Raw genomic sequence first — 57,671 nt, 5'->3', positions numbered from 1 at the left:
CGACCCGGCCGGCACCCGCGTGCTGGGCACGCTGAACAACTGTGCCAACGGCCATACGCCGTGGGGGACCTACCTCACCTGTGAGGAGAACTTCAACGGCTACTTCGGCGCCGCCGCCGACGCGCTCGCCGCCCAGCCGCTGACCGACCACGAGCGCCGCTACGGCATGGCCGCCGCCGGCTTCGGCTACCGCTGGCACGAGGCCGACGCGCGCTTCGACCTGCGCGCCAACCCGAACGAGCAGAACCGCTTCGGCTGGGTGGTCGAGATCGATCCGTGGAACCCGAAGAGCGTGCCGGTCAAGCGCACCGCGCTGGGCCGCTTCAAGCACGAGAGCGCTGGCGTGGTCGTCGGGGCGGACAACAAGGTCGCGGTCTACATGGGCGACGACGAGCGCAACGAGTACGTCTACAAGTTCGTCTCGTCCAAGCGCTTCGATCCGAAGAACCGCGCGGCCAACCGCGACATCCTCGATCACGGCACGCTCTACGTCGCCCGCTTCGAGGCCGACGGTTCCGGCCGCTGGCTGCCGCTGGTGTGGGGCCAGAACGGCCTGACGCCGGAGAACGGCTTCGCCAACCAGGGCGAGGTGCTGATCAAGTGCCGCCAGGCGGCCGACCGCCTCGGCGCCACGATGATGGACCGCCCCGAGTGGGTCGCCTCCCATCCGGCCACCCGCGAGGTCTATCTGACCCTGACCAACAACAACCGCCGCGGCACCACGCCGGCGTCGTCGAACGGCGCCGACGGCACCACCACCGCCGCCAGCGCCCGTCCGCCGGTCGATGCCGCCAACCCGCGCCGCGACAACCGCTACGGCCACATCATCCGCTGGCGCGACACCGGCGGCGACGTCGGCGCCCTGACCTTCGGCTGGGACATCTTCGCCGAGTGCGGCGACAGCCTCAATCCGCAGCCGCACCTGCAGGGCAACATCAACGGCGACGACTACGGCGCGCCCGACGGCCTGTGGTTCGACGCCGACGGCCGCCTGTGGATCCAGACCGACCAGGCCGGCGATGCGCAGGGCGACTGGGCCAACATCGGCGGCAACGTGATGATGTGCGCCGACCCGGCGACCGGCGAGACGCGCCGCTTCCTGACCTCGCCGCGCCACTGCGAGGTGACCGGCATCACCACCACCCCCGACGGCCGCACGCTGTTCGTCGGCATCCAGCACCCGGGCGAGGACTGGAGCGGCAGCTTCACCGCCAACTCCACCTGGCCCGACAGTGGCATCAACGGCCCGACCACCGCGAGTGCGGCCGGGGCATCCAAACCGCGTTCGAGCGTCGTCGTCGTCACCAAGGACGACGGCGGCGTGATCGGCACCTGACCCGCCGGCGGGGCGGACTCCCTTTTCCTCGCCAGATCCCCAACCCCAACCCCAACCCCAACCTCATCATCATCAGTACAGGACCATCATGAACTTCAAATCCCTTCTTGCCGCTGCCGCACTGACGGCTGTCATGGCGGTGCCCGCCCAGGCCGCGATCGTGAACGACGCCTCGTCGTTCGGCCATGCCGTCGTCGCGACCTTCGACGATTTCGACGGCCTGATCACCACCGGGCCGGTCACCGTCGCGCCGGGCGTGACCTTCACCGGGACCGAATCGGTGCTGGGTGCCTCCATTGCCGACCTCGGCAGCAATGGCATCTGGTACGACGATGGCGGCGATCGCTTCGCCGGCACCGGGTCGCCGGACTCCGTCGGTTTCGGCCTGCTGCATTTCACCTTCGACACGGCGCTGACGCGCGCTGCCGGGGCCTTCCTCAACAGCTTCAACGGCGGACCGATCCTGATCGCCGCCTACGGTGCGAACGGCCGCATCCTCGAGACGCACTTCATCACGATCGATACCGACGCGGGGAGCTTCAACGACGGCCGCTTCTTCGGCATCAGCCGTGCCACGGCCGACATCCGCTCGATCGCGTTCGGCGGCATCGGCCTGGTCGCCGACGACCTGACCTTCGCCGCGTCGGTGCCGGAACCCGAGTCCTACGCGATGCTGCTGGCGGGCCTGGGCATGCTCGGCTTCGTCGCGCGCCGCAGGTCGCGCAATTAAGAAGTCCCGCGCTGTACGCCCCGGGTGCCCCTGGCCGCGCCGCGGCCCGGGGCACCGTTCTTCCGCGCCGCTGAGCCGTTCGGATCAAGGCCGGCACGGAACCGCGTAACCCGTCCCCGGTAGCTTGGCATCTCCCGTTGCAGCCCTTCCTGCATCCCGATGCCTTTCCCGGAGACCCACCCGATGTCGTTTCGCAAGATTCCCGCAATCGGCGCGCTCAGCCGCGCGTTGCTCACCGCCGGCCTCCTCGGCGCCACCCTGGGCGCTGCGCACGCCGCTCCGACCGATCTGCTGATCTCCGAGTATGTCGAAGGTTCGGGCAACAACAAGGCGATCGAACTCTTCAACGGCACCGGCGCGAACATCGACCTCGCCGCCGGCCAGTACGCGCTGCGTATGTACTTCAACGCCAACACCTCGGTGGGGTTGACGATCAACCTGACCGGCACCGTCGCGCCGGGTGCAACCTACGTCATCGTCCCCACCAACGCCAGTGCTGAACTGCAAGCGGTGGCCGCGAAGATCGAAGGTTCGAGCTGGTTCAACGGCAACGATACCGTCGTGCTGGTGAAGGCCGGGCAGGTAGTGGATTCGATCGGCAAGATCGCCGCCAATCCGAGCACCGAGTGGGGCACCGGCCTGACCAGCACCGCGGACAACACGCTGCGCCGCAAGCCCACGGTGACGACGGGCGATACCAACCCGAACGATGCCTTCGATCCGGCGGTGGAATGGGTGGGCTACCCCACGAACACCTTCGACGGCCTCGGCAGCCACACGCTGGACGGCGGTACCCTCAACGGGCTCATCGTTCCCGTTTGCCCGGCGCTGGGCGTGACGCAGGGCGAGGCGGGCAGCGTGACCGTGTCGGCCAGCGATACCGACAGCCGCGTCAATTGGCTGAGCGCGACCAGCAGCCTGCCCACCGGCATCACGCTGGGCGCGCTGACCCCGGCGGCGGCCGACGGCGACAGCGCGTCGGCGCTGCTCAGCGTGGCCGCGAGCACCGCGGTCGGCAACTACGCGATCGGCCTGCAGTTCGCCAACGACGACGCGCAGACCGCCAATTGCACGGTGAACGTCACGGTCAGCGCGGCGGCGGGGATCACCCGTATTCCGGCCATCCAGGGCAGCGGCACGGTGAGTCCGTACGCCGGCCAGACGGTCACCACCGAAGGCGTGGTGAGCGCGGTGTTCCCCGGCCTGTCCGGCTTCTACATGCAGGACGAGGACGGCGACGGTGACGTGACCACGTCGGACGGCATCTTCGTCTATGCGCCGTCGGTGTCGGCTACGGTCGGCCAGCGCCTGCGCGTGACGGCGACCGTCACCGAGTACTACACGGTGACCGAACTGACGTCGCCGACGGTGCAGGTGCTGGGCGTCACCAACCCGCCGCAGCCCACCGACATCGAGCTGCCGGAAGCGGTCGAAGGCGATCTGGAGCGCTACGAAGGCATGCTGGTGCGCATCGTGACGCCGCTCACCGTGTCGCAGACCTATTTCCTCGGTCGCTACGGCCAGGTGACGCTGGCTGCCGGCGGCGCGCTGGAAGTGCCGACCAACCGCTATCCTGCCGGCTCGGCCGAAGTGCTCGCGCTGCGCGACGACAACGCGCGCCGCCGCATCCTGCTGGACGACGGTTCGAGCTCGCAGAACCCGAATCCCATCCCCTTCATCGGCGCCAACAACACGCTGCGCGGCGGTGACACGGTGCAGACGATCACCGGCGTGATCGACCATGGCCCGGTCACCACGGACACCGCGGCCGACGCGCTGCGCGACTACAAGATCCACCCGACGGTGACGCCGGTGTTCGAGCGCAGCCATCCGCGCACGGCCGCGCCGGAGCCGGTCGGCGGCAACGTGAAGGTGGCCAGCTTCAACGTGTTGAACTACTTCACCACCATCGACCAGGCGGGCTCGTCCTGCTATCCGTCGGGCACGCGCAGCGACTGCCGCGGCGCCGACAGCGCGGTCGAATTCACGCGTCAGCGGGACAAGATCGTCGCCGCGCTGCGCGCCGTCGATGCGGACGTCATCGGCCTGATGGAAATCGAGAACAACGGCCAGGTTGCGGTGCAGAATCTGGTCAATGCGCTGAACCAGGCGGTCGGGTCTGCGCTGTACGCTGCGGTCGGAGTCCCGGCCGGTGGCAGCGGCACCGATGCCATCCGCGTCGCCATGATCTACAAGCCGTCGCGCGTGTCGCTGGTCGGCGGCGCGCTGAGCGACACCGACTCCGTCCACAACCGGCCGCCGCTGGCGCAGACCTTCGCCGCCGCCAACGGCGAGAAGTTCAGCGTGGTGGTGAACCACTTCAAGTCCAAGTCCTGCGGCACTGCCTCCGGCGCGAATGCCGACCTGGGCGACGGCCAGAGCTGCTGGAACGCGCTGCGCGTGCAGCAGGCCGATGCGCTGCACGGCTTCGTGAAGCAACTGGAAACGTCCACCGGCGCCGGCGTGCTGGTGATCGGCGATCTCAATGCCTACGGCAAGGAAGACCCGATCAACGCGCTGACCGGGGCGGGTCTGGTCGATCTGTCGGAAAGCGAAGGGCTGCGTTACAGCTACACCTTCGACGGCGAGAACGGCCAGCTCGACCACGCGATCGCGACGCAGTCGCTGGCGGCGCGGGTGAGCGGCTTGACCCTCTGGCACATCAACACCGACGAACCGTCCGTGATCGACTACAACACCGAGTACAAGCCGCAGGATCTGTATGCGCCCACGGCTTACCGGTCTTCGGATCACGATCCGGTGGTGATCGGCCTGTCGCTGGTGAAGACCATCGCAGGTACCGCCGGCCGCGACACGCTGACCGGCACCGCCGGCGACGACGTGATCACCGGCGGCGCGGGTCCGGATACGCTGACCGGCGGTGCCGGCGCCGATGTCTTCGTCTATCGCAGCGTGCTCGATGGCACCGACACGATCACCGATTTCGTGCCGGGTACCGACCGCCTCTTGCTCGACGAACTGCTCGCCAGCCTGGGCATCGCACCTGCCAGCGCCTGGGCGGCCGGCAATGTCCGCCTGGTCAATGTGAGCGGCGGCGTCAGCGTGCAGATCGATGCCGATGGCACCGGTCCCGCGCCGGCGCGCGCACTGGTCACGCTGCGCGGCGTCACCGCGGCGCAGATCGACGCCGCACGCGATCTGGGTCTGTAATCAGGAATAGGGAGAAGATGATGAAGATGAAACACGCACTGTTTACCGCGCTGGCTGCTGGCATGCTGGCTTCGATGGCGCCGGCGCAGGCCGCGCAGCAGAACTGGGACTTTTCCGGCAGCTTCGATTTTGGCCAGTACATCGGCGAGAGCTACTCCGGCAGCCTGAGCTTCGACGATGCCGGCGTGACCGGCACGGGCGACGAATGGGCATCGCTGGATGTGTTCACCATCACGCTGCTCGGCCAGACCTACACGCTGGCCGATGCGGTGGCGCCGGCTGAAGCTGTGTATTACGACGGACAGTTCCTCGGGGTCAGCTACAGCGTCGAGTCCGGCGAGCCGTGGTTCTCGCTGATCGCGGGCTATGGGGACCGGTCCGAAGCCTATACCGCCTACAGTAGCTCGGTCGGCCTGTCCGGCTTCGGTTCGCTGCAGTTCGTGCAGGCGCCGGTGCCGGAACCCGAGACCTACGCCATGCTGCTGGCCGGCCTCGGCCTGCTGGCCGGCGTGGCCCGCCGCCGCCTTTCCGCGGGGCACAACGCCTGACGGGCGGAATGCCGCTTCGATGAAGATCGGCTTTTTCAGGTTGCCCGCCCCTCCGGGGGCGGGTTTTTTTGCGTCCGCGCGCGGCGCGGGGGTGGCGCGTGCGCTGCCGTTCGCGATCTACATGGCGATGCTGGCGCTCGGCCAGGCGCTGGCGCCGGCCCCCGGGTCGATCCTGCATGCCGCGTGGTATCCGCTGCAGATCGGCCTGACCGGGCTGGCGCTGGTGTTGCTGTGGCCGCACTACGCCGAACTGCATCGCGGCGCGGCGGGCGGGCGGCGCCTGCCCGCGGCTGGGGTGGCGATGGCCGTGGCGCTGGGGCTGGCGGTGTTCGGCGCGTGGGTCAATCTCGACCTGCCGCTGCTGTCGCTGGGGATGAGCGTCGAACCGCCGCCGGCGGGTGCGGACGGCACGCCCGACCTGCGCTGGCTGGCGGTGCGGGTGTTCGGCGCAGCGGTGGTGGTGCCGCTGATGGAAGAGCTTTTCTGGCGCAGTTTCATCACGCGCTGGATCGACCGCGACGATTTCCGCAGCCTTGCGCCGGCCGCCATCAGCCTGCGCGCGGCGCTGCTCGGCTCGCTGGTCTTCGGCGTGGAACACACGCTGTGGTTCGCCGGCCTGCTTGCCGGCCTCGCCTACGTCTGGCTGTACCGCCGCAGCGGCAGCCTGTGGCTGGCGGTGCTGGCGCACGGGACCACCAACCTCGTGCTCGGCCTGTGGGTGATCGCGACCGGCAACTGGCAGTTCTGGTGATGCGGCGGGCAGCCCCGGCAGGCGGGGCAATCCGCCGGACGGACTAACGCGCGCGCGGCGTCGTATAACAAGACGTGGCTAAGGTGCACGACAGGTTTCCACTGTCCCTCGGAGTCTTCCCCATGCTGCTTCGCTCCTTCCGCATCAACCGCCTCGCCGCCGCGGTTGTCTTCGCCGTCACCTTGCCGGCGTCCGCCCTTGCCGCCGAGGGCCTCACCATCCTGCACGTGGGCGACCAGGAATCCTGGCTGCTGTCGGCCCAGGGCAACCTGCGCGACGACGCCAGCCAGGCGCTGTCGTTCTACGGCGGTATCGACCGGCTGGCGTCGCTGATCGGCACCCAGCGCAACGATGCGTACGCGGCCGGCAATTCGGTGCTGACGCTCAACGCGGGCGACGCCTTCCTGCCGGGACCGCGGCTGACGGCGAGCCTGCAGAACCTGGCGACGTCGTTCGCCGATGGCGGCCAGGACTTCTACGACGCCATCGCGATGCGCTACATCGGCTTCGATGCCGCGGTGTTCGGCAACCACGAGTTCGACCTCGGCGCCGACGTCGCGGCGCGTTTCGCGCAGGTGTCGGGCACGACCTACCTGTCGTCCAACCTCGACTTCGGCAGCTCCTCCGCCTTCGGTTCGCTGGTGACGGCGGGCACGGTGGCGCCGTCGATGATCACCACCACGACCGGCGGCAACAAGGTCGGCATCGTCGGCCTGACGACGCCGCTGCTGCCGACGATTTCCTCGCCCGGCGACGTCGGCGTGATCGGCAACGTCGCGGGGGCGACGGCCGCGCAGAACCTGCAGGCCACCGTCAGCATCGTGCAGGCGCAGATCGACGCGCTGCGCGCCCAGGGCGCCAACACGGTGGTGCTGATGAGCCACCTGCAGAACGTCTCCAACGAGATCAACGTCGTCGTGCCGCAACTGCGGGGCGCGGACATCATCATCTCCGGCGGCGGCCACGAACTGATGGCCGAGGCCGACGACATCCTGATCCCGGGCGCCGAGGCGGCGTCGATCAAGAACCATCCGGTCGCGGTTCAGATGGCGGACGGCAATTCCGCCCTGGTGGTGACCGCCAACTTCGGCAACCGCTATCTTGGCGAACTCAACGTCACCCTGGACGACAACGGTTTCGTCCAGCGCGACGCCAACGGCGTGCCGGTGATCAATAGCGCCTCGATGCTGCGCGTGGCCGGTATTGGCGACGATGCGGTGACGCCGGACGCGACGCTGAACGCGCAGGTCGTGCAGCCGGTGCAGACCTTCATCGAGGGGCTGAACGCGCAAATCATCGCCACCTCCGAGGTCAACCTCAACGGCAACCGCGGTGCGGCCGGCGCGCCGGGCAGCTTCGTCGTCGGCGTGCGCAATTCCGAGACCAACCTCGGCAACCTGATGGCCGACGCACTGCGCTTCTCGGGCAAGACCGACGTCGCGATCCAGAACGGCGGCGGCATCCGCGACTCGATCTCCGAGGGCGACGTGTCGGCGGGCGACACCTTCGACGTGGCGCCCTTCACCAACCTGGTGAAGACCGCGCAGAACGTCAGCGGCGCGCAGCTCAAGGAGGTGCTGGAGCACACCCTGGCGAACGCTTCGCCGAACGGCAACGCCGCCGGCCAGTTCGGCCAGATCTCGGGCATGAAGGTGCGCTACGACACCAACGCCGCGGCCGGTGCGCGCGTGCTCGACATCGTGCTCGACGACGGCACCGTGCTGGTCAAGGACGGCGTCGTGGTCAATACCGAGCGCAAGGTGACGCTCGCCACCATCGACTTCCTCGCCGGCGGCGGCGACGGTTATCCCTTCGCGGAGGCCGGCGTGGAGTTCGACAACGCGGTCAATACCGTCACCTACCAGGAAGCGCTGCTGGACTTCATCACCACGCCGGAAGCGGATGGCGGCCTCGGCGGGCGCATCCTCGCCTCGCGCTACGGGGTCGAGAACCCGTACGACTACCAGGGCCGCCTGGTCGACATGGCGCTGGCCGTGCCCGAGCCCGAGACCTACGCGATGCTGCTCGCCGGCCTGGGTCTGATCGGCTTCATGAACCGCCGCCGCAAGCAGGCCGTCGCCGCCTGATCCTCACCACCAGGCAACTGCGACACGAATGGTCCGGACGGCCGATAGGCCGTTCGGACCATTTTCTTCATCGAAGCAGTCGCAAAGGCCGCAACCTGCGCCGGGCACACTCGTCCGGCCTCGGCGCTGCGCCTGCACCCGACACGAAAGAATTCCCGGCCACCCGCTGGCCTTGTTCGAATGGAAAATGACGTGAAAAAGACCCTGCTTGCCGCAGCGCTCGCTGCCTCCGTGCTCCCCGTCCATGCTGCCGTTGATGCGGGCCCGCTTTCCGCCCTCGGCAAGGTGTGGACCTTCCAGCATTCCGGCCAGGCGGCCGAGATCGTCGCTTTCGACGACGTCACCAGCTCGCTGTGGGTCGCCGGCGTGAGCGGCGTCGACGTGCTCGACTTCGCCAGCGGCAGCCTGATCCAGCACATCGACACCCGCGAGTACGGCTCGATCAACAGCGTCGCCATCCACAACGGCATCGCCGCGTTCGCGCTCGAGTCGAGCGCCGACCGCAGCTCGCCCGGCACGGTCAAGCTGTTCGACACCGTCACCCGCTCGCTGGCCTCCGGGGTCAATTCCTTCACCGTCGGCGCGCTGCCCGACATGGTGACCTTCACGCCGGACGGTTCGCGCCTGCTGGTGGCCAACGAGGGCACGCCCAACTTCGTGGAGGGCGTCGATACCGCCTATCACGCCTTCGATCCCGTCGGCAGCGTGAGCATCATCGACATGAACACGCGCAGCGTGGTCGCCACCGCCGGCTTCGACAACGTGCCGACCAGCGGCAGCCACATCCGCACCAAGGCGACCCTCGGCGTCGATTTCGAGCCGGAGTACATCGCGGTCAACGCGGCGGGCACGACGGCCTACGTGACGCTGCAGGAAGCCAACGCCATCGGCGTGCTGGACCTGCGCACCAACAGCTTCACCCAGGTGATCGGCCTGGGCGTGAAGGACTTCAACAACGCAGCCAACGCCATCGACGCCACCGACCGCCCCGCCGGCACGATCGCGCTCCAGCCGGTGCCGGTGAGCGGCCTCTACCAGCCCGACGGCATCGCCGCCTACGAGGCCGGCGGCCGCACCTACCTGGTGATGGCCAACGAGGGCGACACCCGCGAGGACGAGGCGGACAAGGCCCGCATCTCGGCTTCCGGCATCGCCGGCACGCCGGCCGAACTGGCGCGGCTGAACATCTCGACGGTCGATTCCTCCGCCGGCAACCTCGTCACCTTCGGCGCGCGCTCGTTCTCGATCCGCGACGAAGCGGGGAACATCATCTTCGACAGCGGCAACCAGCTCGATGCCGAGGCGATCGCCCGCGGCATCTACGACGACGGCCGCAGCGACGACAAGGGCGTGGAGCCCGAGGGCGTGGAACTGCTGACCATGGGCGGGCGCACGTTCGCCTTCATCGGCCTCGAGCGCACCACCAAGAGCGCGGTGGCGGTGTACGACGTGACCGATCCGGCCACGGCCAGCTTCATCGACATGATCGTCACCGACGGCGACATCGCCCCCGAAGGGCTGAAGGGCTTCGCCGCCAACAACATGTACTACCTGGCGATCGCCAACGAGAACAGCAACACGACTTCGCTCTATGCCCTGGCGCCGGTGCCCGAGCCCGAGAGCTACGCGATGCTGCTGGCCGGACTGGGCCTGATCGGCTTCATGGCGCGCCGCCGCCTGAGTGCCTGAGCGCGGCGCCGCCGCATCCGATTTCGGGGAGCTTTTCCATGTCGAGCGATACGATGTCCGGCCGCCGTGCCTTCATTCGCACGGTGGGCCTGGGGATGCTGGCGGCCTCGCCGCTGGCGCGCGCTTCCGGGCGCGGCGGCGCGTCCTGTGCCGATGAGGTCTTTGCCCACGGCGTGGCCAGCGGTGATCCGCTGGTCGACCGGGTCATCCTGTGGACCCGCGTGTCGCCGCGCCGTCCCGGCCGCCTGCCGGTGTTCTGGGAAGTGGCGGCGGACCGCAGCTTCCATCGCCCGCTGCGCAGCGGGCGCAGCTTCGCGTCGGCCGGATCGGACTATACGGTGAAGGTCGACGTGGACGGCCTGCGGCCCGGCACGCGCTACTTCTACCGCTTCCGGGTCGACGGCCGGGTGTCGCCGGTCGGCTGTACCCGCACGCTGCCGGTGGGCGCGGTGGCGCAGGTCCGCCTCGCGGTGCTGTCGTGCTCCAACTATCCGGCGGGCTACTTCCACGTCTACGCCGAGCTGGCGAAGATGAACGACGTCCATGCCGCGGTGCACCTGGGCGACTACATCTACGAATACGGCCGCGGCGGCTACGCCTCGGAAGATGCGGCGGCGCTGAGGCGCGAAGTGGAGCCGGCGGGCGAACTGCTGGCGCTGGAGGACTACCGCCGGCGCTATGCGCAGTACCGCAGCGACCCCGACCTGCAGGCCGTGCATGCGGCGATGCCCTTCATCTGCGTGTGGGACGACCACGAGGTGGCCAACGACACCTGGCGCGAAGGTGCCGAGAACCACGACGACGCCAGCGAGGGCGACTTCTTCGCGCGCCGCGCCGCCGCGCTGCAGGCTTACCACGAATGGCTGCCGACGCGGCTGCCCGACGCGGAACGTCCGGAGCGCATCTACCGCTCGTTCGCCTTCGGCGACCTGCTCGACCTGCACATGCTCGACACCCGCGTGATCGGCCGCGACCGGCAGCTTGGCTACGCCAACTACATGGATGCCTCCGGCTTCGACGCGGCGCGCTTCGCCGCCGACCTGGCCGATCCGTCGCGTTCGCTGATGGGCTTCGAGCAACTGCAATGGCTGCAGAACGAACTGGCCGCCTCCTCGGCGACCTGGAGCGTGCTCGGCCAGCAGGTGCTGATGGGGCGCATGAACGTGCCCGCGCCGCTGGTGCTGGGGCAGGTGAGCTTCTCCGCCTACAGCGCACTGGTGGCGAAGGCGCAGACCGCGCCGCAGACGCTGACGCCGCAGGAGCAGGCCATCCTGGCGCAGCCGGCCATCCCGTACAACCTCGATGCCTGGGACGGCTACGCCGCCGAGCGCGAGCTGGTGCTGGGGACCGCGCTGTCGCTGGACAAGAACCTCGTCGTCCTGGCGGGCGACACCCACAATGCATGGGCGAGCGACCTGCTGACCCACACCGGCATCCCGGTCGGGGTCGAGTTCGCGACGCCCGGCGTGACCTCGCCCGGCCTGGAAGCCTACTTCCCGGCCGAGAACCCGGCTGCGGTCGCTGCCGGCCTGACGCAGATCGTCGGTCCGTTGAAGTACGCCAACACCGGCGATCGCGGCTTCATGCTGGTCACCGCCACGCCCGATGCCTGCCGTGCCGACTGGCGCTACGTCAGCTCGGTCAAGCGCCGCCGCTACTCGAACTTCGCCGGCCCCGGCTGGCTGACGCAGCCCGGTGCGGGCAACCGCCGCCTGCTGCCGGCAGGCGCCGACGCAGCGGCCGGGATGCGCCGAACGGACCATGTGGGCGCAGTGTGATTGTCACGTCCCATGGGTCGATCGGACCATCGCTGCGCTGCAACACCGGAGGCTTGTGGTAACGGGCGGTCAGTAGATTGAAGGTGCCGCGATGGCGAACGATGCGACACGCGGCCTGGATCGCCCCCCTTGCCCGAGAAACTACGCCCGAGATCTGCCATGAAGAAACTTGCCCTCGTCCTCGCGCTGGCCTCTGCCGGCGCCACCGCGCCGGCGCTTGCCGCCACCTCGGCCACCTGGGTCGGCACCGCCGACTATGGCGTCGAAGTCGTCGGACCGTTCAACACCTACGACTTCGCGTCCGCCGGTGTCCTGCTGCAAAAACTCACCTCGGCCACTACGGCCAACACCTTCTACCAGTCCTTCGTCACCAACCATCTGTTGGATGACCTGCTCGTCAGCAATCCGAAGCTGAACAGCGAGTACGAAATCACCGTGGTGGCCAACTTCGCCAGCACGCTGACGTCGGAAAACGCCTTCGGCCAGACCTACACGGTCACGTCCGGCAGCTTCGCGCTGTGGCTGGACACGGCGCCGGACTACAACTTCGGCACCGACAGCGGCTTCAGCAACGGGGTCAAGATCCTCGAAGGCGTGGTGATCGGCGGCGCCGGCTCGAACGTGAACTTCGGCAGCGGCCAGAAGTTCGGCGGCGGCGGCCTGCAACTGCACGTGACCGGGTTCGATAGCGAGGTCTTCGATCCGGACACGATCGACGGCGGCAACAGCGTGTTCACCCTCAAGCTGAACGTCCCGACCGACAGCGCGTTCCTGGACCCGATCATCTCGGTGCAAGGCGAGCAGTACGTGGCGAGCGCCGGCGACCTCAAGTATGCCGCCGACGGCAACCTGATCCTGACCCCGGTGCCGGAACCCGAAACCTACTCGATGCTGCTCGCGGGCCTGGGCATCATCGGCGCCATCGCGCGCCGCCGCATGCGCGACTGAGCGCGTCTCTCCTCTCCGACGGGGAATTGCCGGCAGGGGAGACCGCCTGCCGGCATTTTTGTCGGCGGTTCGAGGGCGGGGCGGAAGTGCAGCGGCCTGCATGGGGCGCTTCCGTCCATTCCCTCGCACACAAGGCAATTCAACGTAGCAATGGTTCGATCGGACTAAGGCGCCGATATCCAGCGTTCACACAAGTGCCATCCGGGGTTCACGCCGAACGCCTAAGGTTCTCCGGTTTGCAGGTCGAGTCGCCTCCATGCCTTATCGTTGCCTCCGCATTTCCTGCCTCGTCGTCCTCATGCTCCCCGCCGTTTGCGCGCATGCGCTCGATGTCCCGACCGAGTTCGCCGGTTTCCAGCCGGCAGAACGGCCGCGCGTCGCGCAGCGCCTGACGCCGCCGGAGCGCTTCGCGGAGATTTCGCGCACCGCTTCCGACTGGCTGCCGATCGCGCCGGACGCTGACGACCTGGCCCTGTTGGAAGCGGCCCGCCGGGCGGACTGGGCCGAGGTGGCGAAGCTCGTCAAGGCGGGTGCCAACCCGAACGTTACCGACGAGATGCGGCGTGCGCGGGTGCTGCCGCTGGCGGCCGCAGCCGGGGAGCTCGAAGTCGTGCGCCAGTTGCTGGCCGCAGGGGCGAGCCTGGACGTGCGCGGCGAGCACGGGCTGACGCCGCTGGGTGCGGCCATCTTGCGCGGCCACCTGCAGGTGGTGCGGCTGCTGCTGCGCGAAGGGGCGGACATCGAGCGCACCAGCGCAGACGGCAACACGCCGTTGATGGAGGCTGCGGTGCTGGACCGCGTGGACGTTGCCGAGGTGCTGCTGGCGGCCGGTGCCGACCCACTGCGGCTCAATCGCGAAGGGCATCATGCGCTGACATTGGCGGCCGCCTCCGGCAGCGTAAAGGTGATCGGCTTCCTGCTGGGCCAGGGCATGGACCCGGAGACGCCCGACCGGCGCCTGCAGTCGCCTCTCTACTGGGCCATGCACCAGGGGCAGGATGCCGCGATGGCGATGCTGATGGCGGCGGGCGCGCAGTACGCCAACATGGCGCCGACGATGCGCCGGTGAGCGCAAGAAACCGAGCCGCCGCCCCATTCCCGGTCCTGTCATATTGCGTGTGCACAATCCGTACATGATTCGAAACATTTCCTGCCAGTGATGAACCAAGCCGTCGCCGTGGAAGGAGATGACCTGGAGCGTCTGCTCATGACGATCGATGCGTCGATCCGCGTGACCAGGCGATTTCAGTTCTTTCTTTGGGCGCAGGGCATCCTGCAGTACTTCATTCCGCACGAAACGCTGGTCTGCACCTACGGCGACCTGGAGTCCCGCGCGGTGCGGCACGACGTGTTCTCGCGCAACGTCACCGATCCCGCGTTCGATGCGGCGATGACGGATTCCCAGCGCGGTTTCGTCATGCCCCTCATCGATGCGTGGCTGCGGCGCGACCGCAAGCCGGTGTCGATGTCATGCGCCGACATCCGCGACCCGGCCCTGGCGCGGCAGTGCGTGGGCCATCTGCTGTGCCACGGAGCACCCGAGGCGCGCGGCGAGCAGGGCTCCTTCTTCACCTTCCTCGGCCTGCCGGCGCAGCCCGGGCACCGCGAGCAGTACTTCCTCGGCCTGCTGATGCCGCACCTGCACATGGCCCTGCACCGCATGTGCGAGGGCGAGGCCAGGGAGCGCCAGCCGCGCAACGAGGAGAGCGTGCTGTCCGAGCGCGAGATCGAGGTGCTCGCCTGGGTGCGCGACGGCAAGACCAACCACGAGATCGGCCAGATCCTCGACATCAGCCCGCTCACGGTGAAGAACCACATCCAGCGCATCCTGCGCAAGCTCAACGTCTCCAACCGCGCGCAAGCCGTGGCGCGGGGCGTGTCGTCCGGCCTGCTGGAGCGCGTCGCCGACGCGCGGCGCTAGGCCCGCTCGGCCGCTCGCCGTTCCCTCGCTGCTCCTTTTCTCGCCTTTCCGTTTCCCGCTCCCGGCTTCCGCCGCGGCTCTCCGCGCGTTGCCGCGGCGTTCCCGGCCTCCGCGCACCGCCGGCGCTTAGTCCGAAGGAACTAGTGCGGCGCGCCCGGTCTTGCACGCGCCTGAAAAGTGTCCCGCCTATCTTATGTGGCGCCGTGGTCCCATCGGCGCGGGCGACTAGGGCAAACGGACTATTCCGACCACATGCAGCGCGCCGACCCGCGTAATGCGCATCGCTCAAAGTGGCGTCACTCCCGAATGGGGGAGGCGGGATCTCCTCGAAAGATTCCGGTTTCCGGCACCCAGTTTCCTGGCACCCAATTCTCAACAAGGAGCTTCAACGATGTCTCTCCGTATCAAGATGATCGCTGCCGTGGTGGCGATGGCGGCTTCGGCCGGCGCTAGCGCTGCCATCCAGAACGCGGGCGTTCCCGCCGCGAACGGCAACTCGGAAGGCGTGTTCACCGCCTACGGCAACGGCTTCGCCTACACCTTCGATCTGGCCCAGGCCGGTTTCGACTCCCTGTTCGGCACCAACACGCTGCTGAACAACCTGGTGACCAACACCAACGCCAACCTGACGGGCCCCGCGACGATCGAAGTGCTGCAGAAGCCGGCGAACGGGATCATCTACGACCTGGCGCTGCCGAGCTTCAGCGATTTCCTCGGCCAGGCCGGCACCGCTGGCATCCAGTTCAACCTCACGTTCGGCGACTCCGTTGGTACGGACCGCTGGCTGACGACGCTCCAGTCGCCGGTGGGTTCGGCCGGTCCGTTCGCAAACTTCGATGACATCGGCGCGAAGTTCAACACCTACGCGGCTTCGGTCAGCACGAAGATGACCTCGAATGGAACCGCTACCAGCGCGGTTGCCACCGACGGGTGGGCGATCACCACCGCTGCCGATGGCGACGCGTATGGCGCGCTGTACGGCAACAACTTCGGTGGCTCGGTTGCCGGCCTGGACAACACCGGCGAACTCGGTGGCGCGGTGAACATGGCCGTCCTGTACGGTTCGACCACCATTGCCCCGACGGCCAAGGCCTTCACGCAGGACGGCCAGCAGATCCAGGCCCGCACCTACCTCGCCGACGACGGCCTGTGGCATCTGCAGATCGCTGCCGCCGTGCCGGAACCCGAGACCTACGCGATGCTGCTCGCCGGTCTGGGCCTGGTCGGTGCCATCGCCCGCCGCCGCCGCGCTGCCTGATCCCTTCGACTCTTCCTCTGCATCGGCTCGCCTCCACGCATTCTTGAAGCGCGGGGCGGGCATCTCAACCGACAAGGAACTACCATGAAGCTCAAGCAAATCGCCCTCGGCTGCTCGCTGGCTTGCGCCGCCTTCGCCGCCAACGCCGCCTACCCGACCGCCGTCAACATCTCCGGCCACACCGTGATCACCATGGGCGGCGCTTCCGCCCCCGACAACTTCCTCGCCGACATCGCCAGCTCGCTGATGACCGGTGTGACCGAGTACCGCGGCCGCAACCCGGACGGTAGCGCCGACAACAACTTCCGCGCCTTCAAGGGCGCTGCGAACGGCATCCCCGGCATCGCCAACGGCACGCTGATCGTGTTCCAGAAGCGTTCGCAGGGCGGTTCGGTGATGGGCGTGGATCCGGTTGCCCGCGGCGCGCGCATCGAGTTCATCGACTTCAGCAAGTGCGACGACACGACGACCCCCGTCCGCTGCGACACCAAGGGTATCGACCCCGGCCTGGCCGACCATGAAGATCCCGCGCTGAACGGCGGCCTGATCGTCGACTTCGGTATCGCCGACGTCGAGCCGGCCATGTTCCGCGAGCCGCTGAACACCGAGAACAACCAGCCGGAGCTGTCCAGCGAAGAGCGCGCCGTGCTGACCAACGTGCCGGTCAACCAGATCATGATGGGCCTGGTGGCGAGCGCTGCCGTGCCGAACAGCGTGTATTTCTCGAAGGCTCTGTACGGCGCCATCCTGTCGGGCAAGATCAACAACTGGAAGCAGGTCGACGCCTCGCTGTCCGATCAGGACAACGTGCTGGTGTGCCGTCGTGTTTCCGGCTCGGGCACCCAGACCTCGTACAACGCCTACTTCAACAACTTCCCGTGCGCGAACGGCGCGCTGGGTCAGACCGCCCCGGCCACGCTGGGTGACGGTGGTCTGGGCGAGGCGCTGACCGGCGGTTCCGGCACGCAGGCCGATCCGTACGTGGTCGATCCGTCGCTGGTTCCGGGCCAACTGCTGGTGATCGAGAACTCCGGTTCCGGCGACGTGCGCAACTGCCTGGCGAACGCCAACGACAAGGTTGACCACACCGTGCTGTCGGCCGGCGGCGAGTACTACAAGTACGAGTTCAGCAAGCTGGCGAACCCGGGCAAGGCGGTCGGCATCCTGTCGCTGGACTCCTACGCCAGCAGCGGCGCCAATACCAAGTGGTCGTTCCGCACGCTGGACGGCGCGGGCAGCTTCAACGGCTCGACCCAGACCACCAGCATCGGCGCCACCGGCGTCGCGCCGAGCAAGGCCAACCTGGTCGATGGCAAGTACGACTTCGTCGTCGAACTGTCGATGCAGTACCGCAACGTGGCGGTGACCAACGTGCAGGGCGACAGCGCCCCGGCGCTGTCGGGCACCAAGCTGGCCTTCTTCAACGAGTTCGTGAAGCGTGCCGGTTCCACGAAGTACACCGGCAACGACGGCGGCACCTTCACCGCCGTGCCGAACGCCTACGCGACCCTGCCGACGGTCGACAGCTACGTCACCAAGCCGACGCTGGTCAACAAGTACAGCCGCGGCGGCAACACCTGCGCCCCGCTGAAGCGCTTCTAAGCAACACGGTTCAGCGCCCGGCCCGACCCGGCCGGGCGCGCAGCGAAACTCCGCGAGCCCTACCCGGGCTCGCGGCTTTCTTTTTTGTAGCGGGCACACACGGTGACGGATGTCACATTGGCGTGGCAGCCGGGAGAGCGTGGGCGTGGCCTGCCGGAAGGGGCAGGCGGGTCGGAAGGCCAGGCCCACGGACTTCCAACAGAGATGAAGGAATACATGCGCGTTTCGAAGCCGAGCCGGCTGTTCGCCGGCCTGTTGTTGGGACTGTTTTCCGGGATGGCGATGGCCCAGGCGGGTGGTGGGCTGGACATCCTCGAGTTCGCGGTCGAGGGCAACACCGCTCTGCCGGCCGAGACGGTGGAGCGCGCCGTCACGCCCTTCCTCGGGCCGGGCAGGGCGGTGAGCGATGTGGACGCCGCGCGGGCGGCGCTGGAGAAGGTCTACCACGATGCCGGATTCCTGACGGTGACGGTGGAAGTGCCCAACCAGAAGGTAGACGAAGGCGTCGTGCTGCTGCAGGTGGTCGAAGGCCGTGTCGAGCGCTACAAGCTCACCGGCGCCGAATACACGCTGCCCAGCAAGGTGCGCGAGGCGACGCCGTCGATGGCCGCCGGCAAGGTGCCCAACTTCAACGAGATTCAGGAAGACCTGACCCGCCTCGGACGCAATCCCGACCTGCGGGTGAATCCGCTGCTGCGCCCGGGCGCCCGTCCCGGTTCGGTGGAGATCGAACTGGCGATGGAGGACGCGTCGCCACTGCACGGCAGCATCGAGATCAACAACAAGCAGGGTGCGGACACCGACACCGGACGCGTCGAGGCGGCGGTGCGCTACGACAACCTGTGGCAGCGCCGTCATTCGATCGGCCTCAACTATTTCGTCGCACCGTCGGACCCGAACCACGTCGAGGTGTGGGGCATCAACTATTCGATGCCGCTCGGGAAGTCCGTGCTGGCGGGCTATTTCGTGCGCTCCAACAGCGACGTGCCGACCGTGTTCGACACCCAGTCGCTGGGCGACGGCGACACCATGGGGCTGCGCTGGATCCGGCCGCTGCCGCTGGCCGGCCGGCTGTACCACAGCGTGAGCCTGGGGGCGGACTACAAGAACAACGAGCAGACGACGGTGCTGCTGGATCAGGCGTTCACCGTGCGTCAGCCGCTGCGCTACTGGGCGCTGTCCGCCGCGTATTCGGGCGGATACGTGGGCGACAGCGGCGAATGGAAGTTCGGCGCCAGCTTCGTGCTCGGGCCGCGCGGCCCCAACGAGCGGACGGTGCGGGATTCCGCCGGCAACCCGGTGGACCAGTTCGAGAACCGGCGTCCGGGTGCCCGGCCCAACTTCAGCCTGTGGCGCGCGGACCTGGAATACCGGCAGCCGTTCGGCGGCGGCTGGCAGGCACTGGGGCGCGCCGAACTGCAGCGCGCCAACGGCCCGCTCGTCAACACCGAGCAGTTCTCCGCCGGCGGCATGGATTCGGTGCGCGGCTATCTCGAAGGGGAACTGCAGGGCGACGACGGCACGCGGCTCGGCCTGGAGCTGCAGTCCCCGCCGCTGCTGACCATCGCCGAGCGCTATCCGCTGAGCGGCGTCGCCTTCTATGATTGGGCGCGGCTGCGTACGCGCGACGCGGCCGAGGGTCAGCGCGCGTCGTCGATCCTCGCGTCCGCGGGCCTGGGGCTGCGGCTGGGCGACAAGCGGGGCTTCTCGGGCGAAATGCTGTGGGCAACGGTGTTCCAGCCCGGCGCGCCGGCCGAGGACCGCACGCGCGACGGCGACGGCCGGGCCGTGCTGCGCGTGAAGTACGAGTTTTGATCGAAGCATTGTTGAAGCCCCGCATGAGGCGGGGCATCTGGGCCGTCGGCCCGATCGAGGTGGCGCATGAATCGTGATCGTTATCGTCTGGTGTTGAGCCGTCGTCTGGGCTTCCGGGTGCCGGTGGCCGAACATGTGAGCAGCACGCAGGGAACCGGGCGCCGTCCGCGGCGCGGTGCGGCGCTGCTGCTTTCGGGGCTGGCCGCGGTGGCGATGCCAGCGCTTGCCCGCGACCTGCCGACGCCGGCCGCGACCTTCATCCGCCCGGGCCAGGCGAACAACGTCGCGGCGCCGGTGATGGAGAACGCGCGCACGATGGTCATCCGCCAGCTCGATGCGCGCCCGGCGGTGATGCAGTGGCAGAACTTCGACATCGGCCGCGACTACACGGTGCGCTTCGACCAGCCGACGCGGCAGTCGCGCGCGCTCAATATCGTCCTGCCCGGCGCTCCGCGCAGCGAGATCTACGGCAACCTGAAGGCGAACGGCCAGGTGTTCCTGTTCAACCAGGCCGGGATCCTGTTCGGCGCGGGCTCGGTGGTGGACGTGGGCGGCCTCGTGGCGTCGACGCTCAAGCTCAACGACAAGCTCATCGAGCAGTCGCTGTCCTCGCTGTCCGGCTACAGCAAGAACGACGCCCGCTTCCTGTTCAGCGAGGCGGCGCTGGCGAAGGACGGCACGGCCGGTGACATCGACGTGGCGGCGGGCGCGCGCATCGTCGCCGCCGAGAACGGCCGCGTGCTGATCGCGGCGCCCAACGTGACCAATGCGGGCCAGATCTCGACCCCGCAGGGGCAGACCATTCTGGCCGCCGGTGAAAAGCTCTACCTGGCCGATTCCATCGACAGCCGCCTGCGCGGCGTGCTGGTGGAAGTGAACGGCGGCGGGACCGTGACCAACGCCGCCGCCGGCGACCTGCTCGCCGAGCGCGGCAACATCACGCTGGCCGGCCTCAACGTCAATCAGCTCGGCAGCGCGCGCGCCACCACCACGGTGACGATGAACGGCTCGATCTACCTGCAGGCCAAGGATTCCGCGGTCGCCGTGGTGGGCACCAACCTCACCGGCGCCTACGCCACCGGCGCGGTGGCGCTGGGTGCGGGCAGCACGACGACGGTGATGCCCGAGACCGACGGCAAGGATGTGCTGCGCGACGATACGCCCTTCAACCGTTCCGAGATCAGCGCCATCGGCAAGACGATCGACGTCGGCAACGGCGCGCGGGTGGTTGCGCCGGCAGGCAGGATCGACTTCACCGCGCAGGGCGATGCGGCCAACAGCGGGGATTTCGCCAGCAACGCAGCGGCGGCGATCAACGTCGCGGCCAATGCGGTGATCGACGTTTCGGGCCTGCGCGGCGTGGAAGTGGCCGCCGACCGCAACCACGTCGAGGTGGAACTGCGCGGCGACGAACTGAAGGACTCCCCGCTGCAGCGCGACACGGATTTCGGGCGGCCGCTCTACGGCAAGAAGATCTGGGTGGACGTGATGGCCGGTTTCGCCGACAGCGATACACCGCTCGCCGACATCACCGGCTACCGCGCAGGCATCTCCCGCAGCGTGGCCGAGCTTTCGAGCGTGGGCGGCGACATCTCGCTGCAGTCCGCCGGGAGCGTGAATGTGGCCGAAGGCGCCCGGCTGGACGTCTCCGGTGGCAGCATCGTCTACAAGGCCAGCATCGCGGGCGACAGCACCGACCACCGCCTGCCGGTGACCTATCTTGAGACCGCCACCGGCGCCTGGGTGAAGGCGGCCGACGCGTCGGCGGACATGCGCTTTTCCGGGCGCACGCGGACGATGCTGCAGGCGGTGGCGGACCGCGTCGTGGGTCACGACGCCGGACGCGTGATCCTGACCGCCGACACACTGCGGCTGGATGGCGAACTGCGTGCCACCACGGTGGCGGGCAGCGGCCAGCGTACCGCGCCCGAGGAGCGGGCACGCTGGTTCGACTGGAGCGGCAACGCCGCGGCGTCCGATCTGGGCGACAGGCTGGCGGCGCAACTGCTGGAACGCGAGCGGGACAGGGTCAAGCTCGAGGAATTCGTCGGCAACGAACTCAAGAAGCCTTACCTGACCCAGGTCGGACGCCGCGCCTGGCGCGAATCGTCGCGGCCGATGGGCGGGCAACTCGAGATCCGGGCCAAGCTGGACGACGCGGTGTCGCCCGCGGTCGGCAACATCGCACTGGTGGCCGAGCCGCCGGCGTCACGCGCGCCCGACACCGCCTACCTGCGTTCGTCGCTGCTGACGTCGGCGGGTTTCGACAACCTGCTGCTGCAGGCCAGCGGCACGTTCTCGATCGCGCGCGAGGTCAGTGCCACCGGCCTGCCGGGTGCCCGCCTGCGGGTGGAGTCGAGCGCCTTCGACGTGGCCGGCAAGCTCTGGCTGCCCGGCGGCGAGATCGATCTGCATGCCACCGACACGGGAGAGGGGGGGTGAGTGGCCTCGTGGACCACGGAGCGGTCCTGTCCACCGCCGGCGCCTGGACCAACGACACGGCCGAGCAAGTCGGCCTGACCGATCCGCGTCCGGTCGTGGTGGATGGCGGCCGCGTGGTGCTGGCCTCGGACGGGGACCTGACGGTGAGGGGCGGCGTGGATGTATCCGGCGGTGCCTGGCGCGAGGTGGGAGGCAAGACCCACGCCGGTGACGGCGGCGCCATCGAACTCACTACCGGCGACTTCGGCGACGGTTCCACCATCCGGCGCCGCCTCGACATCGCCGAGGCGGACTTCTCCGCCTATGCCACCGCAACCCAGAACGGGCTGCGGAGCGGACGGGGCGGAAGCCTGACGCTGAAAACCTCGGCGGTGGACGTGGTGTCGGGCAATCGTCTGGACACTTCGGCAAGCGGTCTGTTGACCCTGGGCAGCGAGTTCTTCCGCCTCGGCGGCTTTGCCGGTTTCGAGGTGCGCGGCTACGGCGGGGTGAGCGTAGCCGACGGCGTGCATGTGGCGCCGGACCCGCTGGCGCGGCTGGTCTCCGACCGGCCGCTGGCCCAGGGCTATGGCGCGGCGCTGTCCGGATTCACGACGCTCGCGGACATCGATCCGGCGGTGCGCGGCGCGACCTCGCTCACCTTCGATGCACGGGCGCTGGGCGACAGCAGCTTCGGCGCGCTCAAGATCGGCCGCGATGCCGTGCTGGAGGTCGATCCGGGGGGCAGCATCACGCTGCTGGGTCAGCAGCAGGTGCTGGTGGACGGCACCCTGCGCGCGGCCGGCGGCAGCATCACCATCGGCAACCAGGGCGCCAGCGACACCGGCGGCCCCAACGACTCGCTGGCGACGAGCGGGCAGGTCCATCTCGGGGCCAATGCGGTGCTCGACGTGTCCGGGACGGTGGTGCGGGACCCGGCGTCCACCCTCGCCACCGGGCGTGTGCTGGATGGCGGCAGGATCTCGCTCGAGGCCGACTATGGCTACCTGGTGCTGCAGCAGGGCGCGCAGCTCAGGGCCGATGGCGTGGCCGCGGTGCTGGACATCGTGCCGACCGCCGGGCCGGTGCGGCGCGCGCAGACGGTGACCAGCGCCGGCGGCAGCGTCGCGCTGACCGCGCGCGAGGGCATGATGGTCGACGGGTCGCTGTCCGCGCGTTCGGGCGGCGGCGAGTCGGCCGGCGGCAGCCTCGCGGTGCGCCTGACCAGCAAGTCCGACGTGGTGCAATGGGACCGCTCGGACGACATTGCCGCGCCGGCCGATCTCAACCCGGCACGCCGCCTGGAACTGGCCAGCGGCGGCGGCAGCGGTGCCGCGGCGATCGCGGCGGGGCAGAAGATCGATTCGGCCACCCACCTCGGGAAGGGCCGCTTCGACGTGGACAAGGTGGCCCAGGGCGGCTTCCAGAATGCCAGCTTCGCCAGCAGCGACTACCTCGTCTTCGCCTCGGATCTGACGCTCTCGCTGCCGGGCCGGCTGACGCTGGAAGCGCCGACGCTGCTGGGCGACAACGCCGCCCGGGTGGCCCTGTCGGCCGCCAGCCTGCTGCTCACGCAAAGCACGTTGCCGGGCGAGCGCAGCGTGCCCTATGCGCCCAAGGCCGGCCACACCGGCGGGCGGCTGGCGCTGTCCGCTGCCGACATGGAAGTGCGCGGGCGGGTATCCATGACCGGCTTCGCGGCGACGGAATTGTCCAGCGCCGGCGACCTGCGCCTGTCCGGCCTGGCCGAAGGCGATGCGTTGCGCGGCCAGATCGCCACCGACGGCAACCTGACGCTGCGCGCGGCGGTGGTGTACCCGACCAGCGGCAGCGAGTTCGACGTGCAGATCCGCAACAACCCCGACGGCGTGCTGCGCGTCGAGGCCGTCGGCGCGGATCATCCGGTGATCAGTGCGCTCGGCGACCTCGACCTGGTGGCGCCGCGCCTGGAGCAGTCCGGCCGCATCAAGGCGCCGTTCGGGCGCATCGGCATCGCCAGCGGCCGCTTCACCGACGCGGGCGCGCGCGTCGCCGACGGCGCGCCGCAGGCGGTGCCCGGTGGCGAGGTGGTGCTCGGCGCCGGCAGCCTGACCTCGCTCAGCGCGGAAGGGCAGGTCCTTCCCTATGGCGAGACGCGGGTGGCCGGCCGCGACTGGGTGTTCAACACCGGCGGCGGGCTGGCGCCACTACTGGCCACGCCGGAGAAGCGCCTGCAGCTCGACGCCGACCGCGTCACCGTGGCGGACGGCGCCACCATCGACCTGTCGGGCGGCGGCGACCTGAAGGCGTGGGAATTCATCGCGGGCCGCGGCGGCTCGGCGGACGTCCTGGCCCAGCCCGGCACCTATGCCATCCTGCCGGCGCTGGGGACCGGCGGAGCGCCCTATTCGGCCGACGTCGCGGCGGCCGCGGGCGTGCCGGCGGGCAGGGTGATCCGCCTGCTGGCGCCGGTGGGCGACCTGCCCGCCGGCGTCTACACGCTGCTGCCGGCGCGCTATGCCCTGATGGAGGGCGCGTATGCGATCCGTGTGACTTCCGGCGTGTCCGACCTGAGCGCAGGCACGGCGATCCGCCATGCCGACGGCACCACGGTGGTCGGCGCGCAACTGGGCGACGCGCTGCAGGCGGGCGCCTACAGTTTCGACAGCCGCAGCATCGGCGTCGAGGTCTGGAACGGCGCGCAGGTGCGCCTGCGCTCCGAATACCTGGAAACCCTGGCCAGCAAGCACTTCCGCGAAGGCGGTTCGAGTGCCGACGCAGGGCGTCTGACGGTGGCGGCCGGCCAGTCCTTCGTGCTGGAGGGCATCGTGCGGGCGAACGCGGCCGCGGGTGGACGCGGGGCGCTGGTGGACCTGACCGCCGACAAGCTGGCGGTGGTCAACGATGCCGCGCGGGCGCAGCCGGGCGAGGTGGTGCTGACGCCCGAACTGCTGGCGCGCCTGAACGCCGAAAGCGTCCTGCTGGGCGCGACCCGCGAGCGGGTGATCGATGCCGGCGGCGAGAGCAAGGACGTGGTGTGGCTGGTGAAGACCGACGCCGCCTCGCGCGGCGCGGCCAGCGTGCGGGTGGATACCGCCGGAGGCGCCGACCTGGTGGCGCCGGAACTGATCCTGGCGGCGCGGGAATCCCTGCGCCTGGAGGACGGCAGCGGCGTGGTCGCCGCGGGCGGGACGACCCCCGGCGAGCAGGTCTATCGCATCGAGGGCAGCGGCGCCCAGGCCGACGGTGCCCTGCTGAGGGTATCGGCTGGCGACGGCGCCACCGTCGAGCGCAGCACGCCGGCGCGTGCAGCGGGCCAGGGGGGACTGGAAATCGGACGCAACGCACGCGTGGCGGGGCGCAGCCTCAATCTGGATGCGACCGGAAACGTCGAACTGGGCGGCCGCGACGGCGGGCTGAGCCAGTTCGACCTGACCGCTCCGGGCGGCGCGGTGGAACTGGCCGCCTCGACGGTGGCGGCAGGCACGGTGCCGGCCGGCGTCGATGGGCTGACGTTGGGCGCGGCCGAACTCGCGGCGGTGGCCGTGGCCGATCGGCTCACGCTACGCAGTTACACCACGCTTGACCTGTACGGTAGCGCCGCCCTGGGGGCGGCGAGCCTGCGGGAACTCGTGGTCGATGCCGCGGGCATCATCAGCCGCGACAACGCGGGAAGCACGCAAAGCATCGCCGCCGGGCGCGTCACCCTGAAGAACGCCGGCGGTGCTCTGGCCGGCGCGGCGCCGGCCGATGCGGCGGGCAGCCTGTTGCGGGTGAGCGCGGACGAGATCGTGCTTGGACCGTCGGCCGAAGGTGCGGCGTTCGTGCTGGCCGGCAGCCAGCGGGTGGAACTGGCCGCGCGCGGCCAGGTCGTCGGCGAGGGCTCGTCGCAGACCCTCGCCAGCGGCGATCTGGATGTGATCGCCAGCCGCGTCACTGCCGAGACCGGCGCCAGGCATGGGATCGGCGCCGGTGGCGACCTGCGGGTGCTGGCCAGCGGCGCAGCCGCGCCCGCAACGCCGGCCGGCATCGGCGCGAGCCTTACGCTGGAAGGCGAGCAGGTGACGATCGCGGGCCGGGTCGAGGCCCACGCCGGCCGCATCGACGTGACCGCGCGCAGTGGCGACGTCGTCATCGACGGCACGGCGGATGCGCCGGCAAGGGTGTCCGCGGCCGGTACGCTGCTGGCAATGGGCAGCGAGACGTATGCGGTGGATGCCGGCACGGTGAAGCTGAAGTCGGGTGCCGGCGACGTGGTGGTGGGCGCGCAGGGCGAGGTCGACGTCTCGGCGCCGGGCGGCGCGGATGCCGGCACGCTGGCGATCGAGGCCAGCAGCGGCAGCGCGCGCGTGGCCGGCAGCCTGAAGGGCAGCGCCGAGGACGGCGGCGATGCGGGCCGCTTCACGATGGATGTGCGGACCATCGCCGAGGCGGGTGGTGCGCTGTCGAACCTTGCCGTGCGCACGACGGAATTCGGCCGCGAGCGTACGATCCGCGTGCGTGCCGGCGACATGCTGCTGGCCGCCACCGATCGCATCGCCGCCCGCTCCATCAACCTGTTGGCCGACGACGGCAGCATCACCTTGCAGGGCGTGCTCGACGCTTCGGGCGACAAGGGCGGCGATATCCGTGTGTATGCCAATGCCGGCGAGCGCGCGGGCAGCGGCGTCCTGACGGTGGACGGCGCGAGCCTCCTGGCCCGTGGTACGGGCCCCGGCGGCGAAGGCCAGGGGACGGCGGGCGAGGGCGGCAGCATCGACCTCGGCGTGTCCGCATCCGCGGGCAGCAGCGAGGCGGCGCGCCTTGCGATCCTCTCGGGCCGCTTTGACGCCGGCTCCGACCATGCGCGCGCCGGCGTGGTGACGCTGTCGGCACCGCAGGGGGCCGACGGCGTGAGCCTCGCCATCGACAGGATGGATGCATCGGCAGTGAGCTTCGACGCGCGGGAAGTTGCGTTGGAGGGCTATGTGCGCACCAGCGCGAGCCAGGTCACCAGCGGCGATACGAACAACAGCGGCACCACGATCAACCTTGGCGGCGTATACGATCTGGCGCTGGCGGCGGTGGCCGCCGTATCGGGCCTGTCCGCGACCAATCGCCCTGTGGCGCACGAGACCGTGGCGATGTTCGGCCGCGACTTGCTGGGCGCGGTGGCCGGAGACGACTTCGGTGCGCTGGCGCGGGCGGATGCCGGTTCCTACCTCGGCATGTTCGCTGGCGACCTGGTGCGCGATGCGGCGGGCAACGATGACCTCTACCCGGCCGCCATGGCGGCGATCGACGCCGCCTTCCGCGGTGTGACGGCTGCCGACACCAACCAGAATCAGCGCGAGAGCGTAGCGGCGGTGATCGGTGCCGGGTTGCTCGCTCTGGGCACGCCGCAGGCGGTGGTGGACCTGGTGCAGGCGAACGTGGCAGACACCCTGCAGTCGGGACTGGACGCCGCCGCAGTGCTCGCGAACGCCGGCGGCGTGCTGGCGGCGAACGGCTATCAGGCGGGATCTGCGGCGCAGTCCTTCCTCGGTACGGCGGACGCCCGCACCCTCGTGGACATGTCCTTTTACGCTGCCAAGGCAAGCGCGGCCGCCGCTGCCGCGGCCACGCCTACGCTTGCGCTCCAGGCTGCGATCAGGACCTATGCCGACGACCGTGCGCTGACGACTGCGCAAGCGACTACGCTGGCGACCCAGGTGGCAAACCTGGGGAACATTTCCACCGGCCGCTATCGCGCCTTTGCGGCTGCGCGGCGCTTCATCGGCCACGCCGACAAGATCCTGGCCGACACCGGGCTGGCAGACGTGCCGAACGTGACGGTCAACCACGACCTGCAGGTGGTATCGAGCGGCGACATCACGGTCGCGGCGGACGTCGATTTTGGCGACGTGGCGGTGACCAATGCCTCCACCGCCTTCCAGAACACTGCCTCGCTCGCCACGGGCGCCCTCCCGGTATGGCACGCGGGCGGCAATGCGGGTCGCCTGACGCTGAAGGCGGACGGCGACGTCAAGATCAACAACAACCTCATGACCGGCATGACCCGGGCCTTCCGCTCGACCACCAATGCCCAGACCCAGGGCTATGTCGCGGTGATGAGCGAGCCGGCGCCGGCCGGCACGCCGTCGTGGGGTATCAGGGTGGTGGCGGGGGCCGACCGCGAGGCGGCCGACCCGCTGGCGGTCAAGCCGTTTGAAACGGGGCAGAAGGGCAGCGTCGAGGTCGCAAACAGCAAGGTGCTGCGCGGCGGTGAGGCCGGCATCGAGATCGCCGCCCGCAACGACGTGGTACTCAAGGGCAACGGTTCGGCCATCTACACGGTGGGCGTGGCCGACGTCGGCAGCATGGCGTTCATCAACAGCACGGCGGACACGCGTTCGCGCGATGCCTTCGCTCGCGACGGCGGCGACATCACGATCCGCGCTGGCGGTAGCGTGAGGTCGGACTCGAGTTCTGCGCCGCCGGCGGTGACGAGCTGGCTCACCCGCATCGGCGGACTGAACGACGGCAGGATCGGTGGCCTGCCGCCCAACCAGACCAATCCGGCCTGGTTCGCGAAGTTGACTGACTTCAAGCAAGGCATCGGCACGCTGGGCGGCGGCGATCTCACCGTCGTGGCCGGCGACGACGTGCGCAACCTCGCGCTGGTCACCGTGACCAATGGCCGGGTCGAGGGCGCGGCCGGCGACGTGCCGGATGCGCAGGACCTGAAGGTGCGCGGCGGTGGCAGTCTGGCCGTGAGCGCGGGGGATGAGATCAGCGGCGTTACCGTCTACGCGGCGCTTGGCGACGCGGAACTGCGCTCCGACGGCAAGCAGAGCGTGGAGCTGGCCCTGGGCGATGCGCGCGCGAAGGTCGTGGCAGGCGGCGACCTGACCGTGTCGCGCATCTTCAATCCGACGCTGGAAGGCAGCGGGACCGGCATCTACTTCTCCACCTACGGCGATCGCTCGGCGGTCGATGCCGCTTCGCTGCTGGGCGACGTGAAGATCGGCGACTTCAGTGCCGGTCCGGTCGCGCTGGCGGTGGCCGCCGCCGCAGGGGCGGTGGAGATGGGGCAGGGCATGCTGCTGCCCAATGCGGCAAACGCGCTGTCGGTCCTCGCCGGCAAGGACGTGGTCTTCAAGGGTACGGTGACGCTGGGCAATTCCGATCCGGCGATGCTGCCCAGTCCCTGGCGGCCAGGCACCAACTCGAACCAGGTCGATTTCGACCTTGCCGGCATTTCTCCCTCGCTGCTGGCCGCGCGCGGCACGGGCAAGGTGGTGGTGGCCTCGGCCGGAGGCGATGTCATCGGCCCGGATCATATTTCCGGCGGGGTGACGCCGGCCCTGCGCTCGGCGCTGCCGGTGAAGGTGTCGGCGGCGGGGGACGTGGTCGATTTCGGCATGGAGATCGGGCACGTCGCCAACGACCAAGTGTCGTCGGTGAGCGCCGGCGGTGACGTGCGCTTCAATACCAAGGTCGATGCGGGTACGGGAGAACTGCAGAACAACTCGGTAGTCGGCTTCCTGATCGACGGCCCCGGCCGCCTGCAGATCGATGCGGGCGACGACGTGGACCTCGCCAACAGCTTCGGCATCGTCGCCCGTGGCAATGCGCGGAACGGCTACCTGCCGCAGCAGGCGGCGGCGATCGAGGTGCTGGCCGGCACCAACGGCGCCGACTACGCGGCGCTGCTGGAGGCGGCGCGCCCGGGTAGCGAACTGGGGACGGATCTCTACGACCAGACGATCATCGAGATCCTGACGAAGTCGTCCGGCCAGCCGGTGAATCTGTCGCGCATCCTGGCGGACGAGGCCAATTCAACCCTCGCCGAACGCCGCACGGACAGCCGCGCCGACCTGCAACTCTGGTTCGAACGCTACGATGCCGCCCTGCTGGCCGCGATGCGCACGCGATCCGGCGATGCGGCGATGGATCTCGATACCGCGCGCGCGGCTTTTGCCGCACTGCCGGGCGATGCACAGAACGTCTTCTACCAGACGCAGCGGCCCGTGCTGAACGAGATCCTGTTCGCCGGCGTGCGCTATGCGGGCCGGCTGGGCGATGCGCTGGGGCAGGGGGCGGATGGCTACGCGCCCGGCTATACCATCCTTGGGAAGACCTTCGGCAGCAGCAGCGGCAGCGGCGACAAAGGCAACATCGAGGTCTTCATGAGCCAGATCAAGACCGAGCAGGACGTCGAGAACGTCTACTCGCTCGCCACCGCGCATCTTGCACCGGACCAGCAGGAGCACGCCTCGGCGATCGCGCTGCTGGCGCCGCTGGGGGCGATCAACGTCGGTGTGCCGGGCGGCGAGGCCGGAGATCCGACACGCACCGGGCTGGTGGCGATCGGCAAGGGGAACGTGAACCTCATCGCCGAAGACAGCATCGAGGTGGGGCCGTCGCGCATCTTCACGCTGGACGGCGGCGCGATCCAGGGGTGGAGCAGCGAGTCCGACATCGACGGCGGCAGTTCGCCGAAGACGGCCGCCGCCACGCCGCCGCCGACGCTGCGCCCGGTGGGCGACGGCTTCGTGCTGGACGTTTCCGGCAGCGTGTCAGGTGGCGGTATTGCCACGCTCAAGAAGGACCCGTCGGTGCGCAACGCGCCGGTGCGCCTGTTCGCCCCGCGCGGCGCGGTGGACGCCGGCGATGCTGGCATCCGCGTGAGCGGCGACCTGGAGATCGGCGCGCAGCAGATCATCGGTGCGGACAACATCTCGGTCGGCGGCACCTTGTCGTCGAGCGCGGCCCCGCCGCCGCCGGCGGCCCCGGCGACCGTGCCCGCCGCCGCCAGTACTTCGCAGTCGGAGACGACGGCGGCCTTGCCGGGGCAGGGGCTGGGCGAGCGCGACGGCCAGCGCGAGGCGTCGTCGCTGCTTTCCGTCGAGGTCGTCGCCTTGGGCGACGGGGAGGCCGCCGGAAGTGGCGGCAAGGACTCCGACCGGTGCGACAAGGGCAAGCCGGACGGGGGCTGCTGATCCCTTCATTGAGAAATGAAGGCGGCGGAGTGGTCCTTTAGGACTAATCCGCCGCCTTTCGCCGCCAGACTCGCCTTAACGCGCGCCTTACATACTTCGCGCCTTCCATTGCGTTGCAACAAGAGATGAAATTCCTAGCCTCCCTCCTTCTCGCCGCGGCATTGCCGCTGACCGTGCAGGCGTCGTGGGACGATGCCTGGCCCGAACGCCGGGTGATCGAACTCGACACGTCGGCGACCGGCGCGGAGATCGCGTCGCCGCTGTCCGGCGTCACCGTGCCGGTGCGCCTGCACAGCGGCAATTTCGATTTCCTCGCGGCCAAGCCGGACGGTAGCGATCTGCGTTTCATCGCGGGCGACGACAAGACCCCGCTCAAGTTCCAGCTCGAGCGCTACGACGGCGTCAATGAGCTGGCGGTGGCCTGGGTGCGGTTGCCGCAGGTGGCGCCGAAGACCGCCGGGCAGAAGATCTTCGCCTACTTCGGCAACCCCGGTGCGCCGGCCGACGATAGCGCGGGCGAGACCTACGATGCCGCCACCAGCGCCGTGTTCCACTTCCGCGAGGGCGACGAGCGCCCGCAGGATGCGAGCGCCAACGCGTTCTACGCCCAGGGGCCGCTGGCGGTCGAAAAGGCCGGGCTGCTGGGGGCCAGCGGCCGGTTCGAGGGCCGCCCGATGACGCTGGCGGCCGCGCCGGCCCTCAAGCTGGCGGCGGGCGGCGGCTTCAGTTTTTCGGCCTGGCTGCGGCTTGCCGACGTGGCGCCGCCGGCGACGCTGTACCGCCAGGGCGCGGTCGCGATCACGCTCGAGCAGGGCAAGCTGGCGCTGCAGGGCACGGGCGCGGCGGTGAGCGGCGGCGCGCTGACGCCGAACGCCTGGCATCACGTCGCGGTGACGGTCGGCGACGGGCAGGCGACGCTGTACGTGGATGGCGCGCAGGTCGCCGCCGGGGCGGCGGCGCTGCCGGACGTGCTGGCCGAGGTCGCCATCGGCGACGGCCTGGTGGGCCTGGTGGACGAAGTGCAGCTCGCCAGTGCCGCGCGGCCGGCGGACTGGGTGAAGCTGGCGGTGGCCGCCCAGGGGGCGGAAGGCAAGCTGATCACGGTGAGCGATGCCGACGCTGCGGCGGCGGACGACGGGCATGGCTCCTACCTCGGGGTGCTGGTCAACAACCTGACGGTGGACGCCTGGGTCGTGATCGTCATCCTCGGCGTGATGTTCGTGATCGCGGCGGCGGTGATGGTCACCAAGGCGCACATGGTGGGCGTGGTCGACAAGGATAACCGTCGCTTCCTTAAGCGCTTCCGCGATGCCACGCACGATTTCCTCTCGCTCGACCGCGAGGGTTCCCATCCGCATTCCTCGCTGTTCCGCCTGTACCAGGCCGGCCTGCGCGAAGTCCGGCGCCGCGCCGACGGCGAGGGCAGGGTGAACCTGACCGGCGCCTCGATCGACGCCATCAAGGCGGCGGTGGATGCCGACATGGTGCGCGAAACGCACAAGCTCAACGCGAAGATGGTGCTGCTGACCATCGCGATTTCCGGCGGTCCCTTCCTCGGCCTGCTCGGCACGGTGGTCGGCGTGATGATCACCTTCGCCGCCATCGCCGCCGCCGGCGACGTCAACGTGAATGCGATCGCACCGGGCATCGCGGCGGCGCTGCTGGCGACGGTGGCCGGCCTGGGCGTCGCGATTCCGGCGCTGTTCGGCTACAACTACCTCGCTTCGCGGATCAAGAACATCTCGGCGGACATGCAGATCTTCGTCGATGAGTTCATCACCCGCGTGGCCGAGAGCCACGGCGCCTGACGCCGGCGGCGGGGAACGGCATGGCCGCTGACGTCAAGGACGACAACCAGCCCTATGACGAGATCAACATCACCCCGATGCTCGATCTCGCCTATGTGCTGCTGGTGACCTTCATCATCATGACCACCGCTTCGGTGCAGGGCATCAAGGTCGAGGTGCCGCGCACCGAGGCCGCCGCCAGCCTGGCCAAGCCGCAGACGCGGGCGATCACGATCACCCGCGAAGGCAACGTGTTCCTCGATGCCTACCCGGTGGACATGGAGCAGCTCGAGATGCGGCTGGCGCAATACAAGGCGCAGAACCCGTCGCTGCCGGTGGTGCTGAAGGGTGACGCGGAAGCCCAGTACGAGAAGGTGATGGAGGCGCTGGAGGTGTGCAAGCGGCTCGACATCACCGAGGTCGGCCTCGTCACCAAGCGGGGGCAGTGAGCATGAACGTCAATACCGACAACAAGCCGTACGACTCGATCAACGTCACGCCGATGCTCGATCTGGCCTATGTGCTGTTGGTGGTGTTCATCCTCATGACCACCGCGTCGGTGCAGGGCCTGACGATGAACCTGCCCAAGCCGAGCAACAAGCCCAGTACCGAGCAGCACGAGGTGAAGGTGGTGCAGGTGACGCCCGAGGGCGCGCTGATGATCAACGGCATCGGCGTCAGCCTGGGCGAACTCGAAAGCCAGCTCGCCGCGGCCAAGGCGCGCGACCCGAAGATCTCGGTGATGATCAAGGGCGATCCGCGCACGCAATACGCGAAGGTGATCCAGGTCGTCGACCTGGTGAACAAGCTCGCCATCGAGGGCGTGGGGCTCGTCACCGCGCGGATCGGCACATGAGCGGGCTGGCCGAGGAGGACATCGAGCAGTCGGCCCTGGGGCGCTGGCTGCGCATCGGCGGCGGCGCGCTGCTGCTGGCGGCCGCGGTCGCGGCGCTGGTCTTCATCGTGCAGGGGCTGGGCGGCGAGGCAAGGGGGCCTGCCCGGCAGGTGACCAAGATCACCGTGCTCGACACTCCGCCGCCCCCGCCTCCGCCCCCGCCCAAGGAAGAGCCCAGGCGCGAGCAGCCGAAGGAAAGCCCGAAGGAAATCAAGATCGATCAGCCCAAGCAGGTCGAGCAGCCGCAGCAGGCCGAGCAACTGAAGATGGAAGGGCAGGCGGGCGACGGGCCGAGCCCCTTCGCGGCGGGCACCGTGCTCAACGAGTACAAGGGCGGCGAGATCGGCGCCGGCACCGGCGGCAACCGCATGCAGTTCGCGTTCTACACGAGCGTGCTGCAGCGCCACGTCCAGACCTCGCTGGTGCGGCGGCCTGAGATCAAGCGGCTGGACTACCGGGTGCTGGTCCGCATCTGGCTGGGCGGCGACGGCTCGATCCGCAAGGCGGAACTCGTCGACAGCACGGGCAGCAGCGGCGTGGACGATGCGCTCCGGGCGGCGTTCGGCGCGCTGGCGCCGGTGCCCGAGGCGCCGCCGGCGAATCTGCCGCAGCCGATCACCGTCAGGATCACCAACCGCGTTACCGGATAACAGAGCGGACTTTTTTCATCATGTGGAAAATCAAGACTTGTACCCTTGCCGTCGCCGTGGCGCTGGCCTTGCCGGCGCAGGCCGCCGACGATCGCCAGTCCATGGAGCTGCTGCGCCAGACCACCCTGGACCTGATCGATGCGCTGGTGGAGACCGGGGTGCTGACCCGGGCCAAGGCCGACGCCCTGATCAAGCAGGCCGAGGCGAAGGCCGCAGACAAGGTGGCGAAGGCGGCGGCCGATCCGGCGCGGCCCGCCACCGTGCGCGTGCCCTACATCCCCGAGAGCGTGCGCAACGACATCCGCGACCAGGTCAAGCAGGAGGTGCTCGCCCAGGCGCGCAACGAACGCTGGGCCGCGCCCAATTCGCTGCCGGAGTGGGTGAGCCGCATCCAGTGGGAAGGCGACGTGCGCGTCCGCTACCAGTCCGACATGTTCGCGGACGACAACACGCCGGCGGCCTACTATGCCGGCGCCAACATGGCGGCGATCGACAGGAATGGCCGGCCGAGCATCGCGGACGGCTCTTCCCCGCCCTATGTGACGCGGAACGCCGCCGCCACCGAGACCGACTCGGAAGGCCGTGCGCTGGGCAGCCTGAACGAGGACCAGCAGCGCTGGCGTGTCCGCGCCCGGCTCGGCCTCACCGCCCAGGTCGCCGACACGGTCAGCGCCGGGGTCCGGCTCGCGACCGGCAACACCAACGACCGCGTGTCGACCAACCAGACGCTCGGCCAGAACTTCAACAAATATTCCTTCGTCGTGGACCGCGCCTTCATCCGCTACGACCCGGTCGAGTGGCTGACGGTGTCGGGCGGGCGCATCGCGAACCCGTGGCTGTCCACCGACCTGATCTGGGACGAGGACCTCAACTTCGAGGGCCTCGCCGCGACGCTGAAACCCTCGCTCGATTCCGGGCGGCTGAGGCCCTTCCTGACGGCGGGCTGGTTCCCGCTGCGCATCGATGCGCCCAAGGAGCACGGCTCCCGCTCGCTGAGCGCGGTGCAGGTCGGCGTCGACTGGGAAGCCCGGCGCGACCTTCGCCTGAAGTTCGGCGCCGCACAGTACAAGTTCGACAACGTCGAAGGGCGCGAGGATCGCCGCTTCGACGAGTTCATGCTGCAGAGGCTGCCGGGCTACGGCCAGTACGAGTACGGGTCCGGTTTCCGCTCGAAGGGCAATACGCTCTTCACGACGAACAACCGGCTCGAGCAGCCGGGCAACCCCTTCGATTCCAGCAATTGGATCTGGGGCCTGGCGTCGCGCTTCGAGCCGCTCGCCCTCACGGCCGCTATCGACATCGCACGCTTCGACCCCGTACACGTCATGCTGTCCGCGGAGTACATCAAGAACACCGCGTTCGACCGCAAGGAGATCCAGCGCCGCACCGGCGTGCGCCTGAGCGACGGCAGCGATACCGCCTATCTCTACCGGATCGCCGTCGGCATGCCGAGCATCCGCCAACTCGGCGACTGGCAGGCTTCGCTCACCTACCGCCGCGTCGGCTCCGATGCCGTCCTGGATGCCTTCACCGATTCCGACTTCGGGCTCGGCGGCACCAACGTGAAGGGCTACACCCTCGGCTTCAGCTACGGCATCGAGCAGAACACCGCGATCGGCCTGCGCTGGATGTCGGCGGACAGCATCGATTCGCCGACGCTGGTCTCGGGCGACAAGTTCGGCGTGGATACGCTGCAGATGGACCTGTCGGTGCGCTTCTGATGACCAAGATCGTTTCAAGACTGCTCGCCGTCGGATTGGGAATCGCGCTGGCGTGCCCGGCGCTTGCCCAGAGCGGCTCGGCTTCTCGCGACCAGGAACAGATTCGCCGTCTTCGCATGCAGTTGCAGCAGGTATCCCGTGCGCTCGACGAGGCCGAACGCACTCGCGACTCGCTGGCGGGCCAGTTGAAGGAAGCCCAGGCGGCACGCGACGCTGCGGAGGAGAAGGTCGGCAGCGAAGGCGCGGCGCGGCGGGGGCTCGCGGCGCGGCTGGAGCAGGCCAGCAGCGAGAAGACGCGGCTCGACGGCACCCTGGCGGAAACGCGCAAGTCGCTCGAGGCGCGGACGTCGGAACTGGCCGCCGCCCGGGCCGAGGGCGAACGGCTGCAGTCCGAACTGGCCGGCGAGCGGGGCCGCCTGAAGCAGGTCGACGGCCAACTCGGCCAATGTACCGCGGACAACGCGGAACTCGCCGGAAGCGCGCGCGAACTCCTGAAGCTCTATGCGGACAAGGGCGTGGGCGATGTTCTGAGCGCCAACGACCCCGTGCTGGGCATCGGTCGTGTGCGGCTCGAAAATCTCATGGAGCGCTACGGCGATCGCATCGCGGACCACGACATGGCGTCGAACGCACGCCGTGCGGCAGATGGTCCCGGTGCCGAAACCGGCCGCTGAACGCATCTCGGCGATCCGGCGGGCATGACGCCGCGGGCGGGCCGGGTCTCCGCATGCCTCTCGCCGGCACGGCCGCAGGCGCGGTTCTTGCGCGTGGACTCGGGCCACGGCTGGACGTCGGCAGCGGCGGCGTGCTCGATGCGCCGCCGGGCTTGCCCCCCGCCGCAGGATAGGATCGTGCCCGCCGCCGTCCGCGAACGGGCGTGGCGCCCCGCTACGGCTTCCGCTGCAAGGACCCGTAGCGCTGCAGCACCCTGGGCACGTAGGCCTGTGTTTCGGCGTAGGGCGGAATGGCGTAGCCGTGGCGCATGACGGCGCCCTCGCCGGCGTTGTACGCCGCCAGCGCCAGCTCGGTGCTGCCGAACTGGTCGAGCAGGTCGCGCAGATAGCGGATGCCGCCGCGCAGGTTGTCGTCCGGGTCGAGCGGATCGCTCACCCCGTAGCGCTGCGCGGTCGCCGGCATCAACTGCATCAGGCCGAGCGCGCCCTTGGGCGAGCGCGCATCCGGCCGATAGGCGCTCTCGACCTCGACCACCGCCATGGCGAGCGCGGGATCGACGCCGTGTTCGCCGGCGATGCTTTCCACCCGCGCCCGCAGGCGAGGCGGCGGTGCCTGCCGGGTTCCGCGTGCCGAAGGCCGTTGCGCGGACGGTTCGGAACCCATCAGGCGCTTGTAGCGGCCGTCGACCTTGAAGTCGCTGAAGTGCGCGACGCCGGATTCATCGACGAAACCGTACAGGGTGTTTGCCGCGCAGTGGAGCGACGCGAGCAGCAGGGCGAGCGAAACGAGCGACAGGCGCATGCATGTCCTTCCGGGTTTGCGGTGCCGGGCCCGGCGGCATTCGGCCGGGGCCCGGTGGCGGGAGCATGGGGGCTGCCCGTGACAAGCCGATTGCGGACCCCTGTCGGGCAGGCGTTCCGCCATGTGGCGCGCCCGTTTCCGGCCCGGACCGCGTTGCGCCATGCCGTTCCCGGCGGGGAGGCGGAGCGCCTGGGGAGTGGTCCTGCCGCCCGGAGAGGATGGTCTTCCTTCATTAACCGCCATGCAACATTCGGCATCTAGCCTTCTTGTTCCTCGATCACACAATCGGCGTTTGCCCCGCATGCAGCCCAATCCATCCCGGCCATCGGCCATCCGCAGGATTCACGCCGGATTCACCCTTCTCGAGTTGCTGGTCGTGATGGTCATCATCGGCCTGCTCGCCGGCTATGTCGGGCCGCGCTTCTTCTCGCAGATCGGCAAGTCGGAAACCAAGGTGGCGCAGGCGCAGATCGATGCGTTCGGCAAGGCGCTGGACCAGTACCGGCTCGACGTGGGCCGCTATCCGACCACCGAGCAGGGGCTGCAGTCGCTGATGGCGGCGCCGACGGACACCCCCCGCTGGGCGGGTCCCTACCTCAAGAAGGCGGTGCCGCTCGATCCCTGGGGCAAGCCCTACCAGTACCGTCAGCCTGGCGAGCATGGCGAGTTCGACCTGTTTTCCTTCGGCTCCGACGGCCAGCCCGGCGGCGAGGGCGGGGCGGCCGACGTGAGCAACTGGTAGGCCGATGCGCTATAGCGTCAGGGCCGTCGGCGCGGACCGGCTGGTCGTAGACCTCGACATCGATGCCGGGTCCGAGGCGGAAATGCGCACGATCGTGGCCGCGCGCGGCCTGATGGTGCTGGCGTCGAAAGCACGCGTGGCGCCGGCGCACCGGGGCAAGTTCCCGCTGCTGCTGTTCAACCAGGAACTGCTCGCGCTGCTGCGCGCCGGCATCGCGCTTGCCGAGGCGATCGCCGCCCTGGCAGAGAAGGAAACCCGGCCGGCGATACGCACCGTGCTGCAGGGCATGCTGGGCGCGCTGCGCGAGGGGCGCACGCTGTCGAGCGCACTCGACAGCGCGGGCGGGGCCTTTCCGGAACTCTACGTCGCCACGATCCGGGCCGCCGAGCGCACCAGCGATCTCGACCATGCCGTCGAGCGCTACATCGCCTACCAGCAGCAGGTCGACACCCTGCGGGGCAAGCTCGTCAGCGCGGCGATCTATCCCGCCCTCCTGCTGGGGGTCGGCGGGCTGGTGGTGCTGTTCCTGATGGCCTACGTGGTGCCGCGCTTCTCCCACATCTACGAAGACCTGGACGGCGAACTTCCGCTGATGTCCCGCCTGCTGCTCGAATGGGGGCAGTTCATCGAGGCGCATGCGGTAGGCGGCGCGATGCTGCTGGCGATCGCGGTGGCGGGCCTGGTCGCGCTGTCGCGGCATCCCGGGGTGCGCGCCGCGTTCGGCCGGGCCCTGTGGCGCATGCCGGTGGTCGGCGAGAGCCTGCGCGTGTTCCAGTTGGCGCGCTTCTATCGCACGCTGGGGATGCTGCTGTCGGGCGGCATCCCGGTGCCCACCGCGCTGACCATGGTCTCGGGCCTGCTCACGCAGACGCTGCGCACCAGCCTGGACGGGGCCATCGCCCGTATCCGGGAAGGGCAGGGCTTTGCCGCGACCCTGGCGGCCGGCGGGCTGACGACGCCGGTTGCGATGCGCATGCTCGAAGTCGGCGAGCGCGCCGGCAACCTGGGCGACATGCTGAGCCGCGCCGCCGAATTCCACGAGGAAGACACGGCGCGCCAGGTCGAATGGCTGACCCGCCTGTTCGGCCCGCTGCTGATGCTCTTCATCGGCGGTGCGATCGGCCTGATCGTGGTGCTGATGTACCTGCCCATCTTCCAGTTGGCGGAGAGCATAGGATGAACGCGCCGGACGCGCTGCGGCGCCAGTTGCAGGCCACGCCCCCGCCCGCGCCGTTTTCCGCCGCCGAACTGTCGGGCGCCGCCGGCGGCGGCGTGGCGCTGCTCGAGGGGCTGGCCAGGCTGGAGCCGGACCCGGCCGTCCGGATGGCGCGGCTCGGCGCGAGCTGCTCGCTGCCGGCCATCGACAATGCGCGGCTGATGGCGCTCGTGCCGGACTTCGGCGCCATCGCCTTCGAGCAGGCCCTGCGCCGCGAATGCGTGGCCTTGCGCGAGGACGACGGCACGCTCCTGGTCGTGGTCTCGAACCCCTTCGACGACGACCTGCTCGACGGCCTGAGCGCGCGGCTGTCGGAGGGCTTCGCGCTGGCGCTGGCGGATGCCGACACCATTGCCGCCTGCCTGGCCCGGCACGAAGACGAGGTGCGCCGCGCCGCCGGCCTGCACATGGCGCGGGAGGACGAGAACGACGGCGAACTCGTCGAGGAACTGTCGCTCAAGCGCATCAGCGCCGACGCCAGCCCGGTGGTGAAGCTGGTCAATTCCACGCTGTACGACGCGCTCAAGCAGGGCGCCAGCGACATTCACCTCGAAACGGTGCCGGCGGGGCTGGTGATCCGCTACCGCATCGACGGCGTGCTGTCGCGGGTGGGCGGGGCCGCCGGGGCGGAACTGGCCGAGCAGGTGGTGTCGCGCCTGAAGGTGATGGCCGAACTCGACATCGCCGAGCGCCGCGTGCCGCAGGACGGCCGCTTCAAGGCGCAGGCGGGCGGGCGCGAGATCGACTTCCGCGTCTCCATCATGCCCAGCATCCACGGCGAGGACGCGGTGCTGCGGGTGCTCGACAAGGAGCACCTCTCCGCCGAGATGAGCGGGCTCACGCTGGAGTCGCTCGGCTTCGACGGGGCTTCGCGCGCGGTGCTGCGCCGGCTGGCGAGCGAGCCCTACGGCATGCTGCTGGTGACCGGCCCCACCGGCAGCGGCAAGACCACCACGCTGTACGCGACGCTGGGCGAGACCAACAGCGGGCTCGAGAAGGTGGTGACGATCGAGGATCCGGTCGAGTACCAGCTCGCCGGCGTGCTGCAGATCCCGGTCAACGAGAGGAAGGGGCTCAGCTTCGCCCGCGGCCTGCGTTCCATCCTGCGCCACGACCCGGACAAGATCATGGTGGGCGAGATCCGCGACGGCGAGACGGCCGAGATCGCGGTGCAGGCGGCGCTGACCGGCCACCTGGTGTTCACCACCGTCCATGCGAACAACGTGTTCGACGTGATCGGGCGCTTCATGCACATGGGCATCGACCCCTACAACCTCGTCGCCGCGCTGAACGGCGTGGTGGCGCAGCGCCTGGTGCGCATCAACTGCCCGCAGTGCAGCGCGCCGGTGACGCCGGATGCGGAGCTGATCGCCGATTCCGAGCTGGGCGACGTGTCGGGGTTCCGCTTCCACGCCGGCACCGGCTGTGGCCACTGCCGCGGTTCGGGCTACAAGGGACGGCGCGCGGTGGCCGAGGTGCTGGTGCTCGACGACGAGGTGCGCGAGCTGATCCTGTCGCGCGCGCCCATCCGCGTGCTGAAGGAAACCGCCCGCCGGCGCGGCTTCCGCAGCCTGCGCGAGGCGGTGACGGATCTCGTCGCCGCGGGGGATACGACGGTGGAGGAGCTGAATCGTGTCACGCTTCTCGGCTGAACCCTGGCGCTTGACCCTGGGCGAGCGCACCTGGCGCCTCGCCCGTGCCGGGGACGAGCGGACCGCGCCGGTGGAGGGCGAGCCGGCGGCGGCGCTGGCGGGCCTGGGCTGGCCGGAGGAAGCACGCCGGGGGGCACTCGCGGTCGAGTTCGCCGATGCCTGGCTGCGCTACATCGTGATCGAGTGGCCGGCGGGCCTCAAGGGCGGGAGCGAGCGCGAAGCCTGGGCGGCCGAACGGATGCGCAGCGTCCACGGCGTGGGCGGGCCGGAATGGGCGATCAGCGTCGATCGCGGCGCGAGCGGCGACACGGCGCTGGCCTGCGCCGCCCCGCGGACGCTGGTGGATGCGGTGGCGCGCCTCGCGGCGGAGCGGCGGCTGCGCATCACCGCCATGCAGGGCAGCTTCGTGACGGTGTACAACCGCCTGCTGCCCGGTTCGCACGTGGGCGGGAAGGGGGCCTGCGGTGCGCTCGGCGTCTGCCGCGAGGGGCGCCTGACGCTCGGCCTGTGGGCCGGCGGGCAGTGGCGGCGCATTCGCAGCGCGAACGCCGGCGGCGACGTCGGCGCGATGCTCGGCCGCATGCTGCCCGGGCTGGCGACCACCATCGGCGATGCCGCCGGCGCGGGGGTGCTGCACGTGCTCGGCGCCGCGCCGCAGGTGTTGCCCGAGGGATGGAGCGTGCAGGTGTGCGAGGGGGCGGCGTGAGAGGTTTCAGGCTTCCCTGGCCGCGCCCGAGCCAGGCTCCCGAACGGATCGAACTCGATTTCGTACCCATCCGGCGGGCACCCACCAGGCTTGGCTGGGCGCTGCTCGCTGTCGGGCTGCTGTGCGCGGGGATCGAACTCGAGCGCTTCATGTCGGCGCGCGCGGAGCTGGACGAGCGCGCGCGGATCGTCGCTGCGCTGCGCAGCCAGCAGCCGGCGCCCGCGCCGCCTGCACCACCCGAACCGCCCCTCACGGCGCAGGAGGTGCAGGGCGCGCGTCGCGTCGCGGCCCGCCTGGATGCCGACTGGAGCACGGTGTTCGCGGCGCTTGCGCGCGTGCGCGGCAGCGACGTGGCCTGGGTCGAGGTCGAGATGGTGGAGGTGCAGGCGGCCGGCGCCGGGGCGGGCGACGCGAGCGGCCGCACGGCGGCGGGTGGCCTGCGCCTGTCGGGTGAGGCGCGCTCGCTCGACGCGGTGCTCGCGGTGCTCGACCGCATGCGGCACGAGCCGGTGCTCGCCGGCATCGACCTCGTGAGCCACGAAGCGGCGGCGCAGGACGGCGCGGACTTCGTGCGCTTCGTCGTCGCCGCGCGCAGCCGGGGAGGCGCCTGATGGCAGCGATCGGGATGGCCGGAGCGAATGCCGTGCGCGCGCTGTCGGGCCGGCTGCGGCGCCTCGCCCGCGGCGCGGGATGGGCCGGCGGTGTGGGCGTCGGGCTGATCGTGGCGGCCCTCGCGGGCGGCCTGCTGGCCGACGGCTACATCGACGATGAAGGGCGCGGGATCGCGCACGAGCGGGCCCGGCTGATGCGCGCGCCCCTCGATCCCGCCGCCGGCCGGATCGACAGCGACCGCGCCCGCCTCGAACGCTTCTACGCGCAGCGCTTCCCCGGCGAAGCGGAACTGCCCGCGCGCCTCGGCCGGCTCTACGCCGCGGCGCAGGCGCAGGGCGTCGAGATCCGCCGCGTCGACTACCGCATCACGCCCGAACCGGCCACGCCCCTGAAGCGGGTGGTGCTGGCCTTGCCGGTACGCGGCGACTTCCCGCACATCCATGCATGGTTGAGTGCGGTGCTGGTCGATATGCCGGAACTGGCGCTGGAAGGGCTTTCGATCAAGCGGGCGGGCGGCGAGGCGAACACGCTGGAGACCGAGATCCGCCTGGCGATCTTCGTCGGAGGCGGGCGATGACGGCCCGCAAGTGGCGCCTCGGCGCGGCGCTCGCCCTGACGCTGGCGGCCACGCTGTGGGCAGCCCTGCAGGGGGGCGACGAGCCCGCGAACGCGCCGCCCTCGTCCCGTCGCGCCGCCGCCGCCGCCGGGGCGGGCGGTGCTCCGGCACCCGCCGCGACACGCGTCGCCGCGCCTGCGATCGCGCTCCCCGGCCTGCCGGATGAGCCGGCCCGCCAGGCCCTGGCGGCAGAGGGCGCCAACTTCGTTGCGCCGCTCAGCTTCCGGGCGGCGCCTCCGCCGCCTCCACCGCCCTCGCGACCCGCGGCGCCGCCCCTGCCGTTCCGCTACATCGGCGTGATCGTCGAAGACGGCAAGCGTTGTGCGCTGGTGATGGAAGGCGATCAGTTGCGGATGCTGCGCGGCGGCGACGAGATCGCCGGCCGCTACCGCGTCGAGCGCATCGACGAAGCCCGAATCGAATTCGTCTACCTGCCGCTCAAGCAGCGCCAGTCCCTCTCCTTGTCCCGTTCATGACCCAAAAGTCTCGTTCCTGCCCGCCGCTACGCGGCCTCGTCCTGTCCGTCTCGCTGCTGGTGCTGTCCGCCTGCGCGACGAATCCCGCCCTCGAGCGCAGCCGCGCGGCCTTCGCCGACGGCGATCGCACCGCGGCCTTCATCCTGCTGAAGGGGGAGGTGGCCAAGGACCCGGGCAACCATGAGTTGCGTGCCTACTACCTGCGCCAGCGCGAACTGCTGGCGAGCGAGCGCCTTGCGGCCGCCGACCGCGCGCGCGCGGCCGGACGCACCGAGGAGGCGGCGCGGCTGTACGCCGAGGTGCTGCAGATCGATTCGGAGAGTCCGCGTGCGCGCATCGGCGCCGCGGAACTCGCGGCCGACGCCCGCCGCACCGCGCGGCTCAACGAGGCGGAAGCGGCGATCGGCAAGGACGATGCCGCGGCCGAGCGCGCGGTGCGCGCGGTGCTCGTCGAGCAGCCCAGCAATGCGCGTGCGCGCCAGTTGCTGCGCACCCTGGACGAGCGCGCCGACGCGAAGGCCGCGCCGGTGGTGGAGGCGCTGGGCGGCGCGATGGCCAAGCCGGTGACGCTGGAATTCCGCGAGGCGCCCCTGCGCATCGTGTTCGAGGCTCTTGCGCGCGCCAGCGGCCTCAACTTCGTGTTCGACCGCGACGTGCGCGCGGATTCCAAGGTGACGCTGTTCGTGCGCAACAGCTCGGTGGACGAGGTGCTGAAACTCATCACCACCACCCAGCAGCTCGAGCGCAAGCTGCTCAACACCAATTCGGTGCTGATCTATCCGGCCAATGCCGCCAAGCAGAAGGAGTACCTCGACCTCGTCACGCGCAGCTTCTATCTCGCCAATGCGGACGCCAAGCAGGCGCTGGCGATGGTGCGGCAACTGGTGAAGACGAAGGACGTGTTCATCGACGAGAAGCTCAACATGCTCGCCATCAAGGACACGCCCGAGGCGGTGCGGCTGGCCGAGCGCGTGCTGGCGACGCTGGACATCGCCGAGCCGGAGGTGATGCTCGAAGTGGAGGTGCTCGAGATCGGCCGCAACAAGCTCTCCGACCTCGGCGTGGAGTTCCCCAACGAGGTCGGCTACGGGCTGATCCAGTCCGGCCTGGCGACCACCACCATCGTCAACGGCGTCACCCAGACCACCACGTCGCCGGGCGGGGCGCTCGCGGCGGGCGTCGTCAACCTTCGCAACACCGGCTCGATGGTCCCCTACGTGAGCAACCCGGCCGCCATCCTGAAGCTGCGCAACGAGGACGGCGACACCAGCCTGCTGGCCAACCCGCGCATCCGGGTCAAGAACCGAGAAAAGGCCAAGATCCACATCGGCGAGAAGCTGCCGGTGTTCACCACCACGTCGACGGCGAACGTCGGCGTGTCGGCCTCGGTGAGCTATCTCGACGTCGGCCTCAAGCTCGACGTGGAGCCCAGCGTCACGCTGGAGGACGAAGTGGTGATCAAGGTGGCGCTCGAAGTGAGCAGCATCGTCAAGGAGGTGCCGGGGCCGTCGAGTTCGCTCGCCTACCAGATCGGCACGCGCAGCGCCGCCACCACGCTGCGGCTGGCCGACGGCGAAACGCAGGTGCTCGCCGGGCTGATCAGCGACGAGGAACGCTCGAGCGCGCGCCGCCTGCCGGGCCTCGGCGATATTCCCGGGCTGGGCAGGCTGTTCTCGGCGCAGCGCGACAGCGCCGTCAAGACCGAAGTGGTGCTGCTCATCACGCCGCGCATCGTGCGCAACGTGATCGCCCCGCCGACGACGCGCGCGGACCAGCCCGCCGGCACCGAAAGCTCGGTGGGCAAGCGCCAGTTGCGCCTCGGGCCGACGGCCCCGAACAGCCTCGGCCTGCACGGCGGTGCGCGGACGCCGCCGGGTGCGGGGAACCGCGAGCCCGTGCGCGAGGCGCCCGTGCAGGAAGAGGCGCCCGCAGCGGAAGCCGCACCGGCACCGGAAGCAGCGCCCGCGCAGGAGGCGGCGCCCGCCGGAACCCGGGAAGGCGCGGCAGAGGTGACGCCGGTTGCGCCGGCGGCCCCCGGCGCTGCAGCTGCGGAGCCCGCCGCGGCGCCTCCCGCAGGGGACGGCACACCGCCTCCCGAGCGCGTCGAACGGTCCGACTGATGAGCACGACCCTTTGCTGGCCCGACCGCGCGCGGGGATTCACGCTGATCGAACTCGTCGTCACCGTCGCGATCGTCGGCATCCTGGCGGCGGTCGCCACGCCGATGATGGAACTCGGCGCCCGGCGCACGAAGGAAACCGAACTGCGCAGTGCGCTGCGCCAGATCCGCACGGCGATCGACGCCTACAAGGCTGCCTACGACGAAGGGAAGATGGAGCGCAAGGAAGGTGTCAGCGGCTACCCGCCCAACCTGGAAGTGCTGGTCAACGGCGTGCCGGACGTCACCTCGCCCCAGGGGGGGCGAATCTATTTCCTGCGCCGCCTTCCGCGCGATCCCCTGAATCCGCAGGGCGACGCCCCCCCCGGAGCGACCTGGGGCAAGCGCAGCTACGCCAGCCCGCCCGACGCGCCGACGGAGGGGACCGACGTGTTCGACGTCTATTCGCTCGCCTCCGGCTCCGGCCTGGACGGCGTCCCATATCGGGAATGGTGATGCCGGCGCCCGGGAAACGTATTTCGACGACCCGTGGAAAGCGGCGGGGCGGGGCACGTGCGCGCGGTTTCACCCTGATCGAACTCCTCGTCGTGATGGCGATCATCGCGACGCTGCTGTCGATTGCCGCGCCACGCTACTTCGACCACCTGGACCGCTCGCGCGAAGCCGCCCTGCGCCAGTCCCTGAGCGTCATGCGCGATGCGCTCGACAAGTTCAAGGCCGATACCGGACGTTTCCCGCACGAACTCGGCGAACTGGTCGACCGCCGCTACCTGCGCAACGTGCCGAAGGATCCGGTCACCGATAGTGCCGAAACCTGGGTCGCCGTGCCCGAAATCGAGGAGGTGCCCGGCGCGGGAACGGGCGGCATCCGCGATGTGCACAGCGGCGCCGAGGGGCTGGCGCGTGATGGCAGCGCTTATGCGGAATGGTAGGCGGCAACGCGGCTTCACCTACCTGCTGGTCCTGTTCCTCGTCGTGGCGCTGGGCATCGGTGCGGCGCAGATCGGCGTCGTCTGGCAGCAGGCCGTGCAGCGGGAGCGCGAGATCGAGCTTCTCTACCGGGCCAGCGACATCGCGAAGGCCATCGGCCGCTATCAGTCGAGAACGCCCGTGGGTACGCGCAAGCATCCGCAAAGTCTCGACGAACTGATCGAAGACCGGCGTTTCCCGGTGCCGGTCCGCCACCTGCGCCGCGTGTGGCGCGACCCCTTCACCGGCGAGCCGGACTGGGTGCTGGTGCGCACCGGCGAGGCCATCGTCGGGCTGCACAGCCGCGCCAAGGGAAGCCCGATCCGCACGCACGGCCTGCCTCCCGAACTCGGCCCCGAGGCCGGCGGCGCGGCCCGCTACTCGGACTGGGTGTTCCGCCCGGACATCAAGACGGCCCCGGCGGCAGAGGAGTCCAAGGCAGCGTCGGCCGCGAAGGATTAGCGCCGCCGCCGGGGCCCCAGCCGACAGGCGGGGACGAGCGCCCGGCTGCGCGTGCGAAGCTCAGTGCCTGCGCACCAGCCAATCGAGCAGCGGTTTCCATTGAATCCGCTCGACGGCGTCGAAGCCGTTTCCATCGAACATCGTCGTGCTGGTCTCGACGGCATGCACGTAGCGTTGAGCCTGCCGTATGCAAGTGACGAGCGGCAGGTCGAACTGCTGCAGGAACTCCACCAGTTGGCGGGAAGCGTGGGTTCGCGGATCGATCCGCATGCCGACGATGCCGATGTCGACCTTGTCCTTGCGCACCGCCTTGGTTTCCGCGAGTTCCTCGAAGAATTCACGGCTGGCGAGCATGTCGAAGCGCGAGGGCGAAACCGGCACGACGACCTTGTCCACTTCGTTCAGCGGACTCTTGAGCCGCTTGCCGTGCAAGCCTGCCGGCGTGTCGAGGATCGCGATGCTGCAATCCTTGGGCGGCGCCTCGAACTCTTCGGAGGAAAGATCCCAGTGGCGGATGGGTGCGAGGTGGCGGGGCCTGGCAGCCAGCCAGTGCCGGCTCGACTGTTGCCGGTCCAGGTCTCCCAGATAGACGATCTCGTCGTTTCTCGCGAACCAGCTCGCGAGATGCACGGCCAGCGTCGATTTGCCACTCCCTCCCTTGGGGTTCGCGACCATGATTTTGCGCATTTCGATTGCCCGATGGACGATAAGAGTATAAATTGTTCATACAGTTTATACCTCAAATCGCTTCCGGAGAAACACATGAGCGAGAAAGTCCAGGCAAAGCCGAAAGAAGAAGTCCAGGTGAACGCGAAGGCAGAAATCCAGGCGAAGGCACAAGAAGCCGCCGCGCCGGTCAAGGCCCAGCCCGCTGCCGAAGCCCAGGGGAAGCAGCAGAGCGCGGCTCCGGCCCCGGCGAAGGCCGAGGCGGAGCCCGCGAAGAAGGCGGCTCCGAAGGCCAGGCCGGCGAAAGCGCCTGCGGCGGCGAAGGCCGCAGCCGGGAAACCTGCCGCGGCCACCAAGAAGGCCGAAGCCAGGCCGGCCGCGCAGGCTGCTCCCGCGGCAAAGGCCGAGGCCGCCGCGCCCGCGGAGACCGCCAAGGCTGCGAAGGCCAAGAAGCACGCCCCGGCAAAGCCCAAGCTGGTGCGCGACAGCTTCACCATTCCCGAGACCGACTATGCGTTGTTCGGTACGCTGAAGGAGCGTGCGCTGGCCAACGGCACCGAAGTGAAGAAGAGCGAACTGGTGAGAGCCGGCCTGGCATTGCTGGCCAGCACCGGGGACGCTCAGTTCATCGAGGTGCTCGGCCGCGTCGAACGTATCAAGACCGGGCGCCCGAAGAAATAAGGCGTCCGTGGCGGCGTGCCCCTTGCACCATCGGCGCCGGCGGCAAGGGACACGGAAACCGCTCCGGATCGGTGCCGGACCGGCCCTCGATGCTGCCGTCGGGCAACGCCGCGCATCGATTCCCGTATCGATTCGTCCGGCGGGCGGCTACCGGATCGGCGTGACGCCGGGGCGCTCCCGGTCGAAGGCAGCCTGTCGATGCCACCCGATTTCGTCCGGCGCCCGGCTGGTGCGTGTCAATATCGGCGGTCCGGCGGCACAGCGGTACCGAAGGCGCGGTCCCAGAACGTGGTCATGGTGCCGTAGGCACACGACGGGCACCGGCAGTGGTGCAGCCGGTGCTGGCGCATGCATGCCGCCAGCCAGTGGCCGGCCGGGTGGCGGCGTGCGTGTAGCGCGTGGTGCGTGATCTCCTGCGCGACGTGTCCTGCGAGCAGGCCCAGCGCCAGGCCGGTCGCCAGCCACCGGTCGCCGATCGTGAGCATCGGTATCGCGACCAGGGCGATCAGCAGCAGGGCGCTGAAGAGCAGCGGCGTGCGCATGGGTTCGTCGGGGCGGTGGTGATGCTGCGCATGCCACCTGCGGAACGGCTCGATGCCATGCAGTACGAAGCGATGCAGCAGGTATTCGAGCAAGGTCCACAGCGCGAGGCCCGCCAGCACGCAGACCGCCAGCGGCAGCCAGCCGCCGTGCGGACGCATCGCCGACAGCATGAACAAGACCGCTCCCGCACTCACCGGCAACGGCAAGGCATGCGGGAATACCGTCGTGACGTGTTGCAGATCGAACCGCTTCATCGCCTCCCCCTGGCCGCCGCCCGCCGGCGGCGCTCCGGTTTGCGCAGGGACCGCCCTCTTTGAATCTTAGACGCTCCGGTCCGGCGATGCTTCCGGCGGGCCGGCGCGGCCATGCCGCGCAGCGGTGCCGGAAAAAAGAAACCCCGCCCGGGCCTCGCCCTGCGGGGGAGGGGAATGCGGTGCGGCGGCGGCTTATTCCGGGCGCATCTGCGGGAACAGGATCACGTCGCGGATCGCCGGGGCGTCGGTCAGCAGCATCACCAGACGGTCGATGCCGATGCCGCAGCCGCCGGTCGGCGGCAGGCCGAACTCGAGGGCGCGGATGTAGTCGGCGTCGTAGTACATCGCTTCCTCGTCGCCGGCTTCCTTGGCCTGCACCTGGGCCTGGAAACGCGCGGCCTGGTCTTCGGGGTCGTTCAGCTCGGAGAAGCCGTTGGCGATCTCGCGGCCGACGATGAAGAGTTCGAAGCGCTCGGTGATTTCGGGGTTGGTGTCGGAGGCGCGTGCCAGCGGCGACACTTCGACCGGGTAGTCGATGATGAAGGTCGGCTCCCACAGTTCGGCTTCGGCGCAGGCTTCGAAAAGCTGCAGTTGCAGGCTGCCCAGGCCGCCCGGCTTCACCTTCTCGCCGAAGTCGGCGATCTTCTGCCTCAGCCACGCGGCGTCGGAGAGCTGTTCGAGCGTGAAGCCGGGGTGGTACCTGCGGATCGCCTCGACGATGGTGAGGCGGTGGAAGGGCTTGGACAGGTCGAGTTCGCGGCCCTGGTAGACGAAGCTCTCGGCGCCCAGCGCCTCGCGCGCGGCGTGGCGGATCAGGCCCTCGGTGAAGTCCATCAGCGTGCGGTAGTTCGCGTACGCCTCGTAGAACTCCATCATGGTGAATTCGGGGTTGTGGCGCGGCGAGAGTCCTTCGTTGCGGAAGTTGCGGTTGACCTCGAATACCTTCTCGAAGCCGCCCACCACCAGGCGCTTGAGGTACAGCTCCGGCGCGATGCGCAGGAAAAGCTCCATGTCGAGCGCGTTGTGGTGGGTGATGAAGGGCTTGGCCGCGGCACCGCCGGGGATGGGGTGCATCATCGGCGTCTCGACCTCGAGGAAGCCGTGGCTCGTCATGTAGTTGCGGATCGACTGCACCATGCGGCTGCGCGCGACGAAGGTGAAGCGCGACTGCTCGCTCATGATGAGGTCGACGTAGCGCTGGCGGTACTTCTGCTCGACGTCGGTGAGGCCGTGGAACTTGTCGGGCAGCGGGCGCAGGCTCTTGGTGAGCAGGCGGATCTCGGTCGCCTTGACGGTGAGTTCGCCCGTCTTGGTCTTGAACACGGTGCCGACGCAGCCGACGATGTCGCCGATGTCCCAGGTCTTGAAGTCGGTGTAGACGTCCTCGCCCACGCTGTCGCGCTGCACGTAGAGCTGGATGCGGCCGGACAGGTCCTGGACGGTGATGAAGCTCGCCTTGCCCATCACCCGCTTGAGCATGATGCGGCCGGCCACCTTGACCTCCACCGGCGTCGCCTCGAGCGCCTCGGCGTCCTTGTCGCCATACAGCTCGTCCAGCTTGCCGGCGGTGTTCTCGCGCGAGAAGTCGTTGGGGTAGGCGCGGCCTGCGGCGCGCCAGGCGGCGAGTTTTTCCCGGCGTTCGGCGATCAGGTGGTTGTCGTCCTGCGGCGGGGTGTTCGTCTGGTCGGACATGGTGTTGTGCTTGTCGGCTCGAATGGGAAATCGTGGGCGCGGGCGTTGCCGCCGGCGACAAAGGCGTAATTGTGGCAGGCCGCAAGGGGCTGGGCAATTGCGCGGGTCCTGGCGGGCGGTGCAGGGCGATCCACCCGCGCATCGGTCCCGCGGAGCGGCGGCGGCCGGCATGGAGGAGGGCGTGCTGAAACGCGCATGCGCTCTACCACATATTTTTTCTCCACGCCCTAAAGGACGCCGCGGGCGGACCGATGACAGATCAGCGTCGCCGGACGCGCCACCAGGACTCGGAACCATGAACGTCTTCAGTCAGTTGTACGAGGCTGTGGAAAAAACCTTCTGGAACTCGCTGACGAAAAAGCTCTTCAGCCTGCTTTTCCTGCTTGTCGTCAACCTCGCCTATCTCGGCGTCTATTGGCAGCAGAAGCGCGAGGTCGCCGACCTGCTGCGGGAGGGCGCGGTGGCGCCGGAGGTGGCGGGGCGCATCGTCGATGCGCTCGAGGGCGGCTGGATCGTGCTGGTCGGGCTGACGGTGTTCGCGCTGCTGTTCTGCGTCGGCCAGATCCTCTACCTGCGGCATCTCATCGTCCGTCCGGTACGCGTCATCACCCGCATCTTCAACGAGATCGCGCGCGGCGAAGGCGATTTCTCGCACAACCTGCCGCTCTCCACCCACGACGAACTGCGCGAACTCGCCGCCGGCTACAACCGCTTCGCCGACAAGATGCGCCACATCATCGGCGAGGTGCGGCACATGAGCGTCAGCATCGCCCGCGAGGCGGTGCAGGTGAAGGTGCGGGTGGAAGGGTCGGCGCGGGATGCGCGCGAGCAGGGCCGCATGACGGCGCGGGTGTTCGAGGCCAGCACCGAGTCGACCGCGGCGATCAACGACGTGTCGGGGAGCGCGCACCGCATCACCGAATCGACCAGCGCCAACCTGAACATCGCGCGCGAATCCCTGGAAGAGATGCGCGACATCGCCGGCAAGATCAACGCCGTCAGCGAGAAGGTGCTGCAGTTCAACCATACGGTGGACGACCTGTCGCAGCGCTCCGAGAGCGTGAAGCAGATCGCCTCGCTGATCCGCGAAGTGGCCGACCAGACCAACCTGCTCGCGCTCAACGCCGCCATCGAGGCGGCGCGCGCAGGCGAGGCCGGCCGCGGCTTCGCGGTGGTCGCCGACGAGGTGCGCAAGCTCGCCGAACGCGTCAACAAGGCGACGGCGGAGATCGTCGGCAACATCAACGGCATGCTGGGGCTGGTCGCCGAGACGCGCAGCGAGAACGAGGTCATCAACGCCGACGTGCTGCACACGCGCGAAGTGGTCGACCGCTCCGCGCGCCAGTTCGAGCACATGGTGGGCGAATTCGAGGCCACCAGCACGCAGTTGGCGCAGATCGCCTGCGCGATGGAGTCGCTGTCGGCGACCAATGCCCGCGTGCATGACCACGTCGTCGAGATCAACGAACTGTCGAGCACCGTCGCGCGGCACATGGACGACAGCGAGCAGCGCACCGCCGACCTCACGCGGGCGACGGAGGCGGTGCAGGAACTGGTGTCGCGCTTCAGGACCGGCCAGGGCGCCTTCGACAGGGCGGTGGAGCAGACCCGCCGCTTCCGCGATCAGGTACAGGCCGGGCTCGAGGCCATGGCCGGGGACAGGATCGACGTCTTCGACCGCCAGTACCGCCCGATGCCGGGGACCAATCCGCCCAAGTTCAAGGTATCGTGGGGCGACGAATTCACCCGCCGCTGCCAGCGCACCTTAGACGAAAGCCTTGCCGCCACGCAGGGCGCGGTGTTTGCCGTGGCCGTGAATGTCGACGGCTACCTGTCGGCCCACAACACCCGGTTCTCGCGGCCGCTCACCGGCGATCACGACACCGACCTCGTCGGCAACCGCACCTGCCGCAAGTTCGAGGCCCCCGCCGAACTGCGCGCCGCGCACAACACCGAACCCCTGCTGCTGCAGACCTACCTGCGCGACACCGGCGAAATCCTGTGCGACATGGCCATGCCCATCGTGGTCGACGGGCGCCACTGGGGCAACGTGCGCATCGGCGTGCCGGTGGAAGCGCTGCTCGAGGGCTGACGCCCGTCCGGCCGCGGCCGGTCCGCTGCGGCGAAAGCTTGCGACGCGGCGGTCGGCGGGCAACTGCGGACCGCCGTGGCGCGCCGGCGTGATCAATCCCTCCGTTTCTTTCGGGCCGATGTCGCTGCCCGTCGAGCCCGCCTGCCGGCGCAGGACGAGGGCATCCTCGAGGCGGCATTTCGCATGTCACCGTGATGGATTCGTGCTTTTCCGTCATGACGAAGTGCCGATCGGCCCGGGCGGGGTGACATACTGCAGTCATAGGGTGCAGTGTCGCCGCGGCACGGGTCGCATGCCGTGATGGCGCTCGACAGCAATGACGAGGCACGCGCCGGGAGCGCATCCCGGCCGAGATGCCGGTGATGGCCGAATCGCGCTATCCACGGGGAGTTCCATGTTTTTCGCGCATTCGACGCAGCGGGAAGACCGGTCCGACTGGCAGCCTCTCGCGGAACATCTGCGCAAGGTCGCCGAGCTGGCCGCGGGTTTCGCATCGATCTTCAACGCCGCCGGGCTGGCGGTGCCGGCCGGATTGCTGCACGACATCGGCAAGTACACCGAGGATTTCCAGCGGCGGATCGCCGGCGAAGCGGTACGGGTGGATCATGCGACGCGCGGCGCCATGGTGGCGCTCCAGCAGTATGGCCAACTGGGCTACCTGATCGCCTACGCCATCGCCGGTCACCACGCTGGGTTGGCCAACGGTATCGAGAGCGGCGAGCGCACTTCCCTGAAGGAGCGTTTGCGCGGGGCAGGCCTGCCGCCCTTGTCGCCGCAGTGGCAGCAGGAGATCCAACTGCCGCCGAACCTGGGCGAACTACCGTTCAGGAAGGCCGGCGGCGGCGGGCCGATGTTCCAGGCCGCCTTCCTGGTGCGCATGCTGTTCTCCTGTCTGGTAGACGCCGATTACCTGGATACCGAAGCCTTCTATGACCGGGTTGCGCAACCCGGCGAACCGGGTAATCGCGGCGCACTGCGCGCGGTTGAAGTGCCGCGGCTGGAAGCATTGCGGGAACGCCTCGACGCCCACCTCGCCGCCTTTTCCGCGAACTCCGACGTCAATCGCGTCCGGGCGGACATCCTGGCGCACGTGCGCAGCGAGGCCGCGTGCGATCCCGGTCTGTTCTCGCTGACGGTGCCCACCGGCGGCGGCAAGACCCTGGCCTCGCTCGCGTTCGCGCTGGACCACGCGATACGCCATGGCCTGCGGCGGGTGATCTTCGTCATCCCCTTCACCAGCATCGTCGAGCAGAACGCTGCGGTGTTCCGCCGGGCGCTGGGCGAACTCGGGGAGGCTGCGGTGCTGGAACATCACAGCGCCTTCGTCCCGCCACCGTCGTCCCGCGACGATGCCGAGCGCTACCAGTCGCAGGAGAAGCTGAAGCTGGCGATGGAAAACTGGGATGCACCCGTCGTCGTCACCACCGCGGTGCAGTTCTTCGAAAGTCTGTTCGCCGCCCGGCCGTCACAGTGCCGCAAGCTGCACAACATCGCGGGCAGCGTGGTGATCCTGGATGAAGCCCAGACCCTGCCTTTGAAACTGCTGCGCCCGGCGGTTGCCGCCATCGACGAACTGGCGCGCAACTACCGCAGCAGCGTGGTGCTGTGCACCGCCACCCAGCCGGCGCTGCAGGCGCCCGAGTTTGCCGGCGGGCTGGAGCAGGTTCGCGAACTCGCGCCCGAACCGCCTACGCTGTTCCGCAAGCTGGAGCGGGTGCGGGTGAGGCATGTGGGCGAGCTGGACGACGAGGCACTGGTCGCGCACATGCGTTCGCACGAGCAGGTGTTGTGCATCGTGAATAACCGCCGCCATGCGCGTGCGGTGTTTCAGTCCATGGCGGACCTGCCCGGCGCACGCCACCTGACGACGCTGATGTGCGCCCGCCACCGCAGCGAAGTGCTGGCCCGAGTGCGGGCGGATCTGAAGCAGGGACGGCCGTGCCGGCTCGTCTCCACGAGTTTGATCGAGGCCGGGGTCGATGTGGATTTCCCCTTGGTGCTGCGCGCGGAGGCCGGGCTGGACTCCATCGCCCAGGCCGCCGGCCGCTGCAACCGGGAGGGGCGGCGGGATGCCGCGGCCAGCGAGGTATTGGTGTTCTCTACCGCCAATCCCGATTGGGCGCCGCCGCCTGAACTCAAGCAGTTCGCCCAGGCAGCGGCAACCGTGCTGCGCAGCCATGCGGACGATCCGCTGTCGCCCGCTGCGATTCAGGCTTACTTCCGCGAGTTGTACTGGCAGAAAGGCGGTGCGGCGCTGGATGGCGGCGATCTGCTGGGATTGCTACAGCGCAGCCGTCCCGACAGCCTGCCGATGGAAACGCTGGCGGCGAGCTTCCGCATGATCGAGTCGGTGCAGATGCCGGTGATCGTGCCTTTCGACGACGAGGCACGCGAGGCGCTGCGGGCACTGCGCTTCGCCGACAAGAGCGGCGGCCTCGCCCGCCGTCTGCAGCCCTATCTGGTGCAGTTACCGCGCCAGGGCTTCGAGGCGCTGCGCAAGTCGGGCGCCATCCAGCCGGTGGCGGCGGAGCGCTGGGGTGAGCAGTTCATGGAACTGGCGGTGATGGATCTGTACGACGAGCGCTTCGGGTTGAGCTGGGAAGATCCAGCGTTTCTGAGAGGTGAGTCGCTGATGTGGTAGCAGGAAAATTTCGACATTGAACAACCTAAAAAGCTAGGCTAAGTTGGGTTCACGATCATGACAGGGGTTATGTCGTGAAACAGCCAAAAGAGTCTGGCCCGGACCTGCATATCAAGTTTGAGCTGAGCTTTCGAGGACACCGACAGCCATTACTGCCGTGGTTGGTCATCGGCATTGCTTTGATCGGACTGATCGAGAGACTGGTGCGGATGTGGATTGAAACTTAGGTTGTTCAATGTGAGTAAGTGGGAAAAGTCACCCCTCTTTATGAGAGGTGACTAATCATAAGGGGAGGCGGGATGGCTTTTGGGGTAAGGGTCTTGGTCTGGGGCGAACGTGCTTGCTTCACACGACCGGAAATGAAGGTCGAGCGTGTGAGCTATGACGTCATCACGCCTTCGGCCGCGCGCGGCATCCTGGAGGCGATCCACTGGAAGCCGGCGATCCGCTGGCATATCGACCGCATCCATGTGCTGAAGCCGATCCGCTTCGAGTCCATCCGGCGCAACGAGGTCGGCGGCAAGCTGTCGCCGGCCAGCGTGGCGAAGGCGATGAAGGCGGGCAGCACGGCCGGCCTCGCCACCTATGTGGACGAGGACCGCCAGCAGCGCGCTGCCACCGTGCTGCGCGACGTGCGCTATCTGATCGAGGCCCATTTCGAACTCACCGGCCGTGCCGGTCCGGAGGATTCCGTCGGCAAGCACCTGGACATCTTCAATCGTCGTGCGCGCAAGGGACAGTGCTTCCATGCGCCCTGCCTGGGCGTGCGCGAGTTTCCCGCCAGCTTCGAACTGCTGGAGGACGGTGCGCCGGCGCCCTTGCCGGAGTCCGGCGTGGAGGCGGACAAGGATCTTGGCTGGATGCTGCACGACATCGATTTTTCCGATGGCATGACGCCGCGCTTCTTCCGCGCCCGCATGCAGGGCGGCGTCATCGAAGTGCCGCCGTGGCAGGTCGGGGAGGTGAAGGCATGATCCTGCAGGCGCTTGTGCGCAACTACCAGCGGTTGATCGAGCGGCGGGCCGAAGGCATCGCGCCCTATGGCTACAGCCCGGAGAAGATCAGCTACGAGATCGTGCTCGCCGCCGATGGCGCGGTGCTGGCGGTCAACGACATCCGCGACACCACCGGCAAGAAGCCGCAGCCGCGGGTGCTACAGGTTCCGCAGCCACCAAAGCGTGCGAGCAATATCGCCCCGTGCTTCCTATGGGACAAGACCAGCTACGTGCTCGGCGTCAGCGCTACCAGCAAGCGTACCGACAAGGAACATGAGGCTTTCAAGGAACTGCACGAAAACGCGCTGGCGAGTGAGAAGGACGAGGGCCTGAAAGCCTTGCTGGCCTTCCTGCAGCGCTGGTCGCCGGAGCAGTTCCAGGCGCCCCTGTTTTCCGCCGACATGCTGGACACCAACCTGGTATTCCGCCTGGGCGACGAGCATCGCCACCTTCACGAGCGCGAGGCCGCACAGGCCCTGCGCGCCCGTCTGCTGGGCAGTGGGGAGGAGGGCGCCGGGGCGGCTGCCGAGGCGATCTGCCTGGTGAGCGGCGAGTCCGCTGTCATCGCCCGGCTACACCAGGCCATTAGGGGGGTGAACGGCGCCCAGAGTTCGGGCGCCTCGCTGGTGTCCTTCAACCTCGACGCTTTCACCTCTTACTGCAAGAGCCAGGGCGACAATGCGCCGGTGTCGGAGCAGGCAGCCTTTGCCTACACCTCGGTGCTCAACTACCTGCTGCGGCGTAGCGCCGACAACCGCCAGCGCCTGCAGGTGGGCGACACCACGGTGGTGTTCTGGGCCGAGGCCGCCGGCAGTGAGGCGGATGCCCAGGCGGCGGAGAACTTCCTCGCCAGCCTGTTCGTTCCGCCGGACGACGACAGCGAGGCGGAACGTCTGCGCGTGGTGCTGGACGGCCTGGGCAAAGGCAGGCCGCTGGCCGAACTCGACCCCGGTCTTGCCCCCGGCACCCGCATGTACGTGCTCGGCCTGGCGCCGAACGCCTCGCGGCTGT

Annotated in this window: 42 protein-coding genes (2 of these 42 cut by a window edge); 38 read left to right on the top strand and 4 right to left on the bottom strand. The window is 69.2% G+C overall.

What is annotated here, in order from left to right; translation table 11 throughout:
• From CCZ27_RS11675 to CCZ27_RS11570, 22 genes are all read left to right on the top strand, one after another.
• Nucleotides 1-1,336: the 3' portion of a PhoX family protein gene (locus CCZ27_RS11675; RefSeq protein WP_096452479.1), read on the top strand. It extends 707 nt beyond the left edge of the window; 1,336 of the gene's 2,043 nt are visible here — the last part of the coding sequence; its start codon lies off the left edge, out of view; it ends in the stop codon at nt 1,334-1,336.
• 88 nt (nt 1,337-1,424) lie between these two features.
• Complete coding sequence (locus CCZ27_RS11670; protein WP_096448355.1) at nt 1,425-2,066, top strand: PEP-CTERM sorting domain-containing protein; 642 nt, start codon at nt 1,425-1,427, stop codon at nt 2,064-2,066.
• Between the two features lie 183 nt (nt 2,067-2,249).
• Complete coding sequence (locus tag CCZ27_RS11665; protein WP_198363107.1) at nt 2,250-5,237, top strand: ExeM/NucH family extracellular endonuclease; 2,988 nt, start codon at nt 2,250-2,252, stop codon at nt 5,235-5,237.
• A gap of 17 nt (nt 5,238-5,254) precedes the next feature.
• Nucleotides 5,255-5,785 carry a PEP-CTERM sorting domain-containing protein gene (locus CCZ27_RS11660; protein ID WP_096448353.1) on the top strand — a complete coding sequence of 177 codons (531 nt, stop codon included), beginning with the start codon at nt 5,255-5,257 and terminating at the stop codon, nt 5,783-5,785.
• A gap of 19 nt (nt 5,786-5,804) precedes the next feature.
• Nucleotides 5,805-6,536 carry a CAAX prenyl protease-related protein gene (locus CCZ27_RS11655; RefSeq protein WP_096448351.1) on the top strand — a complete coding sequence of 244 codons (732 nt, stop codon included), beginning with the start codon at nt 5,805-5,807 and terminating at the stop codon, nt 6,534-6,536.
• A gap of 122 nt (nt 6,537-6,658) precedes the next feature.
• Nucleotides 6,659-8,623: a bifunctional metallophosphatase/5'-nucleotidase gene (locus CCZ27_RS11650; protein WP_096448349.1), complete on the top strand. Its 1,965-nt coding sequence runs from the start codon at nt 6,659-6,661 to the stop codon at nt 8,621-8,623.
• Between the two features lie 192 nt (nt 8,624-8,815).
• On the top strand, nt 8,816-10,312 hold the full coding sequence (locus tag CCZ27_RS24310; protein WP_096452475.1) for a choice-of-anchor I family protein: 1,497 nt from the start codon (nt 8,816-8,818) through the stop codon (nt 10,310-10,312).
• Between the two features lie 38 nt (nt 10,313-10,350).
• Nucleotides 10,351-12,090 (top strand): alkaline phosphatase D family protein, encoded by a 1,740-nt coding sequence (locus tag CCZ27_RS11640; protein WP_096448347.1) that lies wholly within the window; start codon nt 10,351-10,353, stop codon nt 12,088-12,090.
• Nucleotides 12,091-12,249: 159 nt separating this feature from the next.
• Nucleotides 12,250-13,038, top strand: coding sequence for a flocculation-associated PEP-CTERM protein PepA (gene pepA / locus CCZ27_RS11635; RefSeq protein WP_096448345.1), 789 nt, complete (start codon nt 12,250-12,252; stop codon nt 13,036-13,038).
• 298 nt (nt 13,039-13,336) lie between these two features.
• Nucleotides 13,337-14,107: an ankyrin repeat domain-containing protein gene (locus CCZ27_RS11630; RefSeq protein WP_096448343.1), complete on the top strand. Its 771-nt coding sequence runs from the start codon at nt 13,337-13,339 to the stop codon at nt 14,105-14,107.
• A gap of 90 nt (nt 14,108-14,197) precedes the next feature.
• On the top strand, nt 14,198-14,959 hold the full coding sequence (gene epsA / locus CCZ27_RS11625) for an XrtB/PEP-CTERM-associated transcriptional regulator EpsA (protein ID WP_096448341.1): 762 nt from the start codon (nt 14,198-14,200) through the stop codon (nt 14,957-14,959).
• 391 nt (nt 14,960-15,350) lie between these two features.
• Nucleotides 15,351-16,217 carry a PEPxxWA-CTERM sorting domain-containing protein gene (locus tag CCZ27_RS24305; RefSeq protein WP_232516340.1) on the top strand — a complete coding sequence of 289 codons (867 nt, stop codon included), beginning with the start codon at nt 15,351-15,353 and terminating at the stop codon, nt 16,215-16,217.
• A gap of 84 nt (nt 16,218-16,301) precedes the next feature.
• Nucleotides 16,302-17,819, top strand: coding sequence for a hypothetical protein (locus tag CCZ27_RS11615; protein WP_096448339.1), 1,518 nt, complete (start codon nt 16,302-16,304; stop codon nt 17,817-17,819).
• Nucleotides 17,820-18,035: 216 nt separating this feature from the next.
• Nucleotides 18,036-19,634 carry a ShlB/FhaC/HecB family hemolysin secretion/activation protein gene (locus CCZ27_RS11610; RefSeq protein WP_096452471.1) on the top strand — a complete coding sequence of 533 codons (1,599 nt, stop codon included), beginning with the start codon at nt 18,036-18,038 and terminating at the stop codon, nt 19,632-19,634.
• 66 nt (nt 19,635-19,700) lie between these two features.
• Nucleotides 19,701-22,076: a two-partner secretion domain-containing protein gene (locus tag CCZ27_RS11605; protein WP_096448337.1), complete on the top strand. Its 2,376-nt coding sequence runs from the start codon at nt 19,701-19,703 to the stop codon at nt 22,074-22,076.
• Nucleotides 22,073-30,997, top strand: coding sequence for a filamentous hemagglutinin family protein (locus CCZ27_RS11600; RefSeq protein WP_096448335.1), 8,925 nt, complete (start codon nt 22,073-22,075; stop codon nt 30,995-30,997). The genes CCZ27_RS11605 and CCZ27_RS11600 overlap by 4 nt, the downstream gene beginning before the upstream one ends.
• A gap of 125 nt (nt 30,998-31,122) precedes the next feature.
• Nucleotides 31,123-32,805, top strand: coding sequence for a DUF2341 domain-containing protein (locus tag CCZ27_RS11595; protein ID WP_096448333.1), 1,683 nt, complete (start codon nt 31,123-31,125; stop codon nt 32,803-32,805).
• A 20-nt stretch (nt 32,806-32,825) separates the two neighbouring features.
• Nucleotides 32,826-33,233 (top strand): ExbD/TolR family protein, encoded by a 408-nt coding sequence (locus tag CCZ27_RS11590; protein ID WP_096448331.1) that lies wholly within the window; start codon nt 32,826-32,828, stop codon nt 33,231-33,233.
• 2 nt (nt 33,234-33,235) lie between these two features.
• Complete coding sequence (locus CCZ27_RS11585; protein WP_096452469.1) at nt 33,236-33,640, top strand: ExbD/TolR family protein; 405 nt, start codon at nt 33,236-33,238, stop codon at nt 33,638-33,640.
• Nucleotides 33,637-34,329, top strand: coding sequence for an energy transducer TonB family protein (locus tag CCZ27_RS11580; protein WP_096448329.1), 693 nt, complete (start codon nt 33,637-33,639; stop codon nt 34,327-34,329). Before CCZ27_RS11585 ends, CCZ27_RS11580 begins: the two co-directional genes overlap by 4 nt.
• Before the next feature lie 20 nt (nt 34,330-34,349).
• Nucleotides 34,350-36,050: a putative porin gene (locus tag CCZ27_RS11575; protein WP_096448327.1), complete on the top strand. Its 1,701-nt coding sequence runs from the start codon at nt 34,350-34,352 to the stop codon at nt 36,048-36,050.
• Nucleotides 36,050-36,724, top strand: coding sequence for a hypothetical protein (locus CCZ27_RS11570; RefSeq protein ID WP_157748554.1), 675 nt, complete (start codon nt 36,050-36,052; stop codon nt 36,722-36,724). The genes CCZ27_RS11575 and CCZ27_RS11570 overlap by 1 nt, the downstream gene beginning before the upstream one ends.
• A 214-nt stretch (nt 36,725-36,938) precedes the next feature.
• Here CCZ27_RS11570 and CCZ27_RS23985 read toward each other — a convergent pair whose 3' ends face one another.
• On the bottom strand, nt 36,939-37,526 hold the full coding sequence (locus CCZ27_RS23985; protein WP_096448323.1) for a lytic transglycosylase domain-containing protein: 588 nt from the start codon (nt 37,524-37,526) through the stop codon (nt 36,939-36,941).
• Nucleotides 37,527-37,827: 301 nt separating this feature from the next.
• On the opposite strand from CCZ27_RS23985, the gene gspG reads away from it, so the two are divergent.
• The 11 genes from gspG to CCZ27_RS11510 are packed head-to-tail and all read left to right on the top strand — an operon-like array spanning nt 37,828 to nt 47,096.
• On the top strand, nt 37,828-38,268 hold the full coding sequence (gene gspG, locus CCZ27_RS11560) for a type II secretion system major pseudopilin GspG (RefSeq protein WP_096448321.1): 441 nt from the start codon (nt 37,828-37,830) through the stop codon (nt 38,266-38,268).
• 4 nt (nt 38,269-38,272) lie between these two features.
• On the top strand, nt 38,273-39,448 hold the full coding sequence (locus CCZ27_RS11555; RefSeq protein WP_096448319.1) for a type II secretion system F family protein: 1,176 nt from the start codon (nt 38,273-38,275) through the stop codon (nt 39,446-39,448).
• A complete protein-coding gene (locus CCZ27_RS11550; RefSeq protein WP_096448317.1) occupies nt 39,445-41,136 on the top strand; it encodes a GspE/PulE family protein in 1,692 nt (563 codons plus the stop codon). Before CCZ27_RS11555 ends, CCZ27_RS11550 begins: the two co-directional genes overlap by 4 nt.
• Nucleotides 41,117-41,842, top strand: coding sequence for a hypothetical protein (locus CCZ27_RS11545; protein WP_157748552.1), 726 nt, complete (start codon nt 41,117-41,119; stop codon nt 41,840-41,842). Before CCZ27_RS11550 ends, CCZ27_RS11545 begins: the two co-directional genes overlap by 20 nt.
• Complete coding sequence (locus tag CCZ27_RS11540) at nt 41,839-42,453, top strand: PilN domain-containing protein (protein WP_096448313.1); 615 nt, start codon at nt 41,839-41,841, stop codon at nt 42,451-42,453. The genes CCZ27_RS11545 and CCZ27_RS11540 overlap by 4 nt, the downstream gene beginning before the upstream one ends.
• Nucleotides 42,453-43,031, top strand: a complete 579-nt coding sequence (locus CCZ27_RS11535) for a hypothetical protein (protein ID WP_096448311.1) — start codon at nt 42,453-42,455, stop codon at nt 43,029-43,031. The genes CCZ27_RS11540 and CCZ27_RS11535 overlap by 1 nt, the downstream gene beginning before the upstream one ends.
• On the top strand, nt 43,028-43,546 hold the full coding sequence (locus CCZ27_RS11530) for a hypothetical protein (protein ID WP_096448309.1): 519 nt from the start codon (nt 43,028-43,030) through the stop codon (nt 43,544-43,546). The genes CCZ27_RS11535 and CCZ27_RS11530 overlap by 4 nt, the downstream gene beginning before the upstream one ends.
• Complete coding sequence (locus tag CCZ27_RS11525) at nt 43,543-45,666, top strand: secretin GspD/PilQ domain-containing protein (protein WP_096448307.1); 2,124 nt, start codon at nt 43,543-43,545, stop codon at nt 45,664-45,666. The genes CCZ27_RS11530 and CCZ27_RS11525 overlap by 4 nt, the downstream gene beginning before the upstream one ends.
• Complete coding sequence (locus CCZ27_RS11520) at nt 45,666-46,160, top strand: type II secretion system protein (protein ID WP_096448305.1); 495 nt, start codon at nt 45,666-45,668, stop codon at nt 46,158-46,160. The genes CCZ27_RS11525 and CCZ27_RS11520 overlap by 1 nt, the downstream gene beginning before the upstream one ends.
• A complete protein-coding gene (locus CCZ27_RS11515; protein ID WP_096452465.1) occupies nt 46,160-46,597 on the top strand; it encodes a type II secretion system protein in 438 nt (145 codons plus the stop codon). Before CCZ27_RS11520 ends, CCZ27_RS11515 begins: the two co-directional genes overlap by 1 nt.
• Nucleotides 46,584-47,096, top strand: coding sequence for a type II secretion system protein (locus tag CCZ27_RS11510; protein WP_232516338.1), 513 nt, complete (start codon nt 46,584-46,586; stop codon nt 47,094-47,096). The genes CCZ27_RS11515 and CCZ27_RS11510 overlap by 14 nt, the downstream gene beginning before the upstream one ends.
• 60 nt (nt 47,097-47,156) lie before the next feature.
• Here the strand turns inward: CCZ27_RS11510 and CCZ27_RS11505 are convergent, their stop codons facing one another.
• The gene (locus tag CCZ27_RS11505) at nt 47,157-47,783 is read right to left on the bottom strand and encodes a ParA family protein (RefSeq protein ID WP_096448303.1); all 627 of its coding nucleotides are present in this window, start codon (nt 47,781-47,783) and stop codon (nt 47,157-47,159) included.
• A gap of 75 nt (nt 47,784-47,858) precedes the next feature.
• Between CCZ27_RS11505 and CCZ27_RS11500 the strand changes: the two genes are divergently transcribed.
• Nucleotides 47,859-48,443, top strand: a complete 585-nt coding sequence (locus CCZ27_RS11500) for a hypothetical protein (protein WP_198363104.1) — start codon at nt 47,859-47,861, stop codon at nt 48,441-48,443.
• 236 nt (nt 48,444-48,679) lie between these two features.
• Here CCZ27_RS11500 and CCZ27_RS11495 read toward each other — a convergent pair whose 3' ends face one another.
• Nucleotides 48,680-49,240, bottom strand: a complete 561-nt coding sequence (locus CCZ27_RS11495) for a sterol desaturase family protein (RefSeq protein ID WP_096448301.1) — start codon at nt 49,238-49,240, stop codon at nt 48,680-48,682.
• Between the two features lie 192 nt (nt 49,241-49,432).
• Nucleotides 49,433-50,932 carry a lysine--tRNA ligase gene (gene lysS, locus CCZ27_RS11490; protein WP_096448299.1) on the bottom strand — a complete coding sequence of 500 codons (1,500 nt, stop codon included), beginning with the start codon at nt 50,930-50,932 and terminating at the stop codon, nt 49,433-49,435.
• Nucleotides 50,933-51,227: 295 nt separating this feature from the next.
• Here lysS and CCZ27_RS11485 point away from each other — a divergent pair, with 295 nt between their 5' ends.
• The 4 genes from CCZ27_RS11485 to cas8c form a co-directional block, all read left to right on the top strand.
• Nucleotides 51,228-53,024 (top strand): methyl-accepting chemotaxis protein, encoded by a 1,797-nt coding sequence (locus tag CCZ27_RS11485; protein WP_096448297.1) that lies wholly within the window; start codon nt 51,228-51,230, stop codon nt 53,022-53,024.
• 394 nt (nt 53,025-53,418) lie between these two features.
• Complete coding sequence (locus CCZ27_RS11480; protein ID WP_198363103.1) at nt 53,419-55,665, top strand: CRISPR-associated endonuclease Cas3''; 2,247 nt, start codon at nt 53,419-53,421, stop codon at nt 55,663-55,665.
• Between the two features lie 299 nt (nt 55,666-55,964).
• Nucleotides 55,965-56,639: a type I-C CRISPR-associated protein Cas5c gene (gene cas5c / locus CCZ27_RS11475; protein ID WP_096448293.1), complete on the top strand. Its 675-nt coding sequence runs from the start codon at nt 55,965-55,967 to the stop codon at nt 56,637-56,639.
• Nucleotides 56,636-57,671, top strand: the 5' portion of a protein-coding gene (gene cas8c, locus CCZ27_RS11470) for a type I-C CRISPR-associated protein Cas8c/Csd1 (RefSeq protein WP_096448291.1). Its footprint extends 782 nt past the window's final position; 1,036 of the gene's 1,818 nt are visible here — the first part of the coding sequence; it begins with the start codon at nt 56,636-56,638; its stop codon lies beyond the right edge, outside the window. The genes cas5c and cas8c overlap by 4 nt, the downstream gene beginning before the upstream one ends.

The organism is Thauera sp. K11 (genome assembly GCF_002354895.1).
Classification (GTDB): Bacteria; Pseudomonadota; Gammaproteobacteria; order Burkholderiales; family Rhodocyclaceae; genus Thauera; species Thauera sinica.
The sequence above is the reverse complement of the archived record's forward strand: the minus strand, read 5'-3'. Positions and strand labels throughout refer to the sequence as shown.

Bases quoted from the DNA above. Each gene is read 5' to 3' on its own strand.
- CCZ27_RS11670 (WP_096448355.1), top strand. From the start codon at position 1,425: ATGAACTTCAAATCCCTTCTTGCCGCTGCCGCACTGACGGCTGTCATG.
- CCZ27_RS11665 (WP_198363107.1), top strand. From the start codon at position 2,250: ATGTCGTTTCGCAAGATTCCCGCAATCGGCGCGCTCAGCCGCGCGTTG.
- CCZ27_RS11660 (WP_096448353.1), top strand. From the start codon at position 5,255: ATGATGAAGATGAAACACGCACTGTTTACCGCGCTGGCTGCTGGCATG.
- CCZ27_RS11655 (WP_096448351.1), top strand. From the start codon at position 5,805: ATGAAGATCGGCTTTTTCAGGTTGCCCGCCCCTCCGGGGGCGGGTTTT.
- CCZ27_RS11650 (WP_096448349.1), top strand. From the start codon at position 6,659: ATGCTGCTTCGCTCCTTCCGCATCAACCGCCTCGCCGCCGCGGTTGTC.
- CCZ27_RS11640 (WP_096448347.1), top strand. From the start codon at position 10,351: ATGTCGAGCGATACGATGTCCGGCCGCCGTGCCTTCATTCGCACGGTG.
- pepA (WP_096448345.1), top strand. From the start codon at position 12,250: ATGAAGAAACTTGCCCTCGTCCTCGCGCTGGCCTCTGCCGGCGCCACC.
- CCZ27_RS11630 (WP_096448343.1), top strand. From the start codon at position 13,337: ATGCTCCCCGCCGTTTGCGCGCATGCGCTCGATGTCCCGACCGAGTTC.
- epsA (WP_096448341.1), top strand. From the start codon at position 14,198: ATGAACCAAGCCGTCGCCGTGGAAGGAGATGACCTGGAGCGTCTGCTC.
- CCZ27_RS24305 (WP_232516340.1), top strand. From the start codon at position 15,351: ATGTCTCTCCGTATCAAGATGATCGCTGCCGTGGTGGCGATGGCGGCT.
- CCZ27_RS11615 (WP_096448339.1), top strand. From the start codon at position 16,302: ATGAAGCTCAAGCAAATCGCCCTCGGCTGCTCGCTGGCTTGCGCCGCC.
- CCZ27_RS11610 (WP_096452471.1), top strand. From the start codon at position 18,036: ATGCGCGTTTCGAAGCCGAGCCGGCTGTTCGCCGGCCTGTTGTTGGGA.
- CCZ27_RS11605 (WP_096448337.1), top strand. From the start codon at position 19,701: ATGAATCGTGATCGTTATCGTCTGGTGTTGAGCCGTCGTCTGGGCTTC.
- CCZ27_RS11595 (WP_096448333.1), top strand. From the start codon at position 31,123: ATGAAATTCCTAGCCTCCCTCCTTCTCGCCGCGGCATTGCCGCTGACC.
- CCZ27_RS11590 (WP_096448331.1), top strand. From the start codon at position 32,826: ATGGCCGCTGACGTCAAGGACGACAACCAGCCCTATGACGAGATCAAC.
- CCZ27_RS11585 (WP_096452469.1), top strand. From the start codon at position 33,236: ATGAACGTCAATACCGACAACAAGCCGTACGACTCGATCAACGTCACG.
- CCZ27_RS11580 (WP_096448329.1), top strand. From the start codon at position 33,637: ATGAGCGGGCTGGCCGAGGAGGACATCGAGCAGTCGGCCCTGGGGCGC.
- CCZ27_RS11575 (WP_096448327.1), top strand. From the start codon at position 34,350: ATGTGGAAAATCAAGACTTGTACCCTTGCCGTCGCCGTGGCGCTGGCC.
- CCZ27_RS11570 (WP_157748554.1), top strand. From the start codon at position 36,050: ATGACCAAGATCGTTTCAAGACTGCTCGCCGTCGGATTGGGAATCGCG.
- CCZ27_RS23985 (WP_096448323.1), bottom strand. From the start codon at position 37,526: ATGCGCCTGTCGCTCGTTTCGCTCGCCCTGCTGCTCGCGTCGCTCCAC.
- gspG (WP_096448321.1), top strand. From the start codon at position 37,828: ATGCAGCCCAATCCATCCCGGCCATCGGCCATCCGCAGGATTCACGCC.
- CCZ27_RS11555 (WP_096448319.1), top strand. From the start codon at position 38,273: ATGCGCTATAGCGTCAGGGCCGTCGGCGCGGACCGGCTGGTCGTAGAC.
- CCZ27_RS11550 (WP_096448317.1), top strand. From the start codon at position 39,445: ATGAACGCGCCGGACGCGCTGCGGCGCCAGTTGCAGGCCACGCCCCCG.
- CCZ27_RS11535 (WP_096448311.1), top strand. From the start codon at position 42,453: ATGGCAGCGATCGGGATGGCCGGAGCGAATGCCGTGCGCGCGCTGTCG.
- CCZ27_RS11530 (WP_096448309.1), top strand. From the start codon at position 43,028: ATGACGGCCCGCAAGTGGCGCCTCGGCGCGGCGCTCGCCCTGACGCTG.
- CCZ27_RS11525 (WP_096448307.1), top strand. From the start codon at position 43,543: ATGACCCAAAAGTCTCGTTCCTGCCCGCCGCTACGCGGCCTCGTCCTG.
- CCZ27_RS11520 (WP_096448305.1), top strand. From the start codon at position 45,666: ATGAGCACGACCCTTTGCTGGCCCGACCGCGCGCGGGGATTCACGCTG.
- CCZ27_RS11515 (WP_096452465.1), top strand. From the start codon at position 46,160: ATGCCGGCGCCCGGGAAACGTATTTCGACGACCCGTGGAAAGCGGCGG.
- CCZ27_RS11510 (WP_232516338.1), top strand. From the start codon at position 46,584: ATGCGGAATGGTAGGCGGCAACGCGGCTTCACCTACCTGCTGGTCCTG.
- CCZ27_RS11505 (WP_096448303.1), bottom strand. From the start codon at position 47,783: ATGCGCAAAATCATGGTCGCGAACCCCAAGGGAGGGAGTGGCAAATCG.
- CCZ27_RS11500 (WP_198363104.1), top strand. From the start codon at position 47,859: ATGAGCGAGAAAGTCCAGGCAAAGCCGAAAGAAGAAGTCCAGGTGAAC.
- CCZ27_RS11495 (WP_096448301.1), bottom strand. From the start codon at position 49,240: ATGAAGCGGTTCGATCTGCAACACGTCACGACGGTATTCCCGCATGCC.
- lysS (WP_096448299.1), bottom strand. From the start codon at position 50,932: ATGTCCGACCAGACGAACACCCCGCCGCAGGACGACAACCACCTGATC.
- CCZ27_RS11485 (WP_096448297.1), top strand. From the start codon at position 51,228: ATGAACGTCTTCAGTCAGTTGTACGAGGCTGTGGAAAAAACCTTCTGG.
- CCZ27_RS11480 (WP_198363103.1), top strand. From the start codon at position 53,419: ATGTTTTTCGCGCATTCGACGCAGCGGGAAGACCGGTCCGACTGGCAG.
- cas5c (WP_096448293.1), top strand. From the start codon at position 55,965: ATGGCTTTTGGGGTAAGGGTCTTGGTCTGGGGCGAACGTGCTTGCTTC.